Here is a 57671-nt window from a genome sequence, read left to right as displayed (position 1 = left end):
ATCGCCAGCGGCGAGCGCGGTTGGGCGCTCGCCGAATCCCGCCACCTTTGTTATATTTCGCCCTCCTTCCCCTCTTGTTGAAAGGTTCTGCCCGGGCGCTCTATGGACACATTCTCCGCTGCCGTCATGCTGTTTCTGATCATGGATCCGCTGGGCAACCTGCCGGTCTTCCTCTCCATCCTGCGCCATGTCGACCCCAAGCGTCGACGCAAGGTAATGCTGCGGGAGCTGTTGTTTTCACTGGTGATCATGATGGGCTTCCTGTTCGCCGGTCAGCAGATCCTGAGCTTCCTCAACCTGCGTCAGGAGGCGGTCAGCATCGCGGGGGGCATCATCCTCTTCCTCATCGCCATCAAGATGATCTTCCCGAGCCCCGGTGGTGTGACCGGGCTGGCGGCGGGGGAGGAGCCCTTCCTGGTGCCCATGGCCATCCCCATGATTGCGGGTCCCTCCATCCTGGCTTCCCTGCTGCTTCTGGCGAACCAGGAGCCGACCCGGATGATGGACTGGTCATTGGCCCTGCTGATGGCCTGGGGGGCCAGCGCCGTGATCCTGATGTTCTACGAGCTGTTCAACAAGCTGCTGGGTGAGCGAGGACTCACCGCGGTGGAGCGGCTGATGGGCATGCTGCTGGTGATGATCTCGGTGCAGATGCTGCTGGACGGGGTACACCACTATCTGGCGGTGACGGGTCAGAACTGACGGGGCGAATGCTGATGTCAACGTGAAACGGGGCTTCTTGAGCCCCGTTTTTTTGCGCGTCAGGCGGCAGCGGCCGGGCCATCCGCCGAGGTTTCCAGCTTGCCCATGATGAGGGCGAGCAGGGTCTCCCGCAGCCAGCGATGGCCCGGATCCTCCTCGTGGCGCTGATGCCAGATGAGCAGGTGAGAGATGCTGTCCAGGGCGATGGGCAGCGGCAGCGGCACCAGGGGATAGACCTGGGTGGCGTGGCGGGCATAGAGCCGGGAGAGGGTCACTATCATGTCCGAGTGCATGCCCATGCGCAGGGCCGCCTCGAAGGAGGGCACGGTCGCCTCGATCCGGCGATAGAGATCCTGCTCCGCCAGCTTGTGATCCAGCATCCAGCGATCCCGCCCCTCGCAGTAGGTCTGCACGTGGGGGTAGGCGAGGTAACGGGCGAGATCCCACTCGGGCTCCTGCAAGGCAGGGTGATCCCGCTGCACCAGGCAGGTGAGATCGTCGATGGTGAGCAACCGCTGACAGATGGCGTTGGGCAGGGTGTCGAGGCGAAAATCCGAATTGATGCAGTTCTCCCGCACCGTGAAGGCGATATCCACCTGGCCCTGGCTCATCTCGGTCAGGCTGTGCTCGGTCCACTCCTCGTAGCGCAGGCGGATGCCAGGGGCCTGACGCTTCAGTTCGCTCAGGTAGAGGGGGGCAAACAGGGTGAAGGCGCTGTCCATGCTGGCGATGACGAACTCCCGCTCCGTGCTGGCGGGATCGAAGTCCGGCGGCTGGATCAGGTTGTCCAGGGAGAGCAGTATGGGCTGCAGTTGCTGCTGGAGATCCAGGGCGCGCGGAGTGGGATCCATCCCGTAGGCCGAGCGCACGAACAGGGGATCGTCAAAGGTCTCCCGCAACCGTCCGAGGGCCTTGCTGACGGCGGACTGGCTCAGGTGCAAACGGCGTGCAGCCCGGCTGCCGTTGCGCTCTTCCAGCAAGACTTGCAGGATTATCAACAAATTAAGGTCTATGCGTGCAAGCTGTTCCAGCAACATGATATGAATCCTCTTCAATTCCTAGATGAATATATACCATTTGTTTTCATATCTTGGCGATCCTATGCTCGACGGGTCTCTCGCCCTGGTGGCGGCTGGTACAGGATGTAGCGGTTGAGGGGACAAGTAGCACCGACTCATACGGCGGCCCATGGTCGCCGTATTTTTTTGCGCCTCGTCGCCGTTTTTGCGCGATTTTTTCGCCAACTTGCACCTGCCTTGATTTTGCCCAACAATCGATACGCTTTCTTTTGATACAACCTCCAGGTATCTAACAGTCAGGAGTCTCCCTATGGGACTGGGTGGCATTCATATCTGGCATCTGCTGATCCTGCTCGTGGTCGTCGTCGTGGTGTTTGGCAGCAAACGCCTGGCTGGCGCCGGTGAGGATCTGGGCACTGCCATCAGGGATTTTCGCAACGCCTTGCGCGACGATGACAATATCCGGAATAAGTAGGAGTGAACGTATGTCTGTAGACGAGAAAGTGGAACTGAACGAAACCTGTGACAGTTGCGGCTGTTTCGCCGAAATTGGCACCATCATCGGCGAAGGTGACGACGTCATGGAGCTGGTGATCGAGGCCGCTGCAGAAACCGACGCCCGCGAGAAATTTGCGGCTTACGAGGCGCTGGCCAAGCAGGTCACTGCCGAAGCCAAAAGCAGCAGCGAGCTGAGCCGGGGCCCGGATGGCGTGATCCTGAAAGCCCGCCTGCAATTCACCTGCACCGCGGAGAAGCTGATCTTCGAGATGCGCGCCCGCTCCCTCTGAGATCGTGATGACACGGCAGGCTTGCCTGCCGTCTTGCTCTACCCCTCGCTTTTTTCCCTCCCTTTGCGTTGTATAGTGAGTTATCTCACGGGCGATCCGTTTTCCGTCCGGCATGCGCCGATCGGCAGAAGATCCCGCGACCTTGGCGCAGGCGCCTTCTCTGACAGACCCGACGGTGCGCACCGGCCCACAGCGAGGTGGTTACATCATGATGCGGCGATGGATCTGGGCCCTGCTGGCTCTCTGCTCTCTCCCTCTGCTGGCGGCGGATCTCAAGCCGCAGTTGCTGCCCCAGGCCGGTGATCTCGAACACATCCTGCAAAAAAAAGAGCTCAGGGCCCTGGTGGTCTATGAGCGGGGGTTTTTCTTTTTCGACAAGGGAGCCCAGTACGGCATCCTGGTCAATCAGCTTCAGGGATTCGAGCGCTGGTTGAACCAGACCTACCTGGCCAAGGAGAAGCTCAAGCTCAAGATCATTTATATCCCGGTGCGCCAGGACAAGCTGCTGGACTATCTGGCCGAGGGGCGCGGGGATCTGGTGGCCGCCAACCTGACGGTCACTCCCACCCGGCGCGAGCAGGTGACCTTCTCCCAGCCGCTGATCGCCCCCATCGAGGAGTGGGTGGTGAGCCAGCGGGAGCTCCCTGCCTTCAATCGCATCACCCAGCTGTCCGGCCGGCGGATCTGGGTGCGCGCCAGCTCCAGTTATTTCGAGAGCCTGCACCAGCTCAACTGGCTGTTTCGGGAGCTGGGGTTGCCCCCGGTCTACATCGAGACGGTTCCCGAATACCTGCAGGACGGGGACCTGCTGGAGATGGTGTCAGCCGGGATCATTCCGCTGACGGTCACCGACAGCTTCAAGGGGCGGATCTGGCTCGACATGATTAGCGGTCTCAAGGCCCACAGGCTGATACCGCTGCGGGACAAGGGGCGCAGCGCCTGGGCCCTGCGCAACAACAGCCCGGAGCTGCTCAAGGCGGTGAACGCCTACATCTCGGAGTCGAGCAAGCGGACCCTCTACAGTGACATGACATTGCGCCGCCTGCTGGCGCAGAGCGACCGCATGAGCAACATACTGGCGCCGGACCCGCTGGGGCGACTGTCGACCATTCGCAAGGTACTGGAGACCCAGGCGGACAAGTATCAGCTGGACTGGCTGATGCTGGCCGCGCTGGCTTACAAGGAGTCGGGGCTCAACCCCAATGTGGGCTCCCACCGGGGGGCCGTCGGCATCATGCAACTGCTGCCGAGTACCGGCAAGGAGGTGGGGATCCGAGGCGCCAGACTCACCAGTCTGGAGGGCAATGTGGAGGCGGCCTGTCGCTACATGCGGCTCATCCTGGACACCTACTTCAATGATCCCGGGATGGACAGGCTCAATCGCCATCTGTTCGCCCTGGCCGCCTACAATGCGGGTCCGAACCGGGTACAGGCATTGCAGGCCAAGGCGGCCGACAAGGGGCTGGATCCGAACGTCTGGTTCGGCAACGTGGAGCAGCTGGTGGCCAACGACGTGGGCCAGGGGCCCATCAACTACGTTGGCACCATCTACAAATACTACGTAGCCTACCGTTTCAGCCTGCCCCAGCTGGAGGGCAAGTCAGAGGCCATCGAGGCGGTGCAGCCCTGAGCCTGTCAATGCTGGCCGGGGAGGGGATCCTCGTGATGCTGCGCAAGGGGTTCCCAGCCCAGATCCCGGTGCTGCTGGTACCAGGGCATCAACAGCCTGGCCGGGGTGGGATCCGGTTGGCTGGCATGGGGTCTCTGACTAAGGGAGGGGTGGTCGCGCAGTTCCATCATCGGCTCCTTGACACTGGGCTATCGGGGCGGTTGTCTGGGTTATGCCACCACCAGATGACAGGGAGATGACCCTTGATCCCCGCCGAGTTTGCCTTGCTCGCCGATCCCGGCGCCGCCCTCAAGGCCCGATGCCAGTTGATCCGTCAGGCTCGCCACCGGATCCTCGCCCAGTATTACAGCTGGGAAGAGGACGGCAGCGGCAAGCTGCTGCTGGCGGAGCTGGTGCGGGCGGCCCGGCGCGGAGTGGTGGTGCAACTGCTCATCGATGATCTCTACGGCGGGGAGAACCGCTTTCTGGAGGCGGTGGCGGCGGAACCGGGCATCGAGGTACGCCTGTTCAACCCCTTCTGGTTGCGGGGCTGGCGTCCTCTGACCCTGCTGCTGGAAGTGGTGCTGAGCTTTCGCCGCATCAACCACCGGATGCACAACAAGCTGCTGCTGGTGGATGGCAGCCAGGCGGTGATCGGCGGGCGCAACATCGGTGATCGTTACTTCGGGCTGGGGATGCCGCCTCACTTCATCGACCTGGATCTGGTCTGCCGCGGCCCCCTCTGCCAGCAGGCCGAGCAGGGGTTCGCGCTGTTCTGGCACAGTCGCTGGAGTCACCCGGTCCGTCGCCTGTTGAGACGCCCCTTGCTGCCAGCCGAAACCCGGGCCCTGAACGATTTCCTGCTGACCCTGACCGACCCCGCCATGGCGGCCGCCTATGATCTGCCGGCCACTCTGTTTGATGAGTACCCCGTTCCCCTTTGCTGGCATCCCGGGCGAGGGCAGTGCTGGTTCGATCGCCCCGGCAAGGGGCTGGTCGCCCGGCCGACCACGGCGCCCCTGCTGGGACGCATGCTGGCGAGCAATCAGGGGGCCCTGAGATTGGTGAGCCCTTACCTGATCCTGACACGGGGGCTGCGTCGCCGGCTCAAGGGGCAGCGACGGCAGGGGGTCGACATCGAGATCCTGACCAACTCCCTGGCCAGCACGGACGTGCCCCTGGTCTATGGCGCCTATCGGCGTCACCGCCCCTGGCTCGAGCGTCAGGGGGTCACCCTGTTCGAGCTGACGACGGAGGCGTTCAGTCTGCATGCCAAGCTGATCCTGATGGGGAAGGAGGAGGCGCTGCTCGGCAGCTTCAACCTGGATCCCCGCTCCCTGATGCTCAACACCGAGTTGATGCTGCACCTCCATAGCCCGACGCTGTGCGACGAGTTGCAGCAACTCATCGATGGCTGGTTGCAGCAGGCCGTGCACCCGGTGGCGGCGTCCCCCTCTGCATGGCGGCGCCTGCTGGCGCAATTGAGCGATTGGTTACCTTTGCACCGTTGGTTGTGAGTGGGATCCGCCTTGTGCGAGATCTCGCAAAGCCTTGTGCGCCTTCGAGGATAACGTTTGCCATCCAAAACCGGGACTGGATTGCATCGTATTGTTTTTAATCGATTTATATTAAGGGCGCCGTAACAATCCAGGCTCCTCGACTGCATAGAGGTGCGTGTAGAACGGTTTTTTATTTTATTTAACTGCGTAGTATCTCGAGTGCAAGGACAAACACGGCGGCTGGTCTGCCGTGTGGGTGACGGCAACAGGGGAAATGGGCCAACCGGATTGCTCCGGCAGGCGAGGCGGATCGGGAGCGGAAACCCGTGATGCCAGACAGACCCCCGTGGTTGCGGGAGCCCAATATGGAACATGCTATTTGCGAGGGGGTGACATGCGAATGTTGCCCCATTTTTTTATGCCTGCCGTCCGTTTGCCCAATCAAAAAGACCGCCTGCTGGCGGTCTTTTGCGTGATGTCTCGGCGATCAGGCGAGGCCCGCCAGCAGACGACTCCAGTTGCGCTTGGCAACGAGGAAACCGTCTCGCAATGTGCGGTACTCCAGTTGCAGCCTGAGCCTGTCGTAGCGTGCGAGGGCTGTGCGCTTGCGCTGCTCCAGCAGTGACTTGCGGCTGGCATAGTAGTGCTGGATCTGCAGGCTCAGCTTGTCGTACTCCTCCTGCAGCAGTGCCTGCCAGCGTTCCCTGTCATCCTGCTTGTGCACTCTGGCCTGGGCGCGCTTGAGCTGCATCTCCAGCCTGGCCTGTTCGATGCGTTCCTCCGGGCAGGATCTCAGGTCTTTGGCGAGCCCGCACCAGGCGGCGGTGCGGATCAGCCACTTGGTGGGATCGAACTGCCACCACTGAATACCGTTGCGGTAGTCGTTCTCGAACAGGTGATGGAAGTTGTGATAGCCCTCGCCAAAGGTGAAGAAGGCCAGGATGCCGTTGTCCCGGGCGCTGTTGCGATCCGTGAACGGCTGGCTGCCCCAGATGTGGGCCAGGGAGTTGATGAAGAAGGTGGTGTGATGGGTCATCACCATGCGCAGCACCCCGGCCAGCAGCATCATGCCGAGCAGATCCCCGTGCAGGAGGCCGAGCAGCAGCGGAATGCCGATGTTGGTGACAAGAGCCAGGGCCAGATAGTGCCTGTGCTGGAAGGCGACCACGGGGTTGTTTTGCAGGTCGCGCACATTGCTGTAGTCGTGGTAGGTATCGCGCTGGTATTCCCGCAGCATCCAGCCGATGTGGGAGTACCAGAAGCCGCGACCCGCACTGTAGGGATCCTTCTGGTTGTCATCCACGTGGCGGTGGTGGCGGCGATGATCCGAGGACCAGTGCAGCGCCGAGTTCTGCAGGGCGAGCGCGCCTCCGATGGCGAAGAGCCATTGCAGGGCCGGGTGTGCCTTGTAGGCCTTGTGGGACCAGAGCCTGTGGTAGCCGGCGGTGATGGAGATGCCGCAATAGCAGAACAGCAGCAGGAAGCAGAGCCACTGCCATAGGTCGTAGCCCTGGCTCAGTCCATACCAGGGGACCGCTATCAGTGCCGTCAGCCCGGAGAGGGCGAACAGCAGGGTGTTGGTCATGATGATCGGGGGGCGGTCCATTTCACTCGGCTCCTTTCAGCGAACAGCTGTTCACTATTTACCATTGAGCCGGAATGCGGGTCAATGGTAAAAAAGTCGGAGACAAACCTGATCCCGGCCCCGCCTTCGGGTTATCATCTGGCCTCGCTAATCTCAAGGTGACTGTTTTCGTGGGTATTCGCGCGCAACAAAAAGAAAAAACCCGGCGTACGCTGATCGAGGCGGCGTTCAGTCAACTCTGCGCCAACCGCAGTTTCTCCAACCTCAGCCTGCGGGAAGTGGCCAGAGAGGCGGGCATAGCGCCGACCTCCTTCTATCGCCACTTTCGGGACATGGAAGAGCTGGGGCTGACGCTGGTGGACGAGGGAGGGCTGACCCTGCGCCAGCTGATGCGCCAGGCGCGCCAGCGCATTGCCGGTGGTGGCAGCGTCATCAGCACCTCGGTGCAGACCTTCATGGAATTCGTCGAAAACAACCCGAACATCTTCCGGCTGCTGCTGCGCGAGCGCTCCGGCACCTCGGCTGCATTCCGTCAGGCGGTGGCCCGGGAGATCCAGCACTTCATCGCCGAGCTGACCGATTATCTGGAAGCCACCACGCAGGCGCCACGGGAAGAGGCCTATATCCAGGCCGAGGCCATGGTGACCATCGTCTTCAGCGCCGGTGCAGACGCCCTCGACATGACTCCGGAAGAGTGCAAGGCACTGTCGGAGCGCACCATCAGCCAGTTGCGGATGATCGCCATGGGCGCCGAGGTGCAGAACCGCAAGCGCCACGAATCTCTCACATAACGCAAGGATGGACAGCCTCATGCATGAACCGAACGCGATTCCGAAGAAGCCCCTGGTGCTGGCCCTGCTGATCGGTATCTGTGGCGATGCCTTCCTGTCGGCCTTGATGGAGTCGGTCGTCCCCTTCTCCTTCTACCCCCTCATCGCCCTGTTGCTGGCGGCCAGCCAGCTCTATCAGCACTATCGCCATGAGCCCATGGTGGGCAACACACCCAGTTGCATCCTGCTCTGCTTCTTTATCGGCGTGTTCGGCCATTCTGCCCTGGTCAAGGTGCAGTACCCCGAGCTTGGCAGCAACTTCTTCTCCCTCATTGCCATGCTGCTGCTGCTCGCCGCTCTCTCCATCAAGCTGGGAATCAGCCTCGGAAAAACGCAGAAGGAGTGACGAATCACTCCTTCTGGTCGGGCCGGGGGTGGCCTAGTCGGCCCTGGGGGGAGTCTCTCCCTTCTTCCTGGCGTCTATGATGGCCTGCAGCTTGGTGCGGATATCCATCATGCCGAACACCCCGAAGATCAGCACCTGGGTGAATTCGAGACGAGTGACCGCGAAGTAGGGTTTGCATGCCGCCTTGATCATGCTGGCCTGTACCCAGTGCATCAATATCACGATGACGCCGCACACCGGCAGAAAGCCGTTCAGTTTGCCCGGCAGGGTGCCCAGCAGGGCGAGTGCCACACCGAACCAGAAGAACAGCAGCACCCCCATCGCCAACAGATTAAACACCCGCTTCATCGTTTACCTCCCGTACATAGAGTTGATAGCAGGCCTGATGTGATCGACCTGCTTGTCCTTGAGCCGTTGTCCAAATTGACGGAGAAGGGGACTGTGCCCATCTCCCCTTTAAACAGCAGCGTCATGCTTGGTGTCCCGCAGATAGAGCTGATAGCAGACCTGACCCGCCTGCTTGTCCTTGAGTAGTTTCCAGCTGGCGGGCAGCGTCAGATCGGCCATCTCTTTTTCCCGCTCCAGATAGATGAGGGCATCGGATGCCAGCCAGCCGCGTTGCTCGAGCAGCTCGCACACCTGGGGCAGCAGCTCGCGACGAAACGGTGGGTCCAGAAAGACCAGATCGAACGGCGTGGCCGTGCCTTGCAGCCAGCTCACGGCATCGGCCTGGATCACCTGCCCCTGGCTGCTGCCCAGGGTCGTCAGGTTCTTCTTGAGCTGGTCGGCGGCGCCTCTGTCCATCTCGATCAGGGTGACCTGTTCGGCATAGCGGGACAAGGCTTCCAGCCCCAGCCCGCCGCTGCCGGCGAACAGATCCAGGCAGCGGGTACCGCGCACGTGGGGAGCCAGCCAGTTGAAGATGGTCTCCTTGACGCGATCCGTGGTGGGTCTGAGCCCTTCCACATCCCTGACGGGGAGTTTGCGCCCCTTCCATTGGCCGCTGATGATTCGTACCACGCCCGCTCGCCCCTGGGGGGCCGGGCTCTTGCTCGGGCTGTTACGGCTGGATTTCACTCTGGGCATCGCGTTTCGTCGTCAGAAAATAAAGTGATAGTATAAGGCGGTTCATTTTTATGCCGACCCGCCGAGGGACGGCTATCTTAGCAGTCAGCCTTTGATGTGAGTATTTTTAGATGGCAAAAGGTTTGTTTTCCTGGCTGGGTTTCGGCCGCAAGAAAGAAGAGGCTGAGGCCGTTCCATCGCAGGCGCCCGACGCTACCCCGGCGGTAGTCGAGTCGGAGGCCGCCGCTGTTCCCGCGCCTGTCGCCGATGTTGCCCCGGCTGATGCCCCCGCCGCCAAGCCCGAAGCGCCGCTGAGCGGCCCTGACGAAGGCCCCCTGGTTGTGGAAGAGCCGGAGGGCGAGCTTGAGCCCGTCATCGTCAATGAGGCCTTGATCGCCACCGAAGCTCAGGTCGCAGACGAAGCCATTGTTGCCGCCGAGGCTCGCGCTGCGGAAGAGGCTCGCATCGCTGCCGAAGCCCGCGCCGCAGAAGAAGCCCGTATTGCCGCCGAGGCTCGCGCTTCGGAAGAAGCTCGTATTGCCGCCGAAGCCCGCGCTGCGGAAGAGGCCCGTATTGCCGCCGAGGCTCGCGCCGCGGAAGAAGCCCGTATTGCCGCCGAAGCCCGCGCCGCAGAAGAAGCCCGTGTTGCCGCCGAAGCCCGTGCCGCGGAAGAAGCTCGTATTCCTGCCGAAGCCCGCGCTGCGGAAGAAGCTCGTCTTGCCGCCGAAGCCCGCGCCGCAGAAGAAGCCCGTGTGGCCGCCGAAGCCCGCGCTGCGGAAGAAGCTCGTATTGCTGCCGAGGCACGCGCCGCAGAAGAGGCTCGCATCGCTGCCGAAGCCCGTGCAGCAGAAGAAGCTCGTATTGCCGCCGAAGCTCGCGCTGCGGAAGAGGCTCGTATTGCCGCCGAAGCTCAGGCTGCCGAGGAAGCTCGTGTCGCCAAAGAGGCCCAGCGAGCGGAAGATTTGCGTCTGGTCGCCGCGATGGAGGCTGAGGCCGCCGCTCTGGCCGCTCTGCCACTGGCCGCCAAGGTGGACGACGACACTCAGGAGAAGCCGCAGCGGGAGGGCTTCTTTGCCCGCCTCAAGCGCAGCCTGGTGCGTACCAGGGAGAATATCGGTTCCGGTTTCTTCGGCCTGTTCAGCGGCAAGAAGATCGATGACGATCTGTTCGAAGAGCTGGAGACCCAGCTGCTGACCGCCGATCTTGGCGTCGACACCACCACCCGCATCATCGAGGGGCTGGTACAGCACGCGGATCGCAAGCAGCTCAAAGACGCCGAGGCGCTCTACGGTCTGCTCAAACAGGACATGGGCGAGATGCTGGCCAAGGTCGAGCAGCCCCTGGTGATCGACACCAGCAAGAAGCCTTACGTCATCCTGATGGTCGGCGTGAACGGCGTCGGCAAAACCACCACCATCGGCAAACTGGCCAAACAGTTCCAGGCCGAGGGCAAGAGCGTGATGCTGGCCGCTGGCGATACCTTCCGTGCTGCGGCGGTCGAGCAGCTGCAGGTGTGGGGTCAGCGCAACAACATTCCGGTGATTGCCCAGCACACCGGTGCCGACTCCGCCTCCGTCATCTATGACGCCATCGAGGCTGCCCGCTCCCGCGGGGCTGACGTGCTGATCGCCGATACCGCCGGCCGCCTGCAGAACAAGAGCAACCTGATGGAGGAGCTCAAGAAGGTGGTGCGGGTGATGAAGAAGCTGGACGATGCGGCGCCCCACGAGATCATGCTGACTCTGGACGCAGGCACCGGCCAGAACGCATTGAGCCAGGCCAAGCTGTTCAGCGAGGCGGTGGGCCTGACCGGCATCACCCTCACCAAGCTGGACGGCACTGCCAAGGGGGGGGTCATCTTCGCGGTGGCCGACAAGTTCCAGATCCCGATCCGCTACATCGGGGTGGGCGAGGGGATCGACGATCTGCGCCCGTTCGTCGCCAACGACTTCATCGAGGCGCTCTTCAGCCGCGAAGAATAAATCCGGCCGACATGAGTCGGCCCGGCCGTGACGAGCACGTGTTCCATACCCCGACTCCGGTCGGGGTATGTCACTATGAGAGCGCAGGTATGGCTCATCCGGACAAGGATGACATGCGGCATGGTTGCGACCGGTGTTGTCATCCAGGTGTTGTGCCGGTACGGGGGAGTGAGCGCCCCATGCTTTATCCCGGTCGGGGTTTGTCAATCTCAGGGAACCGTTATGATTCGTTTTGACAAGGTCAGCAAGGTCTACAGTGGCGGTCATCAAGCGCTGCAAAAGGTCAGTTTTCACCTGCGCAAGGGGGAGATGGCCTTCCTGACCGGCCATTCGGGGGCGGGCAAGAGTACCCTCCTCAAGCTCATCAGCGTGATGGAACGGCCGACCGACGGCCGCGTCTTCTTCCACGGCGATGACGTCAGCCACATCCAGCGCAGTCAGATCCCCTACGTGCGCCGCCAGATCGGCATGATCTTCCAGGATCACCGCCTGTTGATGGATCGTACCGTGTTCGACAACGTCGCCCTGCCCCTGGTGATCGATGGCTACAGCCATGGGGACATCAACAAGCGGGTGGCGGCGGCGCTGGACAAGGTCGGGCTGCTCGGCAAGGAGCGCTACCAGCCGCGCATGCTCTCCGGTGGTGAGCAGCAACGGGTCGGCATCGCCCGCGCCATCGTCAACAAGCCGCCCCTGCTGCTGGCGGACGAGCCGACCGGCAACCTGGATCCCCAACTTTCCATGGACATCATGCGCCTGTTCGAGGAGTTCAACCGCTTCGGCGTCTCCGTGCTGATTGCCACTCACGATCTGGGGCTGATCGCCCGGATGCGCTACCGCACCCTGACCCTCAAGGCGGGTCGCATGTATTCGTCCTGGGAGGATCGCTGATGGCTATTGTTCGTCATAAACAGCCGCCGTTGCGTCGTTTGATGATGTATGGTGTGGATCATGTGCGTCAGGCCTTTGTCAGCCTGGGTGAGCTGTGGCGCAACCCGCTCGCCTCCCTGATGACCCTGGCGGTACTTGGCGTGAGTCTGGCGCTGCCTTCCTGTTTCCACGTATTGCTGAAGAATGCCGAAGTGGTAGAGGGGAGCTGGCAGACCAGCTCCCAGATCTCCCTCTATCTGCGCAAGGATCTGCCGGAGCAGAGCATCCTCGACATGAAGCAGCGGATCCTGCTCTATCCGGAAGTGGAGTCCGTCACTTATATGAACCGTGACGAGGCGCTCAGGGAATTTCGGGAGATCTCCGGTTTCGGTGATGCCCTGGATTATCTGGACAGCAACCCGCTGCCGCCGGTGCTGAGCGTGATCCCGGATCCGCGCTGGCAGAATCCCGAAGGGGCCGCCGAGCTGCTCGCCAAGCTGGAGAACGAGCCCGGTATCGAGCAGGGCAAGCTGGATCTGCAGTGGTTGACCCGGTTGCAGGGGATCATGAACCTGCTGCGCCACACCATTACAGGTATCGCGGTGTTGCTGCTCTCCGCCGTATTGCTGATCGTGGGCAACACCCTGCGCCTGAATATCCTCAACCAGCGTTCCGAGATTGAAGTGCTCAAGCTGGTGGGAGCGACCGATGCCTTCATCCACCGTCCCTTCCTCTATACGGGCATCTGGTTCGGGGTCATTGGCGGCATGCTGGCCTGGTGGCTGACCGAGGTGATGGTGATCTGGAGCGAGGGGGTGGTGAAGGAGCTGGCGGGGCTCTACAACAGCAACTTCCGTTTGGTGGGGATGGGGGCGTTCGACGGCTTCAATCTCATACTGCTGGGCGCCCTGCTGGGGTTGATCGCCTCCTGGTTCTCGGTGCACAGGCACATTCGCGACATAGAACCGTCCTGATTAATTTGTCAGCATTTTAAAGCGCTGGATTTTGCGAACTGGATCAAGTAAAAGAGTGGCCCGTTTCTGGCACGGGCCACTTTCTCAGAGTAATCTGAATGGTGTCTGCGCCGAGGATCATATGTGGATCCTCTGAACCTTTTGATTTATCAATGGTCTACTGACTGCAGCAGAATGAATACGGGTATGGCCCCTATGCCTTGCTCGTCTGACTTGGCAAGCATGTGAAGGTTGCGAGCTCCGCAACAATGGACTTAGCATGCTACTTTTCAGGGGTCCTTTACTGTGACCCCTTTTTTTTGACTGTTCATTTATGATTCATGCCGTCAGCCTAAGATAGGCCGGGTTCATGCTGGGGTGATGTATGATGCAGCACGCAGAATGATACCTGGTCGGTAGACACGTCTTCTCAGGGTGTTAGACTGATTCGATTGAAAAGTAAGAGGTAGAACATGGGAACTTCATTGCAACGCACTATGGCTCTGATTCCGCAAGGTAGTCTGGAAGGCTATATCCAGGCCGTCAACTCGATCCCTGTGCTGAGCGCAGAGGAAGAGCGCGAACTGGCGATGCGTCTGCAGCAGGATGGCGATCTCGAAGCTGCACGCCAGCTCGTTATGTCGCACCTGCGTTTTGTCGTTCACGTGGCCAAGAGCTACTCCGGCTATGGCCTGCCTCAGGCCGATCTGGTGCAGGAAGGCAACATCGGCCTGATGAAAGCCGTCAAACGCTTCGACCCGAGCGTGGGCGTGCGTCTGGTCTCCTTCGCCGTGCACTGGATCAAGGCCGAAATCCACGAATATGTGTTGCGCAACTGGCGCATGGTCAAGGTGGCGACCACCAAGGCCCAGCGCAAGCTGTTCTTCAACCTGCGCAAGTCCAAGAAGCGTCTGGGCTGGCTGAACCACGAAGAGGTGCAGGCCGTGGCTGCCGACCTCGGGGTATCCGCTGCCGACGTCACCGAGATGGAAGCGCGCATGAGCAATTACGATCAGGCCTTCGACCTGGTCGGTGACGATGAAGACGAGGGTGGCTTCGCGCCGGTGCACTATCTGGAAGACAAATCTTCCGATCTCGCGGCGAACATCGAGAACGACAACTGGGACAGCCATGCCACCCGTCGCCTGAGTGCGGCCATGGCGACCCTGGACGAGCGCAGCCAGCACATCATCCGTGCCCGCTGGCTCGATGACGAGAGCAAGACCACCCTGCAGGAGCTGGCCGATACTTACGGCGTCTCGGCCGAGCGGGTGCGCCAGCTTGAGAAAAACGCGCTCAAGAAGCTGAAAGATGCCATGGATGCCTGACGGCCTCCTCCGGTAAGAAGCAGGGCCTGATGGCCCTGTTTTTGTTTTGCGGGGATCTGGTCGGCCTTGCCTTGGTTACCCTTGTGTATGGTATGTTGCCGCCACTGCCACAGTAGGGAGAGCAGAAGTGAAACTGTTGAACGACTTGTTTACCAACAACCGCGAGTGGGCGGAACGGATCAAGGCCGAGGATCCCAATTTCTTCGCTACCCTGTCCGCCCAGCAGGCACCCGAGTACCTCTGGATCGGCTGTTCCGACAGCCGGGTTCCCGCCAACCAGCTGATGGGGCTCTTGCCGGGGGACGTCTTTGTCCACCGCAATGTCGCCAACCTGGTGGTGCACACCGACTTCAACTGCCTCTCGGTGCTGCAATACGCGGTGGAGGTGCTCAAGGTGAAGCACATCATCGTCTGCGGCCACTATGGCTGCGGTGGCGTCAAGGCTGCGATGCAGAACCAGGAGCTGGGTCTCATCGACAACTGGCTGCGAAACATCAAGGACGTCTACTTCAAATACGGCGAACAGCTCGAAGCCATCGAGGATGAGCACGAGCGCTTCGACTACCTGTGCGAGCTGAACGTGGCTGAGCAGGTCGCCAACGTCTGCCACACCACCATCATCCAGAATGCCTGGCGCAAGGGGCAGGAGCTGGCGGTGCACGGCTGGATCTACGGCATCAAGGATGGCCTGCTGCACGATCTCGATCTCTGCATCAGCGGCCCTGACCAGATCCCGGACGTCTATCGCGCCTGGCCGGACATGCGTCCGCCCCATCGTCGCCGCTGAGGACCAGCCGGTGGCTCCTGCGCTCTACCTTCAGATAAAGCAGCACATCCTGGACGGGATCCGCGAACGCCACTATCAGGCGGGCGACCGGATCCCGACCGAGGCCGCCCTGTGCGAGCAGTTTGCCGTGAGCCGCATGACGGTGAACAAGGCGCTGCGTGAACTGGTGGCCGAAGGCTGGCTGGTGCGCACCGCCGGATCCGGCAGCTTTGTGGCCGACAGGCGCACCGAGTCGCCGCTCCTGGCGATTCGCAATATTGCAGACGAGATCGCCGAGCGGGGCAGCGAGTACAGCGCGCGGGTGATCCGGCTGCAACGTCAGGCCGCCGACGAGAAAGTGGCGGTGCGTCTGGGCCTGCGGGTCGGGGCGCCCACCTTTCACAGCCTCATCGTCCATCAGGCCGATGGGGAGCCGCTGCAACTGGAGGAGCGCTTCGTCGATGCCGAGCGACTGCCCGGCTATGGCGAGCAGGATTTCACCCAGCAGACGCCAAACAGCTATCTGATGGAGATCTGCCCCCTCTCCGAGATGGAGCACGTGGTAGAAGCCGTGTTGCCGAGTGCTGGTGAAGCCGGACTGCTGCAAGTGAGGGTCGACACCCCCTGCCTGCTGCTGCACCGGCGAACCTGGTCAGACGGCTTTCTGGTCTCCTATGCCAGATTGTTGTCGCCGGGTTCCCGCTACAAGCTGAGCTCCAAGACGCGTCTCGCATAATTGTATATACATATTAAGCATTTAAAAGCCCACCTCTCGGTGGGCTTTTTTGTGCTTACACTCTAATAAAGCCGCTGTTATCAAGATGTGAACTTGATCCTTTCTTTCTTTTCAGAGATCGGCTATAAATTATTGTATATACATTTAGAGGTCGGTATGAACAAGGAACTGTTGAACTGCGAGCGGGTCTGGCTCAACGTGACACCCGCCACCCTGCGCCCCGATCTGGCGGACTACGGCCTGCTGGAGCCCCATGCCCTTGGCGTGCGGGATGGCAAGATCCACGCTCTGGTCCCCATGCAGGATCTCAAGGGCCCCTATGCCGCCTCCTGGCAGGACATGAAGGGGAAGCTGGTCACCCCCGGTCTCATCGATTGCCACACCCACCTCATCTTCGCCGGCAGCCGCGCCGAAGAGTTCGAACTTCGCCAGAAGGGAGTCCCCTATGCGGAGATCGCCCGCAAGGGGGGCGGTATCATCAGCACGGTGCGCGCCACCCGGGCAGCCAGCGAGGAGCGGCTCTATGAGCTGGCGTTGCCGCGGATCAAGTCCCTGATCCGGGAAGGGGTCACCACAGTCGAAATCAAGTCCGGCTACGGCCTCACCCTGGAAGACGAGCTCAAGATGTTGCGGGTGGCCCGTCGTCTGGGAGAGACGCAGCCCATCCGGGTCAAGACCACGCTGCTGGCGGCCCATGCGGTGCCGCCGGAGTATCGCGACGATCCCGACTCCTGGGTCGAGACCATCTGCCAGGAGATCATCCCGGCGGCGGCCGAGGCAGGTCTCGCGGATGCGGTGGATGTCTTCTGCGAGCACATCGGCTTCTCCCTTGCCCAGACCGAGCAGGTCTATCTGGCGGCGGATCAGTACAACCTCGCGGTGAAAGGGCACATGGATCAGCTCTCCAACCTGGGGGGCAGCACGCTCGCCGCCCACTTCGGCGCCCTCTCGGTGGATCATCTGGAATATCTGGATCAGGACGGGATCCAGGCGCTGGCCCACCGTGGCGTGGTCGCCACCCTGCTGCCCACCGCTTTCTATTTCCTCAAGGAGACCAAGCTGCCCCCGGTCGCCGCTTTGCGCAAGGCGGGGGTACCCATGGCTGTCTCCTCCGACATCAACCCGGGCACGGCTCCCATCGTCTCCCTGCGCATGGCCATGAACATGGCCTGCACCCTGTTTGGCCTGACCCCGGTGGAGGCCATGGCCGGGGTGACCCGCCACGCCGCCAGGGCGCTTGGCGAGCAGGAACGGCTGGGGCAGCTCAAGGTCGGCATGCTGGCGGATTTCCTTGTCTGGAACTGCGGCCATCCGGCCGAGCTCAGCTACCTCATCGGTGTCGATCAGCTGGTGAGCCGTGTGGTCAACGGGGAGGAAACCCTTCATGGATAAGTTCAACGGGATCGACATGTCGGTCTGGCAGGGGCGTCAGGATCCCGAAGACGGCGAGCTGGCCCTGCGCTGGCACGATAGGGTGCAACCCTGGCAGGGGAATCGCGAACCCGGCGTGGTGCTGCTCGGCTTTGCCTGTGACGAAGGGGTGCGCCGCAACAAGGGGCGGGTCGGTGCGGCCGGTGCACCGCTGGCGGTGCGCAAGCTGCTGGCCAACACGGCCTGGCATCTGGGCGCCCCCGTCTATGACGGCGGGGATCTGGCCTGTGAGGACGGCGATCTCGATGCCGCTCACGGGCGCTTGGCCGAACGGGTGGCGAGTGCGCTGGATCAGGGACACTTCCCCCTGGTGCTGGGAGGCGGCCACGAGGTGGCGTTTGGCAGCTGGAGCGGCCTGAACCGTCATCTTGGCGGCGAAGGGCGGGTCGGGATCATCAATTTCGACGCCCACTTCGATCTACGCATGAAACAGGAGCAGGCGAGCTCGGGCACCCCCTTCTTCCAGATTGCCGAGCAGTGCGCTGCCCAGGGCACTCCCTTTCACTATGCCTGTCTCGGGGTGGCCGAAACCGCCAATACCGCGGCGCTCTTTGCTCGCGCCGAGGCGCTGGGAGTCTGGCACGTGCTGGACGAAGCGATGACGCCGACCGAGCTGCCAGCCTTGCTAGGCGGGCTGGATGCCTTCATCGCCCGTTGCGACCACCTCTATCTCACCATCGATCTCGACGTGCTGCCGGCGGCGGTGATGCCGGGAGTGAGCGCTCCCGCCGCTCGCGGCGTGGAGCTGGCGGTCATCGAACCGCTTATCGCCCATATCCGGGCCAGCGGCAAGCTCAGGCTCGCCGATCTGGCCGAGTACAACCCGAACCTGGATCAGGACAACCGCAGTGCCCGTGTGGCCGCGCGCCTGGTTCACCAGTTGACCAAGTAGTGGCGCACCGCGCCGCCTGACTGCATCGCTAAACAAGGAGTGTCTATGTCTGTACAACACCAGGATCCCCGCCACGATCCGAGCCGCGTGATCCGTGCTCCCCACGGCACCCAGCTGACCGCCAAGAGCTGGCTCACCGAAGCGCCACTGCGGATGCTGATGAACAATCTGGATCCGGATGTTGCCGAGCATCCCCAGTCCCTGGTGGTGTACGGCGGCATCGGCCGCGCCGCCCGCAACTGGGCCTGCTATGACAAGATCGTCGAGGTACTGACCCGGCTCGAGGACGATCAGACCCTGCTGGTGCAATCCGGCAAGCCGGTCGGGGTGTTCCAGACCCACAAGGATGCGCCGCGGGTGCTCATCGCCAACTCCAACCTGGTGCCCCACTGGGCCAACTGGGAGCACTTCAACGAGCTCGATAAAAAGGGTCTGATGATGTACGGCCAGATGACCGCTGGCTCCTGGATCTACATCGGCACCCAGGGCATCGTGCAGGGCACCTACGAGACCTTCTTCGCGGTGGCCAACCAGCACTTCAATGGCGAGCCCAAAGGCCGCTGGATCCTGACCGGGGGCCTGGGTGGCATGGGCGGTGCCCAGCCCCTTGCCGCCACCATGGCCGGTTTCTCCATGATCGCCGTGGAGTGCGACGAGACCCGTATCGATTTCCGTCTGCGTACCCGCTACGTCGACAAGAAGGCCCACAGCCTGGATGAGGCGCTGGCCATGATCGAGGAGGCCAAACGCAGCGGCACCGCCGTCTCCGTCGGCCTGCTCGGCAACGCCGCCGACGTCTTCGCCGAGCTGGTGGCTCGCGGCATCACGCCGGACGTGGTGACCGACCAGACCTCCGCCCATGACCCGGTACACGGCTACCTGCCCCAGGGCTGGAGCGTGGCCCAATGGCGCGATCTGCAAAAGAGCGCACCGGACGAGGTCAACGTGGCGGCTCGCCGCTCCATGGCCCGTCAGGTCGAAGCCATGCTGACCCTGCAATCCCGCGGCGCTGCCACGCTCGATTACGGCAACAACATCCGCCAGATGGCGCTGGAAGAGGGGGTCAAGAATGCCTTCGACTTCCCGGGCTTCGTGCCGGCCTACATCCGCCCGCTGTTCTGCGAGGGCATTGGCCCGTTCCGCTGGGTGGCGCTCTCCGGCGATCCGGAAGACATCTACAAGACCGACCAGAAGGTAAAAGAGCTGATCCCGGACGATCCCCACCTGCACAACTGGCTCGACATGGCCCGCGAGCGCATCGCCTTCCAGGGCCTGCCGGCGCGGATCTGCTGGGTCGGTGTCAAGGATCGGGTGCGCCTGGGCCTGGCCTTCAACGAGATGGTGAAGAATGGCGAGCTGAAGGCTCCGGTCGTCATCGGCCGTGACCACCTTGACTCCGGCTCGGTGGCGAGCCCGAACCGCGAGACCGAATCCATGATGGATGGCTCCGACGCCGTTTCCGACTGGCCGCTGCTCAACGCCCTGCTCAACACAGCCGGCGGCGCGACCTGGGTTTCCCTGCACCACGGTGGCGGTGTGGGCATGGGCTTCTCCCAGCACTCCGGCGTGGTGATCGTCTGTGACGGCACCGACGATGCCGCCAAGCGGGTCGGCCGCGTGTTGCGCAACGACCCGGCCACCGGGGTGATGCGTCACGCCGACGCCGGCTACGAGATTGCCATCAACTGTGCCCATGAGGCGAAACTGGATCTGCCGATGATCGACGCCACCGGCAAAGGGGTGAAATAAGATGTTCGAACTCAATCTGCAACCGGGCAAACTCTGCCTCGCCACCCTGCGCCGTGTCAGCCGCGAGCCGGTACACGTCAGCCTGGATCCGGCTGCCCTGGCGGGGATCCACGCCTCCGCCGCCGTGGTCACCAAGGTGATCGAGCAAAACCGGGTGGTCTATGGCATCAACACCGGCTTTGGCCTGCTGGCCAATACCCGGATCCCGGTGGAGCAGCTGGACGAGCTGCAACGCTCCATCGTGCTCTCTCATGCGGCAGGAATTGGCGAGTACATGGATGACGCCACCGTGCGGTTGATGATGGTGCTCAAGGTCAACTCGCTCGCCCGTGGCTTCTCTGGCATTCGGCTGACGGTGCTCGAGGCCCTGATGACCCTTATCAACGCCGAGGTCTACCCCGTGGTGCCGAAGAAGGGCTCCGTCGGCGCTTCCGGCGATCTGGCGCCCCTGGCCCACATGAGCTGCCTGCTGATCGGTGAAGGCAAGGCCCGTCACAAGGGTGAGCTGATCGACGCCGCCACTGCCCTGAGGATTGCCGGGCTGGAGCCCATTGCCCTGGCGCCGAAAGAGGGGCTGGCCCTGCTCAACGGCACCCAGGCGAGCACCGCCTTCGCGCTGGAAGGGCTGTTCCATGCCGAGGATCTCTACGCTGGCGCCATCACCATAGGGGCCATGAGCGTTGAAGCGGCGCTGGGCAGCCGCCGGCCGTTCGATGCCCGCATCCACGAGGTGCGCGGTCAGCGCGGCCAGATCGATGCGGCCGCCTGCTACCGCCACCTGCTGGTGGACGGCAGCGAGATCGGCATGTCCCACCACAACTGCGAGAAGGTGCAGGATCCTTACTCCCTGCGCTGTCAGCCCCAGGTGATGGGCGCCTGCCTGACCCAAATCCGTCAGGCCGCCGAGGTGCTGGTGTGCGAGGCCAACGCGGTCTCCGACAACCCTCTGGTGTTTGCCGAGGATGAGGAGATCATCTCCGGCGGCAACTTCCACGCAGAACCCGTGGCCTTTGCCGCCGACAACCTGGCCCTGGCCATCGCCGAGATCGGGTCGCTGTCCGAGCGGCGCATGGCGCTACTCATCGACTCGCGCATGTCCGGCCTGCCGGCCTTCCTAGTGAACAACGGCGGGGTGAACTCCGGTTTCATGATCGCCCAGGTTACTTCGGCGGCCCTGGCCTCCGAGAACAAGACCCTGGCCCACCCGGCCTCGGTGGACAGCCTGCCCACCTCGGCCAACCAGGAGGACCACGTCTCCATGGCCACCTTCGCCGGTCGCCGGCTGGCGGACATGGCCGAGAACACCCGTGGCATCCTGGCGGTGGAACTGCTGGCAGCGGCCCAGGGGCTCGACTTCCGCGCACCCCTGCGCTCCACCGAGCTCATCGAGCTGGCCAAGGGCCGTCTGCGGGAAGAGGTCAGCTTCTATGACAAGGACAGGTACTTTGCACCGGACATCGAGGCGGCCGCCGCCTTGCTGGGCCGTGCCAGCTACAACGACCTGATCCCGGCCGGGACTCTGCCCAGCCTCTGAGACCCAGAGTCTGAGCAACCATAAATAAGACCGCCCATGGGGCGGTCTTTTCATTTCCGTCTCTTGCGCTCCGCGTCGGGGCCATCGGAAGCGGGCAGCGCAGAGTGGCAGCAGACAGAGGCGGCGGCTTTATCCGTGTTCAAACATCCGGAACAGATAAACCACGAACAGCACCGGGGTGAGTGCTGGCAGCCTTATCCGTGTTCAAACATCAGGAACAGGTAAACGACAAACAGCACAAGATGGGTGGCACCGTGCAGGGCGTGGGTGCGGCCGCTGCTGAAGGTCACTTTACAGACCATGAGGGTGGTGATGAGCAGCACCATGTCGGCAGGGGAGAGGCCCAGGCGCACTTCCTGCCCCATCAGGGAGCCGATGAAGAGCACGGAGGGTACCGTGAGGGCGATGGTGGCCAGCACAGAGCCGAAGTAGAGATTCATGGCCCGCTGCAACTGGTTGTTGAAGGCCGCCTTGATGGCGCCGACCGCTTCGGGGGCGAGCACGATACAGGCGACGATGAAGCCACCCAGCGCCATCGGGGCTTCCATCACGTGCACCCCGTAGTTGATGGGGATGGCTAGGGTTTTGGCCAGCAGGATGACCACCACCAGGTAGGCGAGCAGCAAGAGGGTGTGATAGACGTTGCTCTGCAGCGGGCCGTGGTGATCCTCGAGATCCTCGTGATCGCTGTCGACGAAGAAGTGGCTGTGGCTGCGGGTCTGGATCAGCAGGAAGACACCATAGAGCAGGATGGAGATGATGATCAGCATCCATGACATGGCCTTGGAGAGGCTGCCCAGGGTGCCGCCCTGGGTGAAGTTCGGCAGGACCAGACAGAGCAGTGCCAGGGGAATGATGGCTACCAGATAGGATTTGACCCCGTCCAGATTGAAGTTCTGGGTGTGATAGCGCCAGCCGCCAAACAGCAGGGTGAAGCCCACCAGACCGTTGGTGACCAGCATCACTACCGCGAACATGGTGTCACGGGCCATGGTGGGATTGGGATCGCCGGTCAGCATGACGGAGGAGATCATCACCACTTCCAGGGAGATGACCGAGAGGGTCAGGATCAGGGTACCGAAGGGTTCCCCGAGCTTGATGGCGAGGGCGTCAGAGTGACGCACGACGGAGAAGATGGCCCAGGTCACGATGGCAAGCAGGGCCAGCGACACCGGCAGGTAGACCGCAAGGGGGGTTGTCTCTGCCAGCAGGTCGCTCCCCAGGGTTTTGAAGAAGAGCAGGGTCAGCAGACCGGCAGGCAGAGCAATCTCTTGTCGGATAAAAGACTTCATAGGCAGTGGTTCTCATCTCGGGGCGGCCTCGGCCGACGGGGTATGGAGCGACTTGGTGCACCCAAGGTGCACAGACCCATGATAAGGGGAGATGCTCCTCATGCGGAGCATCATTTTGTTGCAAAGGGTTAGAGGCGGGGCAGATACCGCCTCAGTGCGGGTCGGAGGGGCTGGTTGTCTCGCCCTCTTGCCATGCCATCAGCCAGATCTTCAGTTTGCTCAGGGGCATGGGCTTGGCATAGACGTAGCCCTGGATCAGGTGGACTCCGTGGCGATGCAGATAATCCACCTGCTCCTGGGTTTCGACCCCTTCGGCGATCATCTCCATGCCCGATTTGAGGCCGAAAGCGATGGTGGCATCCAGCACGCTGCGCTTGAGGTCGTCCGTGCCTATGGTATCCACGAACATCTTGTCGATCTTGATCTGGCGAATGCCGAGCCGTTGCAGGTAGGCAAAGCCGCCATAGCCGGTGCCGAAGTCATCCAGCTTGAAGTGATAGCCCCTCTCCTGCAGAGCTGCGATCTCCGCCATGGCCCCCTGGATGTGCTTGATGGGATCCCGCTCGGTGAGTTCGAAGGTGAGGCGGGCCGGCGAGGGCCAGCCATGGCGCTGCAACTGGGTGCGCAGACGAGGTTGCTCGATATGGCCCGCCACCAGATTGACGCTGACCCACTGATGCGGGGCCAGGACGGGGAGATCCGCCAGGATGCGCTCCAGCAGTTGATCCGTCATCGGCAGGATGAGCCCCTGCTCTTCCGCATAGGCGATGAAGGTGCCTGGCGACACCAGATCCCGTCCTCGCTGCCAGCGCAGCAAGGCCTCGAATCCCACTACCCTTCGGTTTCTGCTGTCCACTATGGGCTGATAGAAGGGGATGAACTCCCGCCGAGCCAGCCCTCTTTGCAGCAATCCTTTGAGGGATCGCCGGTAGTTTCTAAGGCCCCAGTAGAGGGCCGCCAGCAGCACCCCCAGCGCCCCGGCCGACCAGAGGCCATCACGGTGTATCTGTGAGCGGGCGTAGCGTTTCAGTGCCTCGCCAGCCCAGAGGGTCTGTTCCACCTGATGCTGGGGGTCGAAACTGAGCAGCCGCATCGGGTTTGCCTCTTCTCGAATGTGCTTGTTGCCACGGGGGAAAAAGAGCCCGGACTGGGTCGGGTGCTTGTGGTTGAACTCCAGGTAGAAACAGTCGTTGCAGGGGGTGCGCAGCAGCTCATGGCTCCAGCTGCTGTCGAGCACCCAATAGGCCAGATTGCCGTTGCGTCTCGCATAGACCAGGGTTTCGCGTTCGGTATCGAACATGGGGGCCGTGCTGGAAATATGAAAGTCGGGGGAGACCGGTATGCCGGCGTCGGCAAGCTGGGGCAGGGCGGGGCCCAGGGTGGAGCAGCCGCTCCCGTTGGCAAGCTGCAGGCCGGCCAGGCGAATATGGCGGTTGTAATACTGGGGTGAGCGCAGCAGCGCCATGTCTTTGGGGCCGCAATCGAAGGCAAAGTGGGCGAGTTGAGCGGGGACATCGTGATCCAGGAGCTGGTTGCGCTCCTGCTGGTAGTCGAGCAGAGCCCTTTCCTTTGTCTGCAACAGGTGGTGAGCCAGCTTGTCGCTCAACAGGGGGGTGAGCAACAGCATCAGCAGCGGGGGCAAACAGAAGAGGCCCAGAGGAATCCATAACGGAGATCGTGCAGACATGGTGGGCACCCTTCTTCCCTGAAATGAAACAACCCGATTGAGGCTCAAGCATCATAGCATTAGCTGCATCGATTTGAGCCAAGTTGGTCACACTTGGAACAAAAACGATAATTAATTGATAAATAAAGGATATGGCTACACACCTGAACGAGATTCAATCGCTGACCTGTCATAAATGACAATTGTCCAGCTTATCTGAAGTGGCTAAAGTAACGGTGCGGTTTGACTCACCGTGTGTTCAATACTCCTGTATCTATTTTTGTCAGTAGCACAGAGTGTTAGTTTTGATATGAGTGTTTCTTTTGGTCCCCGTTGTGGGACCATTTTTCTGTCCGCTCCTCAGCCTGTGTCCCCTCGTTCTCTCCCTTGATGCCTCTTTTGCGGCCCGCGCAACGGCGCCGCATGACGCATCCGCCCGCTTATTTGCAGAAGCGGGATCTTCATCCATAGGCGGCGTTTGGTCTGGGCTGATACCATGATGCCCTATGGATGCTGTCGGCTACGGAAAGGCACATGAAACTGACCACTCAACTCGTCTCTTTTATTACGCTGTGCGTGATCTCGGCCATGGCCATGGTGATGCTCGGCGGGGTCTTCAGTTTCCGCCAGATGGGAATGGAGCTGCAGCAGAACCGTGTCGACTCCCTGGTGGAGATCATCGACAAGCAACTGGGGGTGACCGATGACCAGCAAGCCCTTGCCCGGTGGCTGCCCTCCCTGTTGCGGGCCTCCCATGTGGTGGAGCTGGAGATCCGTCAGGACAAGCAGCGGGTCTACTGGTTTCGCGATGTGCAGCAGCAGACGGACGAGAGCCTGCTGATCGCCTACAGCGAGGCGATCCCCAATCAGGCCGGGATGCGGGCCGACTTCAAGCTGGACAGGCCGTTCAAGGAGTTCGAGTACTCCATGAAGGCGATGTTCGGCATCTCTCTGGGTATCTTCATCGTGGTGTTCGGGCTCTGGTACTCCATCCGCTGGCTGCGTCTGCAGTTGCGCGGTGCCGAGCTGCTGGCGGAGCGTGCCCAGCTGATCCTGGATGGCAAGCTGACCAAGCTGGCCCATGACCCTGCCGAAGAGTGGCCTGTTTCGGCCAGTCAGGCCCTCACCCATCTGCTGACCGAGCTGGCCGACGCCCGCAAGGAGCGCAGCCGCTTCGACAACTTCATCCGCAGCAACGCCTTCGTTGACAAGACAACGGGCATCGGCAACCGCCTCTTCTTCGACAACCGGCTGGAGAGCGCCATCATGGAAGCAAGCGTGATCAGCGGCGGTGTGCTGCTGATCGAGCTGGCCGGTCTGGAGGAGCTGGATCCCGAGCTGAGCGGGCGCCCGAGCCAGGAACTCCTGATGGAGGCGAGCGCCACCATCGCCGCCTTCGTGCGAAAGCACAGCGGAGCCCTGCAGGCGCGCTATGCCGGTCAGGTCTTTGCCGTGCTGCTGCCTAACATGTCAGAGAGCGAGATGGTGGACGGTGCCAGCCAGTTGCTCAAGAGTCTGCAGCGGCTGCACTGGCCCGAAGCGGTCAATGCCGACACCGCCGTCTATCTCGGTGCGGTCTGCTACCAGGCACAGGATTCCCTGCTCAAGGTGCAGGAAGAGGCAGAGCTGGCGCTCAAGAGCGCACGCCTGCAAGGACACAGCGGCTGGTTCCTGTTCGAGAAATCTCTCAACGAGGAGGCGAGCAGCAAGGGAACGGTGCGCTGGCGCACCCTGATCAGCCGTCGCATCGAGGAGCAGGGCATCGACTTCTACGTCCAGCCTGTGCAGCAGGAGCGGGATCAGGTGGTGTTGCAGCAGGAGCTGCTCATCCGCCTTCACGACGAGCAGGGCCGGGAGCTGCAGGCGGGGGTCTTCATGCCCATGGCGGAGAAGGCCGGTCTGCTGCTGCCGCTGGACAGGCTGGTGGTGGCCCGAGCCTTGCGACTGCTGCGCCAGCGACCGGCATCGAGCTGCCCCATCAGCCTCTCTCTGTGCGCCCAGAACCTGCTCACCCGCGAGTTCCAGCGCGAGCTCTTCTTCGAGCTGTTCCAGTTGCCGCGCAGTACCAACGAGGGGTTGATCCTGCAGTTGTCGGAGTCTCAGGTGACCCGCCACTACGAAGCCCTCAAGCGGCCGCTTCGGGCGATGCGCATGCTGGGGTGCAGGCTTGCCATCGATCATGCGGGCCAGGACGTGGTGAGCACCCAGTACATCAAGGAGTTCGAGATCCACTTCCTCAAGCTGCACCCCAGCCTGGTGCGGGAGATCCACCTGCGCCAGGTCAACCAGATGGCGGTACGCAGTCTGGTGGGGGGCTGTGCCAATACCCAGGCCCGGGTCATCGCGGTGGGGGTAGAGAGTGGCGACGAGTGGAAGATGCTGCGACACCTGGGCGTGCATGCCGGTCAAGGTCCCTGGTTTGCCGACCCCGAGCCCCTCAACCTGCTTGACTAGCGCCCCGGCCGGGGTGACAGGCGGCCCTGCTCCTCCAGGCCCGCCAGCCCCTGCAAGCCACCGGTGTGGATGAAGATGATCTTGCTGCCGCGCGCAATGCGGCCTGCCGCCAGTTCGCGAAACAGCCCCCACATCGCCTTGCCACTGTAGATGGGTTCCAGCGGCAAGCCGGTTTCGGCACTGAATGCCTGCACCCATTGCCAGAGTGCCGGACTGAACCTGGCATAGCCGCCATCGTGGTGATCCAGCGCAATGCGCCAGCCCGGAGTAGTGGCCGCTGCCGGATGCAACCGGCATACCTCGCCGGTGATGAAGTCGGCCCCCTTGAGCACCGCGATGGCCAGGATCTGCTCCTGCGCCCGCTTGCCCGCGATGAGCCCCGCCAGGGTGCCGCCGCTGGCGCAGGGCAGCACCCAGAGATCCGGCGAGAAGGGCACCTCGTCGATCAGCTCGGCCACCCCGGGGATGGCCAGCGGGCTGCTGCCTCCTTCCGGTACCAGCAGGGTGTCGTCATCCTCGAACCGGGCAAGCCATTCGGGATCCTGGCGCCGGCGATAGTCCTGCCGGTCGACAAAAACGAGATCCATGCCCCAGCCTTTGGCCGCTTTCAGGGTGGGATTGCTGACGGTATCCCCTTCACCGCGTATGATGCCCGTGGTGCGCAGTCCCAGTCTGAGTCCTGCTGCGGCCAGGGCGTGGATGTGATTGGAGTAGGCGCCGCCAAAGGAGAGGATGTGGCCCTTGCCCAGCATCTGTGCCTGTTGCAGATGGTATTTGAGCTTTCGCCATTTGTTGCCGGAGAGGGTCGGGTGGATCAGATCGTCCCGCTTGCACCAGAGCGTGACGTCATGGGCGGCCAGCAGAGGATGCCGGATCCGGTGCAGGGGGGAGGGGAGCTGAAGGGGAGCCATGGGATCGTCTCCCGTGGGTGCCAGCGTGGCCGTCGATGCGTCGTTTGTCATAAAGTTGGAGGCTAATAGCCTGTTTATGTTAAGGTTTAGTCCGTTTTACGCGGCCAGGTGAAGATCCAGATGAAGTCACTGTTCAGGCGTTCTCCCTCCAGCCATCAGGTCGGGATCCTGCTGGCCAGCGATCGCATTCTGCTGGCCTGCGTGGACCCCGTTCCCGTGTTTGCCAGCCAGCCTGTCAACGGCCCCCACGACTGGTCCAAGGCCCTGGCCGAGCTGTTTTCCCGGCACGGTCTGGCCAAGTCTAAGGTGCGGGTGGCCCTCGCGGCCAGCCTTTATCAGCAGATCCAGATCGACAAGCCCGCCGTCCCCGATGCCGAGATGGCGGGGGCCCTGCCCTGGGCCATCAAGGATTTCGTCAACGAGCCGGTGTTGCAGCTCGCCATGGATTATGTGGACCTGCCGACGCCCCCTGCCGGGCGTCCGCGCATCAACGTTGTCTGCATGCCCAAGAGCCGGGTGCAGCAGGTGGCGGATGCGGTCAACGGCGCGGCGACCCTGGAGGCCATCGTCAGTGACGAACTGGCCATGACGGCCCTCTACGAGGCGGACCAGATGGTGCGCATGCTGCTCTGGCAACCGCGGGGGCAGGAGCTGCAACTGCTGGTCTTCCATCGGGGCGGACTCTGCTTCTCCCGCCAGTTGCGCGGATTTGCGAGCCTCACCGGCAGCCATGAGCCAGATGCCGACCAGCTCGACGCGCTGGCGCTGGAGATCCAGCGATCCATCGATTATCTGGCCGGCCATCTCAAGCTGCCCGAGCCCGGCCAGTTGCAACTGGCCATCGCCTCCTCCGCCATGGGGGTACTGGTGCGTCACCTGGAACAGACATTCGGTTTCCCGGTGTCGGCCATGGCAAACAAGGCGGTACTGGCAGGAGTCGAATACCTCAGTGCCTATGGCGCGGCCCTGGGCAGGAGCGACTGATGAAACACCAAATCAACCTCTATGGCGCCGAATTCCGGCCAAGACGCCTGTGGGCCAGCCTGCCCCAGATGGCGTTGGTCTGGGGCGGCGTCCTGGTGCTGCTGCTGGGGGCCACCCTCTTCTATGGCTGGCAACAGCAGGGCCTCGATCGTGAATTGGCTGGCGTGCGGGCACAGCTCGATGTGCAGCGCGGCGAGGCCAGGCGTCTCGACGCGGAGCTGGCGCGCCATCTGGCGAATGCAGACTTGCAGCGGCAACTGGCCGACAAGCGGGAAGAGCTGGGGGCGAAACAGGCGCTGATGCAGCAGCTTGGCCACCTCTCCCTGCAAAAATCCCAGGGTTATGCGGGGGTGATGGCGGACCTTGCCCGCCTGCGGGATCCCCGCCTCTCCCTGCAACGGATCGAGATAAGCGACGGGCGCATCAACCTCGCGGGCGTGGCCGAACGCAGTCAGGACGTGCCCGCCTGGGTGAACCGCTTCAAGCAGACCCCCTCCCTGGCGGGTAAGCAGTTTGGCGAGCTCACCCTGAGTCGGGACAAGGAGGGCCAGCTTGCCTTCCAGCTCAGTGGCATAGCGCGGGAGACTCCCTGATGGACATGAAGGCACAATGGCAGGGATGGGCGCAGCAGATCGCAGCCCTCAGCCTGCGCGAGCGGATCCTCATTCTGTTGACCGGGGTCGCGCTGCTCGGGGCCATGGGCATCTATGGCTGGCTGGATGACGCCGACACCCGGCTGGGCCAGGATCGGCAGGCCCTGGCGGCGGCGCAGCGGGATCTGGAGATCCTGACCCTGGAAAACCAGGGCAAGCAGGCCAGGCTGGGGCGGGATCCCGATGCCCAGGTGCGCGATCAGCTCGCCGACGTCGAGACGTCCCTGCGCCAGATGGATGCCGAGCTGCTGGCTCAGACGGTGGATCTGATCCCCGCCCACGAAATGCCCGCGGTGCTGGAAGCTCTGTTGTCCTGCTCCGCCAACCTGCATATGCTGGCGCTCACCTCCCTCAAACCCGAGCCGCTGATGGCCGGGGAGCAGAAGGCCAACCTGTTCAAGCACGGGATCCGGCTCCAGCTGGAAGGGGGCTATTTCGATGTCTACCAGTACCTGAAAGCGCTCGAAGCCCTGCCTCGGCACTTCTACTGGAAGGGCTTTGACTACCGGGTGGTCGAGCATCCCAAGGCGGCGGTAGCGATGGAGATCTACACCCTCAGCACCAGCAAGGAGTTCATCCGTGGTTAAGCGGCATGTCGGCGGGACGGGATCCCGCATTTTTGCCTTCCCATCCTGGCGCTGGCTGGCCCTGTGGGGGAGCCTGCTCGCGCTGCAGGCCCAGGCCGAGGTGCTGCAGGATCCCACCATGCCCCTGGCGGGATCCGGCTCGGCGGCGAGTGTCGCCAAGGAGGCCGGTCTGCCCAGGTTGCAGAGCATCATCCTGGGGAGCGGGCCCGCTCTGGCGGTGCTCGACGGTCAAAGCTACCGGGTCGGCCAGCAGGTCAACGGATTCCGGCTGGTGGGGATCAGCGCCGACAGCGTGGTGCTGGAAAAAGCGGGCAAACGCCAGACACTGACCCTGTTTGGCAGCAAGATCCGGATGTGAAGTGGGTGTCGCACGGGATGGTGCGGGCCAGGTTTGTCGAGTTTCATAGCGAGTCAGGTGCACGAATAACATGAAAAAACACCCTTTTTGTCTGCTTCCCCTCGCGCTGGCGGTGGCGGGTTGCACTACCTATCGTCACCCCGAGCCGGTACAGGCCAAAGATGCACTCAAGCAGGCGATGAGCGAGCAGAGCCCGACCGTCCCCCTGACTTCCCTGCCGCCCTCGGTGCAGAGCGAGCTGTTGCAGCTCAATCGTCCCCAGCAGCCGATGACCATTCCCGAGAAGCGGATGCGCATCGCGGCCCATGACGTGGACGCGGTGGAGTTCTTCGGCTCCCTGTTCAAGGGCTCCCGCTACAGCGTGGCGGTCCATCCCGGTGTGGCGGGCGTCATTTCGGTAGAGCTCAAGGACGTGACCCTGCAGGAGGCACTGGCGACCGTCGGCGACATGTACGGCTTCGACGTACAGCGCAAGGGCAACGTGTTCCACGTCTATCCCGCCGGTCTGCGCACCGAGACCATCCCGGTCAACTATCTGATGATGTCCCGTCGTGGCCTCTCCCGCACCTCGGTCAGCACCGGCGGGGTGACTTCTAGTGAGAACAACTCAAACAACAGCGGGTTGAATTCCAACAGCAATACCGAAATATCATCTAGCCAGAATGGCACAGGTATTTCGAGTAATTCCAATACTCAAACCACATCGAATGGTACCCAGATTGAGACTGATACCAACAGTGATTATTGGACCGACTTACGTGACACTTTGCAAACACTGATTGGAAATGGTGATGGTCGGGCTGTCATCACCAGCCCACAGGCAGGCTTGGTCACTATTCGCGCCTATCCGAAAGAGCTAAAAGCAGTCCGTGAATTCCTGACTCAATCCGAAAGTCATTTAAAACGTCAGGTCGTACTCGAAGCGCGAATTATGGAAGTAGCTCTTAGTGAAGGTTATGAGCAGGGGGTAGATTGGAGCGGTTTGACAGCTAGTTGGGATGGCAATAAAGGTATTCCCAAGGTGGCTCAGCCAGACCTGATGGCGCCTAATATCCCAGAGAGTCAGCAGACCTATAACCTGCTTAAGGGGGGAGGATCCCTTGGCGAGAGTCTGGTTGGTGCAGTAAATCCGATCTTTAACGCAATTGGTGGGGGGGCTGGTTTCACTATTACTGACGGCAACTTCAATGTGGCGGTCAACCTGCTCAAGACTCAGGGGGATGTGAATACCCTCTCCAGCCCCCGTGTCACTGCGACAAACAATCAGAAGGCTGTGATAAAGGTCGGGACGGACGAGTACTTCGTCACCAATGCGACGACGACGCTTACCTCAACCACAACAGGGACTGAGCGGACACCAAATGTTGAGTTGACCCCCTTCTTCTCCGGTATCGCGCTGGACGTAACGCCACAGATCGACGAAGAGGGCAAGGTGCTGCTTCATATCCATCCGTCAGTGATTGATACCGAAGAACAAAACAAAACCATCGATCTGGGCACCACGGGAGGCAAGATGACCTTGCCGCTCGCCAAGAGCTCGATCCGCGAGTCGGATACCGTGGTGCAGGCCAATAACGGTGACATTATCGTCATCGGCGGTTTGATGAAGACCGACAAGCAGGAGATCGTCAGCAAGGTGCCGCTACTGGGGGATATTCCCTGGGTGGGCGAAGCCTTTACCAACCGCCGCGAGAGCACCAAGAAGGTGGAGTTGGTGATCATGCTCAAACCGACCGTGGTGGAGAAAGATACCTGGCAAAACGAGCTGCAACGCTCCTCCGAGCTGCTCGACAAATGGTATCCCCCCAAGGGCTGATCCGGGATGACGCGCCTATTGAGCACTCCTTCTCCCATGTGGCGGCGCCTCCCGGCTGCAGCCAGTCTGCCCTGCCCGACGGCGGAGGCGCCATGTCGCTGATCCGGGGCTGTCTGCGGCTGCGCACCCGGGACTCTGGCCGGGAGGGTGCATGTATCTGAGCCACTTAGGACTGCGGGAAGCCCCCTTCGGCCTGACCCCGAACACCGGTTTCTATTACGGCCTGCCCCCCCACGAGGAGGCCATGCAGGTGCTCAACTGGGCGCTGGGGCAGGGGGAGGGCTTCATCAAGGTGACCGGCGAGGTGGGCACCGGCAAGACCCTGCTCTGTCGCAAGCTGCTGAGCGAGCTCGGCTCCGAGGCCTGCCCGGTGCGCCTGGCCTGGCTGCCCAACCCCCATCTCACTCCGGGGGAGCTGCGCACGGCCCTGGCCCTGGAGCTGGGGTTGACGCTGGCGGGGGAGAGCGAGCTGGATCTCACGGATCGCATTCACCGCCATCTGATCTCCCTGCATCGGCAAGGGAGTCGGGTGGTGGTGCTGATCGACGAGGCGCAAGCCCTGCCGGACGAGACCCTGGAGGCGATCCGGCTGTTTGGCAACCTGGAAACCGAATCCAGCAAGCTGCTGCAAATCGTGTTGTTCGGCCAGCCCGAGCTGGATGCCAGGCTCGGGCAGCCCCGTCTTCGCCAGTTGCGCCAGCGCATCGGTTTTTCCTACCGCCTGCGGCCGCTGCGGCTCGACGAGACCCGCGCCTATCTGGAGTACCGGCTGCAGGTGTCCGGCTATCGCGGGGCCGCCCTGTTCGATGGCCGCGCCCTGCGCAGGCTGTGGCGCGCATCCCGCGGCATTCCCCGCCTCATCAACATACTGGCGCAGAAGTGCCTGATGCTGGCCTATGGCCGCGGTGTGCGGCGGATCGACAGCGCCCTGGTCCGGCTCGCCATCCGGGATACCGATGATGCCCGCCGTGGCCGTCTCACCCTCTGGTGGCCCCTGTTGTTGTTGCTGGGCACCGCCCTGGCGTATGGAGTCTGGTCATGAGCGTGATCAATCAGATGCTGAAAGATCTGGATAGGCGTCAGCAAGAGGCCGAGGGAGCCGCCGTCTATGTGGCGCCGGTGCGCCAGCAAGGCTGGTGGATGCTGGTGCTGACCCTGCTGTGTACCCTGGCCCTGGGGATCCTCGGCTGGCGCACCTGGATCTTCTGGCAGCAGAGCCAGCGAGCCTCCCTGCCAGCGGCGCAGGTCGAGGCCCCCCGCACCGCCCCTACGGTGGCGCCATCCGCGCCCCTGGCGGTGGTGGCCACCACACAGGCGGTCTCCTCTGCCGCGCCAGTGGCAAAGGTGCCCGCCGCCAGTGCCGAGTCGACCGCCGCCAGAGTGGCCCCCTCCGTAGCCGAGCAGGTTCCGGCCGATGAGGCCGTGCTCGCCGATGAGGGTAATCCGCAGGAAGCGCTGGGGGACGAGACGATCCCGAGCGACGAGGAGCTGCAGCCGGACCTCTATGCCGAGCTGGCTGCTGAGCAGAGCGCCGAAGAGGCGCCTGCACCCGCCGCGCCGCGTAAACCCGGGATCCTGAAGATCGAGACGGTGGAACTCTCCGACGCCGAGCTGGCCACCCTGGCCGAGCGCAAGGCGACCACGGCCATGGCCAAGGGACGGATGCAGGAGGCGCAGGATGGCTACTACGAAGTGCTGGCCCACGATCCCCACAACCAGGGGGCGCGGGAACAGCTGGCGGGCCTGCTCTATGGCGCCGGACGGCTGACCGAGGCCGCCCAGGTGCTGGAAGAGGGGCTGAGGCTGGATCCCGCGCAGGCGGACCTGCGTCTGCTGCTGGCCCGTGTGGCCATCAGCGGCGGGGATCGGCAGAAGGCGCTGGATTGGCTCACCGGCTATCAGCCCGATATCGCCAGCAATCTGGATTATTACGCCACCTGGGCCGGTCTTGCCCAGGAGCTGGGGCAGCCTGTCCAGGCGTCCGAGATGTACGTCAGGCTGTTGCGCCAGCAGCCGGATCAGGGGCGCTGGTGGCTGGGACTGGGGGTGGCGGAGGATGGTCAGGGACACCGTCAGCGGGCACTGGATGCCTATCGCAATGCCCAGTTGCACGGCAATCTGGGGGAGGCCTCCACCCAATGGCTTGAACAACGAATTGGCCAACTGACCCATTGATTAAAGCGGCAGTTCGATGAGCCCATGCCATCGGACCAGGCAGCGGGCGTGAAGCAACAGAAATCGGAGCAACAATGGCACAACCCAGACTGAAAATGCGCCTAGGCGACCTGCTGGTACAGGAACAGATCATCTCGGATGATCAGCTGCAGCTCGCCCTGCAGCAGCAGCGCCAGACCGGCCGCAAGCTGGGGACCACCCTCATCGATCTCGGCTTCATCAGCGAGGTGCAACTGCTGACCTTCCTCGCCCGTCAGCTGGATGTGCCCTTCTTCGATCTCAACAACCTCACCATCGACGTCTCGGCCGTGACCCTGTTGCCCGAGGTGCAGGCGCGCCGCTACCGGGCGCTGGCCGTCAACCTGAGCGACGACAAGGTCACCGTGGTGATGTCGGATCCGGCGGATCTGAGCGCCCTCGACGCCATCGCTGCCCTGCTCAGCCCGCGGGAGCTGGTGCTGGCCGTGGCCCGTGAAGGCCAGCTGCTGGAGTATTTCGACCGTCTCTATCGCCGCACCCGGGAGATAGAGAACTTCGCGGTGCAACTGCACGAAGAGCACCAGGAGACCGGCTTCGAGCTGGGGGCCGGCAGCCTCAATGCCGCAACCGACGAGGGGGAGGCGACGGTGGCCAAGCTGCTGCGCTCCCTGTTCGAGGACGCGGTACAGGTGGGTGCCTCCGACATCCATATCGAACCGGACGAGAAGGTGCTGCGCATTCGCCAGCGTATCGACGGCGTGCTGCACGAGAACATCCTCAACGAGGTGCGCATTGCCCAGGCGCTGGTGCTGCGCCTCAAGCTGGTGGCCGGGCTCGACATCTCGGAGAAGCGTCTGCCCCAGGATGGCCGCTTCAACATGAAGGTGCGCGGCCGCGACGTGGATGTGCGGATGTCCACCATGCCGGTGCAGTACGGGGAATCCGTGGTGATGCGGCTGCTGGATCAATCCTCCGGGATCTTGTCGCTCGCCGAGACCGGGATGCCATCCGCCATCCTGACCCGCTTCCGCCGTCAGCTCAAACGCCCTCACGGCATGATCCTGGTGACGGGCCCGACCGGTAGCGGCAAGACCACGACGCTCTACGGCGCCCTCTCCGAGCTCAACCAGGCCAGCCACAAGATCATCACGGTGGAAGACCCGGTGGAGTACCGTCTGCCCCGCATCAGCCAGGTGCAGGTCAATCCCAAGATAGGGCTCACCTTCTCCCAGGTGCTGCGCTCCACCCTGCGCCAGGATCCGGACATCCTGCTGGTGGGGGAGATGCGGGACAACGAGACGGTGGAGATCGGCCTGCGCGGCGCCATCACGGGCCACCTGGTGCTGACCACCTTACACACCAACGACGCCGTGACCAGCGCCCTGCGTCTCATCGACATGGGGGCGCCCGGCTATCTGGTGGCGAGCGCCCTGCGGGCCGTGGTGGCCCAGCGCCTGGTGCGGCGGGTGTGTGAACACTGCGCCTGCGAGACGGCGCCGGACGAGGGGCAGGCCACCTGGCTCACGGTGCTCTCCGGTGAATCGCCGGGGCAGCATCGCTATCGCAAGGGGCGGGGTTGCCAGAGCTGCAACTTCACCGGCTACGCGGGCCGGATCGGGGTGTACGAGCTGCTGGAGCTGGATCAACCCATGATGGATGCCCTGCGCCGCAACGATGCCGAGGGGTTTGCCCGGGCGGCACGGGCGCACGAGCACTACCGTCCCCTGGCCCTGACGGCGCTCGACTATGCCCGCGAGGGGATCACCTCGGTGGACGAGGTGCTTCGGCTGGCCGAGGACCTGGGGTAACGCATGAGGCATCTGGATCGTACTGAATCACTCTGCCGGGGTCGCCCATGAATCGTTTTGCCTACAAGGGGCGTGACAGCCAGGGCCAGGCCGTCAGCGGCGTGGTGGAAGCGGTCAGCGAGCTGGCCGCCGCCGAGCAGCTGATGCGCCGCGGGGTGATGCCCACCGAGCTGAAGGCCGGCAAGGTCAGGTCTGCCAACATCGACTGGTCGCTGCTGCTGGAAGGGAGCGTCAAGCTGGAGGAGCTGGTGGTCTTCAGCCGCCAGATGTATGCCCTGACCCGGGCAGGCATCCCTATCCTGCGCGCCATCGCGGGGCTGGAGGAGAGCGCCCACAGCAAGCCCCTCAAGCGGGCGCTTCACGCCCTGGGGGAGGATCTGGCCAACGGCCGGCCGCTGTCGAGCGCGATGCAGTCGCACCCGAAGGTGTTCAGCAGCCTCTTCGTGGCCATCATCCACGTGGGGGAGAACACGGGTCAGCTGGAGGAGGCCTTCCTGCAGCTCGCCAACTATTTCGATCTGGAGCTGGAGACCCGCAAGCGGATCAAGACCGCCATGCGCTACCCCACCTTCGTGCTGATTGCCATCGCCGTCGCCATGGTGATCCTCAACATCATGGTGATCCCCGTCTTTGCCGGGATGTTTGCCAAGTTCGGGGTGGAGCTGCCGCTGGCGACCCGTATCCTGCTGGCCACCTCCCACTTCTTCGTTCACTACTGGTGGCTGCTGCTCGCCATCCTGGTGGGCGCCGTCGTCGGCTGGCGACGCTGGGTCGCCACCACCAAAGGCAGGCTGGCCTGGCACAGATGGCAGCTGCGGCTGCCCATCGTCGGCTCCATCATAGAGCGCTCCCTGCTTGCCCGTTTTGCCCGCAGCTTCTCCATGATGCTCAAGGCCGGCGTGCCGCTCAACACGGCGCTGACCCTGGTGGCCGATGCGGTGGACAACGCCTGGATGGCGGGGCAGATCCGCGACATGCGGGGCGGCATCGAGCGAGGGGAAAGCCTGCTGCGCACCGCCGGGGCCAGCGGCCTCTTCACCCCTCTGGTGATGCAGATGATCGCGGTGGGGGAGGAGACCGGCCAGGTGGACGAGCTGCTGCACGAGGCGGCCGAGTATTACGAGCGTGAGGTGGATTATGACCTCAAGAGCCTCACCGCCCGCATCGAACCCATCCTCATCGGCATCGTGGCGGTCATGGTACTGGTGCTGGCCCTGGGTATCTTCACTCCCATGTGGGACATGATGAGAGCTGTTCGCGGTCAGTGACAGGGTTCAGCATCTTTACTCCCTTGATGATGGGACATGATGAGAGCTGTTCGCGGTCAGTGACAGGGTTCAGCATCTTCACTCCTCTGATGGTGGGACATGATGAGAGCGGTGCGCGGCCAGTGACAGGGTTCAGCATCTTCACTCCTCTGATGGTGGGACATGATGAGAGCGGTGCGCGGCCAGTAGGCAGTATCTTCATGGTCATCCGGATGCCGCCCGTGCCGGGCACAGAGAACAAGGTATAAAAGAGCATGAGCAGAGAGTCCGAGCAGGATGAGCACTGGCTGGGGGGATATCGGCGGGTCGTCGTCTTTATCCTGCTGGCAGTCATCGTCACGACCCTGGTCATGAGCTATCGCAATCACAGGGAAGAGGCGCTGGCCATCAGCGCCAGCCTGCTCGGTGAGCAGTTCGCACAGCGGGCCCAGCGCCTGCACGGACGCTGGCTCGACGAGCGGCGTCCGTCGGTGCTCCATGCCGAGGGCGCAGCCTGGCAGTTCGATGAGCGGGGCTGGCCTCTGGCGGTGTTGCCGCGCAAGTCGCCATCGGCCGATTGCCGTCAGCTCTGGCTCGCCCTGCTGGGGCACGATGAGGGGCTTTCGTCCTGGCAGGCCCTTGCCAGCGAAGGAGGCGGCGGGTGTGAATTCGGCCAGGAAGGGCACTGGCTGCACTACAGCTTCACCGATGGCCGGGTGGTGGCCCTCCCCTGATTGGGTGCTTCAAGTATTTCATTGACATGATTTTTTTCTATCCGCATGAAATAATGCGGACCATTACGGAGGCAGCATGGCAGCAAAGAGAGTGAGACCCGTTCGGGCGCTTGGCCGGATGGCCGGTTTTTCCCTGATTGAGCTGGTGATCGTCATCGTGATCCTGGGGATCCTGGCCGTCACCGCCTTGCCCCGTTTTCTCGATGTGACCGACGAGGCGAAGAAGGCGAGCGTGGAAGGGGTGTCCGGCGGTTTCGCCACCGGAGTGTCCCTGGTGCGGGCCCAGTGGGAGGCCGAGGGGCGTGCCAGGCAGGATGGACTCAACACCGTGCTCTATGACGGCTCGCGTTTCTATCTGACCACGCCGACCGACAGTCAGGTCAGCAATGGCGAGCTCTCTCCCGGGTATCCCATGGACACGGCAGCAAGCGGCACGCCCGATGTGGATCCGGCCAGTCTGACGGCGGCCCGCTGCCTCAATATTTGGGAGGGGTTGTTGCAGAATCCTCCCAAGGCTACTGCCCGCTTTGACGAGGTGCGCGGTAGCGGCAATGACCTGAAGTTCTATGCCACGGTGAGCAACAATGGACTGGATTCGGTCTGCCGTTACTATCTGGTCAACAGCCTGAGCAAGGGAAGTGATGGACGTTATCAGGACCCGCAAGGGAGCACGGATGCGTTCATGAGTTTCAGTTATCGCCCGGCCTCCGGCCAGGTGACCACCCATATCAATTGATAAACCGAGGAAAGACGTAATGAAAAAGCAATCGGGCTTTACCCTGATCGAACTGGTCATCGTGATCATCATTCTGGGCATTCTGGCGGTCACCGCCGCACCCAAGTTCCTGAATCTGCAGGATGATGCCAAGGCGGCTGCGGCACAGGGTGTACAAGCTGCACTGCAAAGTGCTTCTGGTCTGGTGTACAGCAAGGCTGCCTTGGAAGGTGTTGAGGCATCCTCTACCGTTAAGAATGTCTCTGTTGCTGGCGGTACTGTCACCACTCTGTTTGGTTACCCGACAGCAAATGCTGACGGTATTGTGAAAGCGGTCAGCCTGGATGGTTGGGCGATCAGTGGCGCGGGTTCTACCGACGCTGGTGGTATCGCAAAGTTCTATCCGACAAATACCAAGGGTGATGGTTGCTATGTTGTCTATACCGCAGCCACCTCCACCTCTACAGCGACTGCCGCTGTGTCAGGTTCTTTGGCAACCTGTAAATAACGTCTAAATGAACGGGGCATCTTAAGTTGCCCCGTTCATTTTTCATTTAATAGGGTCTTTATGCAAAAGGGTTTCACCCTGATTGAACTGGTGATCGTGATCCTGTTGCTTGGGATTCTGGCCGCCTTTGCCGTGCCTAAATGGCTGGGCAAAGGCGGCTTTGAAACCCATACCCTGCGTGACGAGCTGGTGGCCCGGCTGCGGCTGGTGCAGACCATGAACATGCAGGAAGGGGACGCGCGCTGCACCCAGCTGGTGCTGGAGGCGGGGCGTTTTGGCCATCTGACCGGGGCGAGCTGTGCGCCTGCCCCCATTTCGGGCTGGAGTGGGAATGAGCAGAGTCGCGGGCGCCTGGTGCAGGCGTCCGGCAACCTGCAATTCTCCCCCCAGGGGACATTCCATTTCGACAAGCGTAGCGGCAGGCCCCTGTGGTCTGGCTGCATCAACGGCTGCGAACTGGCGGTCAGCAGCGGCCAGGAGAGTGCCCGGCTGCGCATCGAGCCGGAAGGCTATATCCATGCGATCCCCTAAGATCCGCCGCGGCTTCACCCTGGTCGAGTTCGTGGTCGGCATCGTGCTGCTGGCCGTGGCGCTCACCGGCATCCTGGGGCTGCTTGTCAATCAGGCTCCCCAGGCGGTGGATCCGGTGCAGCAGGTACGCGCCGCCCAGCTCGCCCAGCGCATCCTCGGCGAGATGCTGGAGAAGTCTTTCGACGAGCATTCCGATCACAACGGCGGCCGTTTTCGCTGTGGCGAAACGGCCGGTGTGCCCGCCTTTACCTATCCCCCCTGCACGGCGAGCGCCGACTATGGCCCCGATAGTGGCGAGACCCGCCCCTACACGTTCAACGACGTGGACGATTTCGACACGGCAGGCCGCTGGGTGGACGCCAGCTACTTTACCCAGGCCTCGGCCGCGAGCAGCGAAGAGGAGTATCGGCGCTACCAGGTGAAGATCGCGGTGGTGCCGGACACCCTCTTTGGCAGCGCGGGGGAGGGGGCCGAGTCCATCGGCAAGCGCATCACCCTGACCGTGCGCCTGCCGGACGGGAGCGAGCTGGTCTTCGGCCTCTATCGGGGGAACTACTGATGGGCAAGCCACATTCCCGTGATGCCGCGTGGGAACACCCATGTGCCAGACTCGCCTGTTACCGCGTCCGACCCGGGCGTGAGGGGGGCTTCACCCTGGTGGAACTGGTGATGGTGATCCTGCTGCTCGGGGTGATGGCGACATTTTCCAGCCAGTTTATCGGCATCGGTACCCAGATCTACGGGGATGCCAGCCGCCGCGAGCAACTGATGAGCGATGCCCGTTTCGCCCTGGAGCGGCTCAATCGCGAGGTGCGCGACGCCGTCCCCGGTTCGGTGCGGGTCGAGGACGAATGGGGCGGTGCCCAGGAGCAGGGGGCCTGTCTGCGGTTCTGGCCCATAGCCACCGCCAGTCGCTATCTGGGCTCTGTGGTCAGCACCGGGCTCAGCATAGTCACGCCATCCGTGCTCCCCAAGAAAAATGAGGATCTTGCCATCGTGTATCCCCTCGCGAGCATGGGCCTCCTGAATCAGGGTTGCCTGCAGGGAAGCTGTACCGCCCGCGTCACCGATGTGGGCAGCGACGTATCGGGCGCACTGCCCTTGACTCTCAGTAACGGTTTCGTCAAGGACTCGCCGGGGCAGCGCATCTATTTTGCGAACCAGCAGGTGCTCTATTGCGTGAGAGGGGGCAGCCTCTGGCGCATGGCCAAGTCCCTGGACGACACCCTGAGCAGCAGCGAGACCACCCGGTTGATGGCGGAGCATATTCGTCCCGCCGCCTATTACTTCTATCGGGAACCCGCCGCCTTCAACCAGAGCGAGGTGGGGCTGCGACTGGAGTTCGAGCAGCGCGACGAGCACGTCGTCTTCCACCACAAGCTGGAGACTCTCAATGTGCCCTGACACTCCCACCATGGTGAGGTCCCAGCGGGGCAGCGCCATCCTGATCGCCCTCTTCGTCATCGTCATCATGGCCCTGCTGGCGGCGGCCATGGGGCGTTTCCTGGTGGACAGCAGCGAGAAGCATACGGTGGAGGTGCGCGGCGTGCGTGCCCTGATGGCGGCCCAGAGCGGGCTCGAAGTTGCACTGTACCGGCTCTATCCCAATGGGGAGTGGCAGGGGCAGGCCAGCCGGTGCGTCCCCATAGCGCTCGACTTCACCGAGCCCGGGCTTGCCGGGTGTCAGGCCAGCATCACCTGCAACAGGGTGACGGTGAGTGCGGCCGGAGGGACCCAGACCGGATACCGATTCAGCAGCGAAGGGCGCTGTGGCCAGCCCGATGCCGGCAGCGGCCCGAACCCCGATTTTGCCGTCAGCCGCACCCTGGTGGCGGAAGCCTTTGATGGAGCGACGCCATGAGCCCCCTGCCAAGGAGCCAGACCCCATGAAGTCCAGCCAGCCTCTTCGCGGCGCCCTGTTGTGGATCTTGCTGGGATCCACCTCGGTGCAGGCCGCCAGCCAGTGTACCGAAGCCTTCCTCTTCCCGGTGCAGAGCCACGCCTCCCCCGGCGTGCTGAGCATGAACAATGAAAGCAAGATCATCAGCACCACTGTGGGGGCCAGTTACCCCTTCCTGACCAAAAACATCCAGCCCAACGCCAACTGCAACAACGGTGGTTTCTGGAACAACGGCACCTGGGTCTCCAATTGCAACGTCAGCGGCGCCCTTGCCAGTGTGCTCAAGGATGTGACCTTCATCAGCGACCCCGACGCGTTTCCGGCCAACCCGGGGGGCTTCCCCTCCTACAGCGGGAAAAATGATCTCGCTTGCGACGGGGCCATCTCTCCTGCTGCCGGTGACTACAAGAACGCCTCGTGGGGGGGCAACAGCTGCGTGGCGACCCTGAAATCGGGCCAGACCTATCGCTTCGATACCTTGTCTATCAGCGAAGGGGCGATGATCAACCTCAACGGTGCGACCGTCTATGCCCAGAAGATGACCATCAAGAATGGTTACAACAGTGGCGTCACCGGGTCGGGAGACCTTCATGTGAACGATCTGACGGTGACTGGTCAGGGCAAGCTCAATGACGCCAGGGTCACCGTCTACAGCACCCTTGAGGTCTCGGGCAATGGCAATACCGGGACTGCCGTCTTCCAGCCGCACTACCTGGACAAGGTCACCATGGAGGTCTCTGCCAGTGGCCAGAGCGTGCTCATGGGGGCAGGGGACTGGTTTATCAAAAGCCTGGGGATGAAGAGCAACAGTGCCATGACCTTCCAGGGGCAGAGCTCCCTCGCCGTCTATGGGCTCAAGATGGAAAACGAGAGCCGGATCTCCGCCGCAGGGAGTCGCAGCGATCTGACGCTCCTGCTTCACCAGACCCTGGAGGTGAGCGGCAACGGCACCCTCAACGGATATCTGCAGGCCCGCTACCTCAAGACGTTCAAACACCAGAGCACCTCCAACATCAATTTCTACTTTCGTGGCGGCAACCACTGGATAGACAAGATGGAGCTCGGCCAGAACGACAAGCTGATCTTTGACAGCGGCAGTGCCGCGAGGTTGTACATCAAGAGCGATCTGGCCCTGAGCGACCAGATGGAGGTCAATGCCGGGGGCAAGGCCAACGACCTGATGATGTATCACTTCGGCAAGGTCACCATGAGCGGCAACACCAAACTCAACGCCATTCTCTATGTGAACACCGGGGATCTGGCCATGAGTGGCCAGGCCGTGCTGACCGGTGCCGTGTCGGCGGTGAACGTCTCCATGACCAACAACAGCCAGGTGATCCACGAGCCCTTCAACGGCGACTGGCCGGGCATGTGTGAAGACCCACTGACCTGTTTCAGCGACGACTTCTCCGCCAGTACCCTCAGCAGCGACTGGGTGGTGGCTCAACGCAATGGCAGTACCTTGCCCTCTTTGCAAAACGGTCGCCTGCGGCTGACCCAGAATACGACCAACCAGGCCACCTCTGCGACCTTCCAGCGCCTCTTCCCGGGGGCCAGCAATCTGGTGACTATCGAGTTCGATCAGTATGCCTACAAGACCTCCGGCTCGAGCGGGGCGGACGGGATGGCGGTGGTGCTCTCCGATGCGACGATCACGCCCCAGCCCGGCGCCTTCGGTGGCCCGCTGGGTTATGGCTTCAAGACCGGGATCAGCGGTTTTGCCGGTGGCTGGATGGGGGTCGGTATCGACGAATACGGCAACTATGCCAACGAGGGGGGCTCCTATAATCCCGGGTCTCGTCCTCAGGCCGTTTCCATTCGTGGCTCCGGTGCCAGTTCGGGGACCTCGGGCTATCGGTATCTGGCGGGAACTGCGAGCAACCTGAGCCCGGCAGTGGACAGCGGAACCAATGGCAACCGCCCCCATCGTTACCGCATCACCATTGACTCGCGCACTGCCGGCAGTTCACTTGCGTCGGTTGAGCGGAACACGGGCTCGGGCTACACCATGCTGGTGGGGCCCATCAATATGGTGAACCAGACGGGGCAGGCGGCGGTGCCCGCCAACTTCCTGCTGTCGCTCACCGGCTCCACCGGTTCTGTGACGAACTACCATGAGCTCGACAACGTCCGGATCTGCGCCCTCAAATCCAATCCGGTGGGGACCCAGATCGATCACTTCGAGTTCGATCACTCCGGTCAGGCCCTGACCTGTAACCCCGAGACCCTCACCATCCGGGCCTGCGCCAACGCCAGTTGCAGCCAACTGTTCACGGACCCGGTGAGCGCCGTCCTGACCCCCCTGAAGAATGGCAGCAACGGCTGGATAGCCGGCAGCCAGGTGAGCTACAGCGGCAACACGGCCACCGTCAATTTCAGCGGCGGCACGACCACCTTGCAGCTACGCAACAATCTGGCGACGGCCATCACAGTGGGGGTGAGCGGCTCGACGCCGTCCACCAAACCCCTGAGCACCACCCTGTGCCGCGCCGGCAGTGGTGCCCTGAGCGCCGCCGCCTGTACCTTGAGCTTCGCCGACAGCGGCTTCGTGTTCAATGTGCTGGATACCGATGCCAACAAGCCACAGGATGTGGTGATAAGCGCCGTAAAGAAAGACGATGTGACCAAGCTGTGCGTTCCCGGTTTTGCCAGCGTGAGCAAGCCGGTCAGCGTCTGGGGGTCTTATGTCACCCCCAATGCCAATGCATTTGGCAGTCAGGTCACGATAGATGGCAATTCTGTCTCGACTTATGCCGCCAATGTGGCTTCGCCGGCGGGCACTGTCATCAACTTGAATTTCGATAGCCAGGGTAAGGCAACGCTGAAGAAAGTGAACTATCCGGATGCTGGGCAGATGCGACTCAATGCCCGTCACGATGGCAGTGGCGACACGGCAGGACTGGTGATGACGGGCTCGGATCTGTTCGTCAGCCGCCCGGCCGGGCTCTGCATCACGCCCACCCAGGGGACCTGTGCGGCAGGGGATGCCAGTTGTCCGGTGTTCAAGAAGACCGGTGAGGCGTTCCAGCTGAATATCAAAGGGGTGGCTTGGCAAGCGGATGATGACAAGGACCTGTGCAGCGGCAACCTGGCGACCCCCAACTTCGCGCTGGCCAATATTGCGCTCGGCAGCGAGCTGGTGGCGCCCAAACCAGGGGAAGGGGCGGTGGTCGGCACGTCCAGCTACGACCACTCCAACCAGAAGGACAGCAACCTCAACTCCGTCGGCCAGTCGGTCAACGAAGTCGGGGTGTTCCGGATGACGGCGACGCCACCGACCTTGGGTTACTTTGGCTACACCATACCCGCCGCCAGCAGCGTGCCGGTAGGGCGCTTCGTGCCCTGGGATTTCAATCTGATGAGCAGTGATGTTGTGCCAGCCTGTGAGGATATGACGGCACCAGAGCGAGACTTTACCTATATGAGTCAGCCATTTGGCATTGAGCTGGAGGTGGTGGCCCGTAACATGGCGGGGGGGCAGACCCAGAACTATACGGGTCTCTTTGCCAAGGGGGAAGCCTATATCACGACAGCCAACAACAAGGATGGCAACTCGCTGTCGAGTCGCTTGCGTAGCCTACAGCCCCTGCCATGGCTCAACGGGCGAGCGGCGTTTACCGGCACCAGCGAGTTCGTGCGCCTGTCCGACACCCAGCCGGACGGACCCTACAAGTCGCTGTTATTTGGTCTCTATATGAGGGACAACGATGGTGACCACTCCCTGATTGCCAGCCCGAACTTCAATGATGCTGTGGTGGGGGATTGCAACGGTAGCGGATGCAATGCCCGGCTGCTCGACAGTGTGCCGATGCAAGCCTATTTCGGTCGATTACTGGCCAGTACCCGGCAGGGAGTTGCCAGCGCCCCGCTTGCGTTGCCGCTGCAGGTGCAATATTTCGAAGGGGGGGGGTGGAAAATCAATCAAGCGGATGTTTGTACACAACTATCTCTGGCTAATAATGGTTTTGATCCGGCAACCATCCTGGATCCGACGCGCAAGATCAGTTTCAACAACGGCTCCTATGAGGTCACGGGTCAGGTGCCAGGAACCACGCCGCCGCAATCTTTCCGCAGTACGCTGACGCTCAGTGGTTTGGCTGCGCCAGCCAGTGTAGCGACGGCAAACAAAGGTGAGATCCTGTTTCATTTCTCTGCGCTAGTACCAGTACCAAATAAAGTTGTTGGCATCCCCTACAAGGTGGAATTGTCGAAACAGCCGTCACGGCCACTCTGGCTGTCGGATCCACTTACTCAGGCGGGGGAGGCCATTTTCGGCTCCACTCGAGGTAACGATCGCATTATTTATCGCCGCGAAGTGATGCCCTGACACCCGGGCTGACACGGGGAGATAGACGCATTGCTGTACAGTGGCGTCTTATCTCCTTGTTTCGTAGTGTTTGTCGGCCTGAGCGGGTGAGTGATGACTCGCATTTTTGTCGCGCCTGATTGATTGGCGACAGTTTGAGCGCTTGCCCATTGGGGTGGGCATTGGTAAAGTTAGCCGGTTTTCTGCACCTCCAAATTCTTAGGATTTCCCGTAGCCATGTTCAAAAAGCTCAGAGGCGTCTTTTCCAACGATCTGTCGATCGACTTGGGAACTGCCAACACCCTGATCTATGTAAAAGATCAAGGGATCGTCCTTAACGAACCCTCAGTTGTCGCCATTCGCCAAGAGCGCGGGAACGCCAAATCGGTCGCTGCTGTCGGTCATGCCGCCAAGCAGATGCTGGGTCGTACCCCGGGTAACATCTCCGCCATTCGCCCGATGAAAGACGGCGTGATCGCCGATTTCTACGTGACCGAGAAGATGCTGCAGCACTTCATCAAACAGGTTCACGACAACAACTATTTCCGCCCCAGCCCGCGCGTGCTGGTGTGCGTACCCTGCGGCTCCACTCAGGTGGAACGTCGCGCCATCAAGGAATCCGCTCTGGGCGCCGGCGCCCGCGAGGTTTACCTGATCGATGAACCCATGGCTGCCGCCATCGGTGCCGGCCTGCCGGTCTCCGAAGCGACCGGTTCCATGGTGGTGGACATCGGTGGCGGTACCACCGAAGTGGCCATCATCTCCCTGAACGGCGTGGTCTACTCCCAGTCCGTCCGTATCGGTGGCGACAAGTTCGACGAAGCCATCATCAGCTACGTCCGTCGCAACTACGGCAGCCTGATCGGGGAAGCCACCGCCGAGCGCATCAAGCACGAGATCGGCTCCGCCTATCCGGGCGAAGAGGTGCGCGAGATCGAAGTGCGCGGTCGCAACCTGGCCGAGGGTGTGCCCCGCAGCTTCACCCTGAACTCCAACGAGATCCTGGAAGCGCTGCAAGAGCCGCTCTCCGGCATCGTCTCCGCCGTCATGGTGGCCCTGGAGCAATCCCCGCCCGAGCTGGCGTCCGACATCTCCGAGCGCGGCATGGTGCTGACCGGTGGTGGTGCCCTGCTCAAGGACATCGACCGTCTGCTGATGGAAGAGACCGGCATCCCGGTCGTCGTGGCTGAAGATCCCCTCACTTGTGTCGCCCGTGGCGGTGGCAAGGCGCTGGAGCTGATCGATATGCACGGTGGCGATCTGTTCCACTACGAATAAGACCCAAAGCCGGCCGAGCGCCGGCTCTTTTTTGACGACTCATGAAACCCATCTTCGGTAGAGGCCCTTCGCTTCAGTTACGGTTGTTTCTCGCCGTCATCATCTCCGTCGCTGCCATCGTCGCGGATTCCCGCTTCGGTGTGTTTGCGCATGCCCGCGTTTATCTGAGCTCCCTGGTGAGCCCGCTGCAATACATCGCCAACGCCCCCGGCACCCTGCTCGACACCATGTCGACCCAGGTGCAGACCCGCGCCGATCTCATCGAGCAGACCAAGCAGCAGGAGCAGCAACTGTTCACCCTGCGCTCGCGCCTGCTCAAGATGGATCAGCTGGAGCACGAGAACCAGCGTCTGCGCGAGCTGCTGGGGTCGCCGGTACACAAGGAGTCCCGCAAGATGGTGGCCGAGCTGCTGTCGGTGGATTCCGACCCCTTCAGCCATCAGGTGCTGATCAACAAGGGGGCGCTGGATGGCGTCTACAACGGCCAGCCGGTGATCAACGATCAGGGGGTGGTCGGCCAGGTGCTCCACGTGGGCTCCACCACCAGTCGCGTCCTGCTCATCACCGACTCTAGCCACGGCATCCCGGTGCGGGTGCTGCGCAACGACTTGCGCGCCATCGCCTCCGGCAGCGGCGAGCTGGACAAGCTGGAGCTGCGCAACCTGCCCCGCAACACCGACGTCCAGGTCGGCGATCTGCTGGTCACCTCGGGCCTGGGCGGCCGCTTCCCGGAAGGTTATCCGGTGGCGACCGTGACCCGCTCCGACTATGTGGAGGGCAAGCCCTTCGCCCAGATCGAGGCCAAGCCGCTGGTGGCGCTGGACCGTCTGCGCTACCTGCTGCTGCTGTGGACCGACAAGAAACCGGAAGTACACGACAAGGATGCCCTTGAGCCTGCGGCGAGCGCCTCGGCGGCCACGGCAACCTCGGCGGCGGGGGCGACGCGCTGATGCTGCAACCCGCCAGCGGCAGGATCTGGATCTGGTGTTCGATCCTGCTGGCCCTGTGCCTCTCCATCCTGCCGCTTCCCTTTCAATTCGAACCCTTCCGTCCGGACTGGCTTGCCATGGTGCTCATCTACTGGGCGCTGGCGCTGCCCCACCGGACCAACGTCGGCACCGCCTGGGTGGCGGGCCTGCTGCTGGACGTGCTGCTCGGCAGCACCCTCGGCGTGCGGGCCATGGCCATGGCCATCACCACCTACCTGGCGGCATTCCAGTTCCAGAAGATCCGCAACTTCTCCCTCTGGCAGCAGGCGCTGATCATCGGTCTGCTCTCCCTGGTGGGGAAGATCACCGTGTTCTGGGCGGAGCATCTGTTCAGCCGGGCCAGCCTCAACTTCGCCTACTTTTGGTCGACGTTGACGACGATGTTAATATGGCCCTGGATTTTTATGGTCTTGCGCAAGGTGCGGCGTCGCTTCAATATCAAGTGAATGTGAATAAAAACAACGCATTGTAACTGCGCATCGTCTCATTGAGTGAAGTATGAACAAGCACAACGAACTGCAACTCTATCTCGCCTCGGGCTCCCCCCGCCGGCACGAACTTCTGACCCGCCTGGGCTACCGTTTCGAGGTCCTCAAGCTGGATGTGCCGGAGCTGCGCAACGACGGTGAGAAGCCCCAGGATTACGTCTGCCGGCTGGCCCGCGACAAGGCCATGGCCGGTGTGGCAGCGGCGCCCACGGCGCTGCCTGTGCTGGGGGCCGACACCATAGTGGTGCTGGGGGAGCGGGTGCTGGAGAAACCCTCCGACCTGCTGGACGCCAAGGACATGCTGGAAGCCCTCTCCGGGCGAGTACACCAGGTGATGACGGCGGTGGCCCTGGCCACCCCGGAGCGGTGCGATGTGCGGCTGGTCACCACCAACGTGGCGTTTCGCAAGCTGGACGAGGCCGAGATCGAAGCCTACTGGCGCACCGGCGAGCCGTGCGACAAGGCGGGCGCTTATGCTATCCAGGGCATTGCCGGCAAATTCGTCAGTCGCCTCGAGGGGAGCTACAGTGCCGTGGTCGGCCTGCCCCTGCTGGAGACGGACCTGTTGATCAAGCAGCACCTCGAGCAGACCCGGTAATCCTCTCGTCAGCAGTGCGCTGCTGAGTTACCCGTTGTTCGTCGTGCCAGAATTCAAAACTAGAAAGGCAAGGTAACTTATGTCGGTAGAACTGCTGGTAAACGTCACCCCCTCCGAAACCCGGGTCGCCCTGGTCGAGAACGGTCTGCTGCAGGAAGTGCATGTGGAGCGTCAGGCCAAGCGCGGCATCGTGGGCAATATCTACAAGGGCAAGATCAGCCGCGTGCTGCCCGGCATGCAGGCCGCCTTCGTCGACATCGGCATGGACAAGGCCGCCTTCCTGCACGCCTCCGACATCGTCCCCCATACCGAGTGCGTGGCGATCAAGGAGAAGGAGCAGTTCCAGGCCGGCAACATCGCCGAACTGGTGCGCCAGGGGCAGGACATCATGGTACAGGTGGTCAAAGACCCGCTCGGTACCAAGGGGGCCCGCCTCACCACCGACATCACCCTGCCATCCCGTTATCTGGTCTTCATGCCGGGCAGTGCCCACGTGGGGGTCTCCCAGCGCATCGAATCCGAGGCGGAGCGCGAGCGCCTCAAGCGCACCGTGGCCGGCTATGTGGACGAACTGGGCGGCTACATCATCCGCACCGCCGCCGAAGGGGTGGGGGAGCAGGAGCTGGAGCAGGACGCCGCCTTCTTGAAGCGCCTGTGGCGCAAGATCCTCGAGCGCAAGCAGAAGTATCCCCCCTGCAAGATCCTCTACGAGGATCCCAGCCTGGCATTCAGGGTGGTGCGTGACTTCGTCGGTGCCGAGCTCGACAAGATCCGGGTCGACTCGCGCCAGAGCTTCGATCAGCTCAAGCGCTTCACCGAGGAGTACGTGCCCGAGCTGGCCAACAAGCTGGAGTACTACACCGGCGAGTCGCCGATCTTCGATCTCTACGACGTGGAGAACGAGATCCAGCGGGCCCTGGAGCGCAAGGTGGAGCTGAAATCCGGCGGCTACCTCATCATCGACCAGACCGAAGCCATGACCACGGTGGACATCAACACCGGGGCCTTCGTCGGCCATCGCAATCTGGAAGAGACCATCTTCAACACCAACGTCGAGGCCACTGCCGCCATCGCCCGTCACCTGCGCCTGCGCAACCTCGGCGGCATCATCATCATCGACTTCATCGACATGCAGTCCGAGGATCACCGTCGCCGGGTGCTGCACAGCCTGGAGCTGGCGCTGGCCAAGGACAGGGCCAAGACCAACGTCAACGGTTTCTCCCAGCTCGGGCTGGTGGAGATGACCCGCAAGCGCACCCGGGAGAGCCTTGAGCACGTGCTCTGCGCCGAGTGCCCCGAGTGCAAGGGGCGCGGCCGGGTCAAGACGGTGGAGTCGGTCTGCTTCGAGATCCTGCGGGAGATCATCCGGGTCAACCGCGCCTACGACGCGGATCAGTTCACCGTCTATGCGGCCCCCTCGGTGGCCGATTACCTGCGGGGGGAAGAGTCTCACAGTCTGGCGGAGCTGGAAGTCTTCATCGGCAAGCAGGTCAGGGTGGTCTCCGAGCCGCTCTGTGGGCAGGAACAGTTCGATGTGGTGATGATGTAATTGGTCTATCGCTGGCTGAGTCGGGGCTGGTTGGCCCTCGGAGTCTTCTTCGTGCTGCTGGCCGTTCTGGTCAGCGTGGTACGACTGGGCGGCCCTTTGCTCAACCAGCACCGGGCGGCCGTGATAGGGACCCTGCTCGGAGAGAGTCAGCTCGAGGTGAGCGTGGATCACGTCGGGCTGGAGTGGACTCCCCGCGGCCCGGCCATCGGGCTGGAAGGACTGGCCATCGCCCCCGATTCGGGGCGTTTCTCCCTGCGCCTTGGCAAGGTGTGGGCCCACCTCGACTTCTGGCGCTCCCTCAACGAACTCAGACCGGTGTTTGGCCAGTTGATCCTGAGCGACGGCAACATCGCGCTGGACATGACCCAGCCCGCCACCCCCGTCAGCGGGAAGAGCGCGAACCAGCAGGAGGCCCTGCTGCGCTTCCTGCTGACCCAGCTCTCCACCTTCGACATTCACGACACACGCCTGAGCCTCACCACGGCACTGGGGGAGGTGCGCGCCCTCGACATCGCCCAGTTGCGCTGGCAGAACCGCGGCAAGCGGCATCAGGGGGTCGGCAAGGCCTATCTCATCAACGGGGTGGGAGAGAGCACCCTGGACCTCATCATCGATGTGGATGCCCCCGAGGTGCGGCTCGACCGCCTCAAGGGCCAGCTCTATCTGGGGGCCAGCGAGCTGGACATCAGCCCCATGCTGGCCCGGATCCACGCCGGCGCGCCGCCGGTGAGCGGCCAGCTCGACTTCCAGCTCTGGAGCGAGTTCGAGAAGGGCAGGCTCGGCAACTCCCTGCTGGCCTTTGGCAACAACCACCTGATCTGGAAAGACGAGATCAAGGGGGAGCCGCACCGCCTCGACCTGCAGGGGGGCAAGATCCAGCTGCGCCGGGACGGCGAGGCGTGGCAGCTCGCCAGCCACGACGTCATCTTCAAGCTCGATGGCGCCACCTGGCTGCACAGCCGCCTGCAGCTCGAGCGCATCGGCTCACGCATCCAGGGCTATGTGCCCGCCATCGATCTCGACCAGATTGCCAACCTGAGCCAGCTGGTCTCCGGCCTCTATCCCGAGCTGACCGAGACCCTCAAGCGCACCCGGCCAAGGGGCCAGTTGCAGGAGCTGGTCCTGCAAGCCGACGGGGACTGGCAGGGGCTCTCTTTGCAGGGGCAACTGCGCGGCTTCGGGACCCGGGCCTGGCACGATGTGCCCGGTCTGCAAAAGCTGGACGGTGACTTCTGGCTGACCCCGAACGGGGGGCGTGCCCGCCTGACTCTGGGCAAGGGCAAGGTGGATCCGGCCCGCCACTTCAAGGAACCCATCCCGGTGGACAGCCTGAGTGCGGCCCTCGACTGGTGGCGGGTGCCGCAAGGCTGGGTGCTCTATGGTCAGGACATTGCCCTGGACAACCCGGATCTGCGCCTCGCCAGCCGGTTTCGCCTCGAGCTGTTCGAGCACCCCTTCCTCGCCCTGACCGGGCGCATCGACGTCAAGAACGCGGCCCATGCGGATCGCTACTACCCCCTGGCGGTGATGGATGAGGGGCTGGTGAGCTACCTGAGCGGCGCCATCAAGGGGGGCAAGGCCAAGGGGGCCGACCTGCTCTGGTACGGCGAATTCCGTGACTTCCCCTACGACAACGGCAAGGGCGTCTTCCAGGTGGCGGTGCCGCTGCAACAGGCCACCTACGAGTTTTTCCCGGGCTGGCAGCCGCTGACCGACCTGCAGATCGATCTGCTGTTCCAGAACGCCAGCCTCGACATGAACAGCCGCGCCACCCAGCTCGGCAAGGCCAGCTCCGACTCGGTGCACGCCTGGATCCCGGACCTCTATCCGGGGGCTCACCTCTACGTGGATGCCAAGGTTGAGGGCGAGGGCAAGGCCATCAGCGACTATTTGCAGGACTCGCCGCTGGGGGGATCCGTCGGTCAGGCGCTGCGGGAGGTGGAGATCCGCGGCCCCATGAAGGGCACGGTGAAGCTTGACATACCGCTGGATGGCGAGGGGGAGGTCAAGGCCAGCGGGGAAGCCAGCTTCAAGGACAACAAGGTGAGGATCGCCTCCCTGGATCTGCCCCTCGACGGGGTCGCAGGAACGCTCGAGTATGACAACGAGCAGACGCGCATTCACAACCTCAAGGCCAGCCTGTGGAACCAGCCGCTGACCCTGGATTATCAGGGGCGGCAACTGCCCCACGGCTATCAGGCCGACCTCAAGTTCCAGGGGCAGTGGGACAGCCGCCGCCAGCGCCGGGACATACCGGCCCTCGAGATGCTCCAGGGGCGCAGCAACTGGTCCGGTACTCTGGGGCTGACCCTGCCCGAGAACAAGGCGTTCAGCTTCCAGCTGGCGCTGGACTCCAACCTGCAGGGCATGGGGCTGGATCTGCCTGTGCCCCTGACCAAGGCGGCGGGTACCCGGCTGCCCCTCAAGGTGACGGCCCGTGGGCGGGATGGCAGCGCCGACATCCGCGCCGTGCTGGGGGCGGACATCGACATGCAGAGCCGCCTGGTGTACGGCGACGGCGTCCCCTATCTCAGCCGGGTGCGGGTCAACATCGGCCAGCCCGGGGCGCGGGTGATGCAGGACAAGCCCATGCTGCTCGCCATCAACCAGCAGCAGGCGGACGTGGCCGGCTGGCTGGCCCGTTTCAAGCAGTGGCTGCCGGCCGGTTCGGCGCCGAGTGACAATGCGGTGGTGGGCCCCTCTTTCTTGCCCCAGGAGTGGTGGGTGGATGGCCAGCTGGCCCGTGCCGACATCGGCAGTGCCAGTCTCAAGGCGGTGCACTTCACCCTGGGGCCGGTGAACCAGGCCACCGAGGTGATGATCGACAGCCCCGACGTGATGGGGGTGGTGCGGGTGCCGGTGGCCGATGGGCGCCCCATCGATGCCAAGTTTGCCCGCATCTACTGGTCCGGCAAGGGGACCGATCTCAGCCCGGATCCCGATGAGCGCCAGGACAGGGCCATCATGAATGCCATTCCCTGGCTCACCTTCAGTTGCGTGGATTGCCGCTTCGGCGAGCTGCCCCTGGGTGAGGTGAAGGGGGAGCTGCTGCCCGGGGCCAACCGGCTGGATCTCAAGGGACTGGAGATGCGCCTGGCGGGCAGCACCCTGCGCGGCAGCGCCGAGTGGCTGGCCCGTGGCAGCCAGATGCAGACCCGTGCCAGGGTGAACCTCGAGACCCGCAACAGCGAGCTGCTGCTCAAGCGGCTCGGCTACACCTCGCCCATCGGGGATGCCCCGGGCAAGCTGGCGCTGGATCTGAACTGGCGTGACGTGCCCTACCGCCTGAGCCTGCCGACGCTGGCGGGCAGTGCCGACTACCAGCTGGAGGGAGGCACCCTGCGGGAGGTCAACGACAAGGGGGCCCGGCTGCTCTCCCTGCTGAGCCTCGACTCCCTGATGCGCAAGCTGCGCCTCGATTTTCGCGATGTGTTCGACAAGGGCTTCTATTTCGAGTCCATGTCCGCCTCCGCCAAGGTCAATCAGGGGGTGGTGGAGAACAACGACTTCTACATGAAGGGCGCCGCGGGCAACCTGCGGGGCAAGGGCATCGCGGATCTGGTGCGCTGGCGGCTCGACTTTGATCTGAGCTTCTCCCCCAACCTGGGCGGCACCCTGCCGGTGGTGGCGGCCTTCTCCCTGACCCCCATCACCGGGCTCTATGTGCTGGCCCTCTCCAAGCTGCTGGAGCCTGTGGTGGACGTGGTGACCCGCATCGATTTTCGGGTCTCCGGCCCGCTGGACGCCCCCAGGCTGGTGGAGGCGGGGCGGGATCGCGCCCGCATCAAGCTCAACCAGCACCAGAAGGATGCGGTGGATGCGGTGGCGCCCGGCCTGCCCGCCAAGGAGGTCACCCCCTTCCTGCTCGATCCCAAGCACCAGGGCTCGGGTCAGCGCTGAGGGCCAGCGCCGGGCTGGGGGACTTTCCCCCGGCCGCCAAACCCCTCATAGTGCAGATATTGCCCCGCGAGCCGAGAAGGCCTTGTGTCACCGGCTCGCCCAACAGAAGAGTGCGGATATTGCCCTGCGAGCCGAGGAGGCCTTCTGCCACCGGCTCGCCCAACAGAAGGAGCGCGTCATGTGGCTAGCCGCCATGCAGTTGATTTCGGGTCGTACCTGGCAGGATAACCGGGAGCGGATCGCCGCCGAGCTGGCGAGTCTGCCCGGGGAGCGCCCCTTGCTGGTGCTGCTGCCGGAAAACTTCGCCCTCTTTGGCGAGCGGCAGGGGTATCTGGACGGGGCAGAGCCGTTGGGAAATGGCCCAATCCAGCAGCAACTCTCTGATTGGGCCAAATCCCACGGCATCTGGCTGGTGGCCGGGGCCATGCCCACCGCCATCGCCGATGCCGACCACATCCACACCAGCACCCTGGTGTTCGATCCCAGCGGCGAGCGCAAGGGCCACTACCACAAGATCCACCTGTTCGACGTGGACGTGGCGGACAATCACGGCCGCTACCGGGAGTCGGAGACCTTCAGCCCGGGTGATCAGCCTGTGCTGGTGGACTCCCCCTTTGGTCCCCTCGGCCTTTCTATCTGTTATGATCTGCGCTTTCCCGAGCTGTACCGCCAGTTGGCCCGGGCCGGTGCCCGGGTGCTGCTGGTGCCTGCCGCCTTTACCGCCGTCACCGGCGAGGCGCACTGGGAGCCCCTGTTGCGGGCCCGTGCCATCGAGAACCAGTGCTACGTGGTGGCCGCCAACCAGGGGGGCACCCACGAGACGGGGCGCCAGACCTGGGGCCACAGCATGGTGATCGACCCCTGGGGCCGGGTGCTGGCCTGTCGGGCGTCGGGGCAGGGCACCGTGCTGGCGCCGCTGGATGGGGCCCTGATCGATGAATTGAAACGCACCATGTCGGTGCTGCAACACGCCCGCCTGCTGTGAGCCCGCGGCCGTGGATTTAACCGTTACGACATCTCGCATGAGAGTGGAGAGAAAGATTTGAGTCTATTGAGCCAGGTTAGTGCCTCCCTGTTGGCCCCGAACGATCTCGACGAAGGGCGGCTGCAACAGCTGCTCGGCAGCCTGATGAGCCATCAGGTGGAGTTCGGCGACCTCTATTTCCAGCGCAGCTGGCACGAGTCCTGGATGCTGGAGGACGGCATCGTCAAGGATGGCAGCTACAACATCGATCAGGGGGTGGGGGTGCGCGCCGTCAGCGGCGAGAAGACCGGTTTCGCCTACTCGGACGAGCTGAGCCTGCTGGCGCTGCAACAGTCGGTGACTGCCGCTCGCGGCATCGCCGCCGCCGGTGCTCACGGCAAGGTAAAAGCATGGGCTCGCACCGAAGCAAACCTGCTCTACCCGGCGCTGGATCCCCTGCAGACCCTCGACAAGCAGCAGAAAATTGCCCTGCTGGAGCAGATGGACAAGTTCGCCAGAAGCCTGGATCCCGCCATCAATCAGGTGATGGCCTCCATCAGCGGGGTCTATGAAGAGATCCTGGTGGCCGCCACCGATGGCACCCTGGCCGCCGACGTGCGCCCCCTGGTGCGCCTCTCGGTGACCGTCATCGCCGAGAAGGGGGATCGCCGTGAGCGCGGCAGCGCGGGGGGCGGTGGCCGCTTCGGTTACGACCATTTCCTCGAGCTGGACGGGCTCGAGAGCCGGGCGTTTGGCTATGTGCGTGAAGCGGTGCGCCAGGCCCTGGTCAACCTGGAGGCCATCGATGCCCCGGCCGGCACCATGCCGGTGGTGCTCGGTGCCGGCTGGCCCGGCGTGCTGCTGCACGAGGCGGTGGGTCACGGTCTGGAAGGGGACTTCAACCGCAAGGGCTCCTCCGCCTTTGCCGGGCGCATCGGCGAGCAGGTGGCTTCCAAACACTGCACCATCGTCGATGACGGCACCCTGCCGGGTCGGCGCGGCTCCGTCTCCATCGATGACGAGGGGACGCCGGGGGGCTACAACGTGCTGATCGAGAACGGCATCCTCAAGGGTTACCTGCAGGACAAGCAGAATGCTCGCCTGATGGGGGTACCGCTCACCGGCAACGGCCGCCGCGAATCCTACGCCGCCCTGCCGATGCCGCGCATGACCAACACCTACATGCTGGCGGGTCAGTACGATCCAGCGGAGATCATCGCCTCGGTGAAGAAGGGCATTTATGCCCCCAACTTCGGTGGCGGCCAGGTGGACATCACCTCCGGCAAGTTCGTCTTCTCCGCCTCCGAGGCCTACCTCATCGAGGATGGCAAGATCACCGCGCCCATCAAGGGGGCGACCCTGATCGGCAACGGCCCCGAGGCGATGAGCCAAGTTTCCATGGTGGGCCGTGATCTCGCGCTGGATCGCGGGGTCGGGGTCTGCGGCAAGGAGGGGCAGAGCGTACCGGTCGGCGTCGGCCAGCCCACCCTCAAGCTGGATCAGCTCACCGTGGGCGGCACCCAGTAAGGTCACACACCTTTGTAAACCCCGGCCCGGCGCCGGGGTTTTTATTGGAACGCGCAAGCAATAAAAAGCC

At 62.9% G+C, this 57671-nt stretch carries 52 protein-coding genes (1 of these 52 cut by a window edge); 44 read left to right on the top strand and 8 right to left on the bottom strand.

Translation table 11 applies throughout. From position 1 onward, the window contains the following. Both AB5Y54_RS06320 and AB5Y54_RS06315 read left to right on the top strand, forming a co-directional pair. Window position 1: a 1-nt sliver of a YecH family metal-binding protein gene (locus tag AB5Y54_RS06320; protein ID WP_039040405.1), read on the top strand. 245 nt of this gene lie to the left of the window's left edge; just 1 of its 246 coding nucleotides falls inside the window; the start codon falls outside the window, past its left edge; its stop codon straddles the left edge of the window (only 1 of its three bases is visible, at window position 1). 101 nt (window positions 2-102) lie between these two features. After that, on the top strand, window positions 103-702 hold the full coding sequence (locus tag AB5Y54_RS06315) for a YhgN family NAAT transporter (protein WP_275873594.1): 600 nt from the start codon (window positions 103-105) through the stop codon (window positions 700-702). Between the two features lie 59 nt (window positions 703-761). On the opposite strand, the gene AB5Y54_RS06310 is transcribed toward AB5Y54_RS06315, so the two are convergent. Next, complete coding sequence (locus AB5Y54_RS06310) at window positions 762-1739, bottom strand: LysR substrate-binding domain-containing protein (protein ID WP_010672591.1); 978 nt, start codon at window positions 1737-1739, stop codon at window positions 762-764. A gap of 292 nt (window positions 1740-2031) precedes the next feature. Between AB5Y54_RS06310 and tatA the strand changes: the two genes are divergently transcribed. From tatA to AB5Y54_RS06295, 3 genes are all read left to right on the top strand, one after another. After that, on the top strand, window positions 2032-2196 hold the full coding sequence (gene tatA, locus AB5Y54_RS06305) for a twin-arginine translocase TatA/TatE family subunit (RefSeq protein ID WP_010672592.1): 165 nt from the start codon (window positions 2032-2034) through the stop codon (window positions 2194-2196). Window positions 2197-2206: 10 nt separating this feature from the next. Continuing rightward, complete coding sequence (locus AB5Y54_RS06300) at window positions 2207-2509, top strand: YfcZ/YiiS family protein (RefSeq protein ID WP_368153379.1); 303 nt, start codon at window positions 2207-2209, stop codon at window positions 2507-2509. A gap of 208 nt (window positions 2510-2717) precedes the next feature. Next, window positions 2718-4139 carry a transglycosylase SLT domain-containing protein gene (locus AB5Y54_RS06295; RefSeq protein WP_368153378.1) on the top strand — a complete coding sequence of 474 codons (1422 nt, stop codon included), beginning with the start codon at window positions 2718-2720 and terminating at the stop codon, window positions 4137-4139. A gap of 5 nt (window positions 4140-4144) precedes the next feature. Here the strand turns inward: AB5Y54_RS06295 and AB5Y54_RS06290 are convergent, their stop codons facing one another. Beyond that, window positions 4145-4306, bottom strand: a complete 162-nt coding sequence (locus tag AB5Y54_RS06290) for a hypothetical protein (RefSeq protein WP_010672595.1) — start codon at window positions 4304-4306, stop codon at window positions 4145-4147. 75 nt (window positions 4307-4381) lie between these two features. Between AB5Y54_RS06290 and AB5Y54_RS06285 the strand changes: the two genes are divergently transcribed. Next, complete coding sequence (locus tag AB5Y54_RS06285) at window positions 4382-5635, top strand: phosphatidylserine/phosphatidylglycerophosphate/cardiolipin synthase family protein (RefSeq protein WP_368153377.1); 1254 nt, start codon at window positions 4382-4384, stop codon at window positions 5633-5635. Between the two features lie 469 nt (window positions 5636-6104). Here the strand turns inward: AB5Y54_RS06285 and AB5Y54_RS06280 are convergent, their stop codons facing one another. Further along, window positions 6105-7223 carry a fatty acid desaturase gene (locus tag AB5Y54_RS06280; protein ID WP_223956081.1) on the bottom strand — a complete coding sequence of 373 codons (1119 nt, stop codon included), beginning with the start codon at window positions 7221-7223 and terminating at the stop codon, window positions 6105-6107. 149 nt (window positions 7224-7372) lie between these two features. On the opposite strand from AB5Y54_RS06280, the gene fabR reads away from it, so the two are divergent. Together fabR and AB5Y54_RS06270 are read left to right on the top strand one after the other, a co-directional pair. Then, a complete protein-coding gene (gene fabR / locus AB5Y54_RS06275) occupies window positions 7373-7993 on the top strand; it encodes an HTH-type transcriptional repressor FabR (protein ID WP_010672598.1) in 621 nt (206 codons plus the stop codon). A gap of 19 nt (window positions 7994-8012) precedes the next feature. Further along, entirely contained in the window at window positions 8013-8378 is a 366-nt protein-coding gene (locus AB5Y54_RS06270; RefSeq protein WP_041212194.1) for a YijD family membrane protein, read from the top strand. Between the two features lie 33 nt (window positions 8379-8411). Here AB5Y54_RS06270 and AB5Y54_RS06265 read toward each other — a convergent pair whose 3' ends face one another. Together AB5Y54_RS06265 and rsmD are read right to left on the bottom strand one after the other, a co-directional pair. Beyond that, a complete protein-coding gene (locus tag AB5Y54_RS06265; protein ID WP_010672600.1) occupies window positions 8412-8726 on the bottom strand; it encodes a DUF1145 domain-containing protein in 315 nt (104 codons plus the stop codon). 108 nt (window positions 8727-8834) lie between these two features. Continuing rightward, a complete protein-coding gene (gene rsmD, locus AB5Y54_RS06260; RefSeq protein WP_043154418.1) occupies window positions 8835-9464 on the bottom strand; it encodes a 16S rRNA (guanine(966)-N(2))-methyltransferase RsmD in 630 nt (209 codons plus the stop codon). A gap of 110 nt (window positions 9465-9574) precedes the next feature. Here rsmD and ftsY point away from each other — a divergent pair, with 110 nt between their 5' ends. From ftsY to hutH, 10 genes are all read left to right on the top strand, one after another. Further along, window positions 9575-11425: a signal recognition particle-docking protein FtsY gene (gene ftsY, locus AB5Y54_RS06255; RefSeq protein ID WP_368153376.1), complete on the top strand. Its 1851-nt coding sequence runs from the start codon at window positions 9575-9577 to the stop codon at window positions 11423-11425. A gap of 222 nt (window positions 11426-11647) precedes the next feature. Next, window positions 11648-12316 carry a cell division ATP-binding protein FtsE gene (gene ftsE, locus AB5Y54_RS06250; RefSeq protein ID WP_201997449.1) on the top strand — a complete coding sequence of 223 codons (669 nt, stop codon included), beginning with the start codon at window positions 11648-11650 and terminating at the stop codon, window positions 12314-12316. After that, a complete protein-coding gene (gene ftsX / locus AB5Y54_RS06245) occupies window positions 12316-13269 on the top strand; it encodes a permease-like cell division protein FtsX (RefSeq protein ID WP_201997448.1) in 954 nt (317 codons plus the stop codon). Before ftsE ends, ftsX begins: the two co-directional genes overlap by 1 nt. Before the next feature lie 452 nt (window positions 13270-13721). Continuing rightward, entirely contained in the window at window positions 13722-14576 is an 855-nt protein-coding gene (rpoH, locus tag AB5Y54_RS06240; protein ID WP_029313526.1) for an RNA polymerase sigma factor RpoH, read from the top strand. 127 nt (window positions 14577-14703) lie between these two features. Then, complete coding sequence (can, locus tag AB5Y54_RS06235; protein ID WP_010672606.1) at window positions 14704-15363, top strand: carbonate dehydratase; 660 nt, start codon at window positions 14704-14706, stop codon at window positions 15361-15363. A gap of 10 nt (window positions 15364-15373) precedes the next feature. Further along, complete coding sequence (gene hutC / locus AB5Y54_RS06230) at window positions 15374-16078, top strand: histidine utilization repressor (protein ID WP_010672607.1); 705 nt, start codon at window positions 15374-15376, stop codon at window positions 16076-16078. A 156-nt stretch (window positions 16079-16234) separates the two neighbouring features. Continuing rightward, entirely contained in the window at window positions 16235-17470 is a 1236-nt protein-coding gene (gene hutI / locus AB5Y54_RS06225; protein WP_039040413.1) for an imidazolonepropionase, read from the top strand. Next, on the top strand, window positions 17463-18401 hold the full coding sequence (hutG, locus tag AB5Y54_RS06220; protein ID WP_048208866.1) for a formimidoylglutamase: 939 nt from the start codon (window positions 17463-17465) through the stop codon (window positions 18399-18401). The genes hutI and hutG overlap by 8 nt, the downstream gene beginning before the upstream one ends. A 45-nt stretch (window positions 18402-18446) precedes the next feature. After that, window positions 18447-20150, top strand: a complete 1704-nt coding sequence (gene hutU / locus AB5Y54_RS06215; protein ID WP_042015303.1) for a urocanate hydratase — start codon at window positions 18447-18449, stop codon at window positions 20148-20150. Between the two features lies 1 nt (window position 20151). Further along, a complete protein-coding gene (gene hutH / locus AB5Y54_RS06210) occupies window positions 20152-21684 on the top strand; it encodes a histidine ammonia-lyase (RefSeq protein WP_201985551.1) in 1533 nt (510 codons plus the stop codon). Between the two features lie 194 nt (window positions 21685-21878). On the opposite strand, the gene AB5Y54_RS06205 is transcribed toward hutH, so the two are convergent. Further along, window positions 21879-22976 (bottom strand): calcium:proton antiporter, encoded by a 1098-nt coding sequence (locus tag AB5Y54_RS06205; RefSeq protein ID WP_010672612.1) that lies wholly within the window; start codon window positions 22974-22976, stop codon window positions 21879-21881. A 151-nt stretch (window positions 22977-23127) separates the two neighbouring features. Then, window positions 23128-24663, bottom strand: coding sequence for an EAL domain-containing protein (locus tag AB5Y54_RS06200; protein WP_268453085.1), 1536 nt, complete (start codon window positions 24661-24663; stop codon window positions 23128-23130). Window positions 24664-25176: 513 nt separating this feature from the next. Between AB5Y54_RS06200 and AB5Y54_RS06195 the strand changes: the two genes are divergently transcribed. Next, complete coding sequence (locus tag AB5Y54_RS06195) at window positions 25177-27096, top strand: EAL domain-containing protein (protein ID WP_324031765.1); 1920 nt, start codon at window positions 25177-25179, stop codon at window positions 27094-27096. Here AB5Y54_RS06195 and AB5Y54_RS06190 read toward each other — a convergent pair. Next, entirely contained in the window at window positions 27093-28007 is a 915-nt protein-coding gene (locus AB5Y54_RS06190) for a 1-aminocyclopropane-1-carboxylate deaminase/D-cysteine desulfhydrase (protein WP_049637313.1), read from the bottom strand. The genes AB5Y54_RS06195 and AB5Y54_RS06190 overlap by 4 nt on opposite strands. A gap of 120 nt (window positions 28008-28127) precedes the next feature. Between AB5Y54_RS06190 and AB5Y54_RS06185 the strand changes: the two genes are divergently transcribed. The 25 genes from AB5Y54_RS06185 to tldD all read left to right on the top strand — a co-directional run bounded on the left by AB5Y54_RS06185 (window position 28128) and on the right by tldD (window position 57601). After that, complete coding sequence (locus AB5Y54_RS06185) at window positions 28128-28991, top strand: hypothetical protein (RefSeq protein ID WP_041214302.1); 864 nt, start codon at window positions 28128-28130, stop codon at window positions 28989-28991. After that, window positions 28991-29584, top strand: coding sequence for a PilN domain-containing protein (locus tag AB5Y54_RS06180; RefSeq protein ID WP_124244041.1), 594 nt, complete (start codon window positions 28991-28993; stop codon window positions 29582-29584). Before AB5Y54_RS06185 ends, AB5Y54_RS06180 begins: the two co-directional genes overlap by 1 nt. Continuing rightward, entirely contained in the window at window positions 29584-30231 is a 648-nt protein-coding gene (locus tag AB5Y54_RS06175) for an MSHA biogenesis protein MshJ (RefSeq protein ID WP_201985552.1), read from the top strand. Before AB5Y54_RS06180 ends, AB5Y54_RS06175 begins: the two co-directional genes overlap by 1 nt. 28 nt (window positions 30232-30259) lie before the next feature. Beyond that, window positions 30260-30589 carry an MSHA biogenesis protein MshK gene (locus AB5Y54_RS06170; protein WP_201985586.1) on the top strand — a complete coding sequence of 110 codons (330 nt, stop codon included), beginning with the start codon at window positions 30260-30262 and terminating at the stop codon, window positions 30587-30589. Between the two features lie 70 nt (window positions 30590-30659). Next, window positions 30660-32405 carry a pilus (MSHA type) biogenesis protein MshL gene (mshL, locus tag AB5Y54_RS06165; protein ID WP_201985554.1) on the top strand — a complete coding sequence of 582 codons (1746 nt, stop codon included), beginning with the start codon at window positions 30660-30662 and terminating at the stop codon, window positions 32403-32405. A gap of 151 nt (window positions 32406-32556) precedes the next feature. Then, on the top strand, window positions 32557-33447 hold the full coding sequence (locus AB5Y54_RS06160; RefSeq protein WP_368153373.1) for an ExeA family protein: 891 nt from the start codon (window positions 32557-32559) through the stop codon (window positions 33445-33447). Beyond that, complete coding sequence (locus tag AB5Y54_RS06155; protein ID WP_053288070.1) at window positions 33444-34580, top strand: tetratricopeptide repeat protein; 1137 nt, start codon at window positions 33444-33446, stop codon at window positions 34578-34580. The genes AB5Y54_RS06160 and AB5Y54_RS06155 overlap by 4 nt, the downstream gene beginning before the upstream one ends. Window positions 34581-34654: 74 nt before the next feature. Next, window positions 34655-36367, top strand: a complete 1713-nt coding sequence (gene mshE / locus AB5Y54_RS06150; protein WP_053288071.1) for an MSHA fimbrial ATPase MshE — start codon at window positions 34655-34657, stop codon at window positions 36365-36367. Between the two features lie 47 nt (window positions 36368-36414). Further along, a complete protein-coding gene (locus tag AB5Y54_RS06145; RefSeq protein ID WP_053288072.1) occupies window positions 36415-37635 on the top strand; it encodes a type II secretion system F family protein in 1221 nt (406 codons plus the stop codon). A 254-nt stretch (window positions 37636-37889) separates the two neighbouring features. After that, window positions 37890-38348, top strand: a complete 459-nt coding sequence (locus AB5Y54_RS06140; protein WP_053288073.1) for a hypothetical protein — start codon at window positions 37890-37892, stop codon at window positions 38346-38348. 76 nt (window positions 38349-38424) lie between these two features. Further along, window positions 38425-39084, top strand: coding sequence for a type II secretion system protein (locus AB5Y54_RS06135; RefSeq protein WP_041212210.1), 660 nt, complete (start codon window positions 38425-38427; stop codon window positions 39082-39084). Window positions 39085-39103: 19 nt separating this feature from the next. Beyond that, entirely contained in the window at window positions 39104-39571 is a 468-nt protein-coding gene (locus AB5Y54_RS06130; protein ID WP_045522947.1) for a prepilin-type N-terminal cleavage/methylation domain-containing protein, read from the top strand. 60 nt (window positions 39572-39631) lie between these two features. After that, a complete protein-coding gene (locus tag AB5Y54_RS06125; RefSeq protein ID WP_201997442.1) occupies window positions 39632-40102 on the top strand; it encodes a prepilin-type N-terminal cleavage/methylation domain-containing protein in 471 nt (156 codons plus the stop codon). After that, window positions 40089-40661: a prepilin-type N-terminal cleavage/methylation domain-containing protein gene (locus AB5Y54_RS06120; protein ID WP_201997441.1), complete on the top strand. Its 573-nt coding sequence runs from the start codon at window positions 40089-40091 to the stop codon at window positions 40659-40661. Before AB5Y54_RS06125 ends, AB5Y54_RS06120 begins: the two co-directional genes overlap by 14 nt. Beyond that, a complete protein-coding gene (locus AB5Y54_RS06115; RefSeq protein WP_368153372.1) occupies window positions 40661-41506 on the top strand; it encodes a PilW family protein in 846 nt (281 codons plus the stop codon). Before AB5Y54_RS06120 ends, AB5Y54_RS06115 begins: the two co-directional genes overlap by 1 nt. Then, on the top strand, window positions 41496-41963 hold the full coding sequence (locus AB5Y54_RS06110; RefSeq protein ID WP_039040430.1) for an MSHA biogenesis protein MshP: 468 nt from the start codon (window positions 41496-41498) through the stop codon (window positions 41961-41963). The genes AB5Y54_RS06115 and AB5Y54_RS06110 overlap by 11 nt, the downstream gene beginning before the upstream one ends. A gap of 25 nt (window positions 41964-41988) precedes the next feature. Then, window positions 41989-46329: a DUF6701 domain-containing protein gene (locus tag AB5Y54_RS06105; protein ID WP_362780573.1), complete on the top strand. Its 4341-nt coding sequence runs from the start codon at window positions 41989-41991 to the stop codon at window positions 46327-46329. A gap of 216 nt (window positions 46330-46545) precedes the next feature. Next, a complete protein-coding gene (locus AB5Y54_RS06100) occupies window positions 46546-47586 on the top strand; it encodes a rod shape-determining protein (protein WP_005308111.1) in 1041 nt (346 codons plus the stop codon). A gap of 41 nt (window positions 47587-47627) precedes the next feature. After that, window positions 47628-48536 (top strand): rod shape-determining protein MreC, encoded by a 909-nt coding sequence (gene mreC / locus AB5Y54_RS06095; RefSeq protein WP_275874492.1) that lies wholly within the window; start codon window positions 47628-47630, stop codon window positions 48534-48536. Then, window positions 48536-49021: a rod shape-determining protein MreD gene (gene mreD, locus AB5Y54_RS06090; RefSeq protein ID WP_010672635.1), complete on the top strand. Its 486-nt coding sequence runs from the start codon at window positions 48536-48538 to the stop codon at window positions 49019-49021. Before mreC ends, mreD begins: the two co-directional genes overlap by 1 nt. A gap of 52 nt (window positions 49022-49073) precedes the next feature. Further along, window positions 49074-49661, top strand: a complete 588-nt coding sequence (locus tag AB5Y54_RS06085; RefSeq protein WP_010672636.1) for a nucleoside triphosphate pyrophosphatase — start codon at window positions 49074-49076, stop codon at window positions 49659-49661. Window positions 49662-49740: 79 nt separating this feature from the next. Beyond that, window positions 49741-51210, top strand: a complete 1470-nt coding sequence (gene rng, locus AB5Y54_RS06080) for a ribonuclease G (RefSeq protein WP_010672637.1) — start codon at window positions 49741-49743, stop codon at window positions 51208-51210. Further along, window positions 51211-55110, top strand: coding sequence for a YhdP family protein (locus AB5Y54_RS06075; protein WP_161646827.1), 3900 nt, complete (start codon window positions 51211-51213; stop codon window positions 55108-55110). 178 nt (window positions 55111-55288) lie between these two features. Then, complete coding sequence (locus tag AB5Y54_RS06070; RefSeq protein WP_368153370.1) at window positions 55289-56095, top strand: carbon-nitrogen hydrolase family protein; 807 nt, start codon at window positions 55289-55291, stop codon at window positions 56093-56095. Window positions 56096-56152: 57 nt separating this feature from the next. Continuing rightward, window positions 56153-57601: a metalloprotease TldD gene (gene tldD, locus AB5Y54_RS06065; protein WP_161469776.1), complete on the top strand. Its 1449-nt coding sequence runs from the start codon at window positions 56153-56155 to the stop codon at window positions 57599-57601. The last annotated feature ends 70 nt before the right edge of the window (window positions 57602-57671 follow it).

Source organism: Aeromonas sp. s9 (assembly GCF_040907765.1).
Taxonomy (GTDB): domain Bacteria; phylum Pseudomonadota; class Gammaproteobacteria; order Enterobacterales; family Aeromonadaceae; genus Aeromonas; species Aeromonas caviae.
Note: the sequence above shows the minus strand (reverse complement) of the source record. Positions and strands in the feature narration are given on the sequence as shown.

Excerpts from the sequence above, each read along its gene's own strand:
- AB5Y54_RS06115 (WP_368153372.1), top strand. The coding sequence starts at position 40,661 with ATGGGCAAGCCACATTCCCGTGATGCCGCGTGGGAACACCCATGTGCC.
- AB5Y54_RS06155 (WP_053288070.1), top strand. The coding sequence starts at position 33,444 with ATGAGCGTGATCAATCAGATGCTGAAAGATCTGGATAGGCGTCAGCAA.
- AB5Y54_RS06300 (WP_368153379.1), top strand. The coding sequence starts at position 2,207 with ATGTCTGTAGACGAGAAAGTGGAACTGAACGAAACCTGTGACAGTTGC.
- AB5Y54_RS06160 (WP_368153373.1), top strand. The coding sequence starts at position 32,557 with ATGTATCTGAGCCACTTAGGACTGCGGGAAGCCCCCTTCGGCCTGACC.
- AB5Y54_RS06195 (WP_324031765.1), top strand. The coding sequence starts at position 25,177 with ATGAAACTGACCACTCAACTCGTCTCTTTTATTACGCTGTGCGTGATC.
- AB5Y54_RS06185 (WP_041214302.1), top strand. The coding sequence starts at position 28,128 with ATGAAGTCACTGTTCAGGCGTTCTCCCTCCAGCCATCAGGTCGGGATC.
- AB5Y54_RS06290 (WP_010672595.1), bottom strand. The coding sequence starts at position 4,306 with ATGGAACTGCGCGACCACCCCTCCCTTAGTCAGAGACCCCATGCCAGC.
- AB5Y54_RS06310 (WP_010672591.1), bottom strand. The coding sequence starts at position 1,739 with ATGTTGCTGGAACAGCTTGCACGCATAGACCTTAATTTGTTGATAATC.
- AB5Y54_RS06140 (WP_053288073.1), top strand. The coding sequence starts at position 37,890 with ATGAGCAGAGAGTCCGAGCAGGATGAGCACTGGCTGGGGGGATATCGG.
- tatA (WP_010672592.1), top strand. The coding sequence starts at position 2,032 with ATGGGACTGGGTGGCATTCATATCTGGCATCTGCTGATCCTGCTCGTG.
- hutG (WP_048208866.1), top strand. The coding sequence starts at position 17,463 with ATGGATAAGTTCAACGGGATCGACATGTCGGTCTGGCAGGGGCGTCAG.
- ftsX (WP_201997448.1), top strand. The coding sequence starts at position 12,316 with ATGGCTATTGTTCGTCATAAACAGCCGCCGTTGCGTCGTTTGATGATG.
- mshE (WP_053288071.1), top strand. The coding sequence starts at position 34,655 with ATGGCACAACCCAGACTGAAAATGCGCCTAGGCGACCTGCTGGTACAG.
- mshL (WP_201985554.1), top strand. The coding sequence starts at position 30,660 with ATGAAAAAACACCCTTTTTGTCTGCTTCCCCTCGCGCTGGCGGTGGCG.
- AB5Y54_RS06110 (WP_039040430.1), top strand. The coding sequence starts at position 41,496 with ATGTGCCCTGACACTCCCACCATGGTGAGGTCCCAGCGGGGCAGCGCC.
- AB5Y54_RS06145 (WP_053288072.1), top strand. The coding sequence starts at position 36,415 with ATGAATCGTTTTGCCTACAAGGGGCGTGACAGCCAGGGCCAGGCCGTC.
- AB5Y54_RS06130 (WP_045522947.1), top strand. The coding sequence starts at position 39,104 with ATGAAAAAGCAATCGGGCTTTACCCTGATCGAACTGGTCATCGTGATC.
- mreD (WP_010672635.1), top strand. The coding sequence starts at position 48,536 with ATGCTGCAACCCGCCAGCGGCAGGATCTGGATCTGGTGTTCGATCCTG.
- AB5Y54_RS06175 (WP_201985552.1), top strand. The coding sequence starts at position 29,584 with ATGGACATGAAGGCACAATGGCAGGGATGGGCGCAGCAGATCGCAGCC.
- rng (WP_010672637.1), top strand. The coding sequence starts at position 49,741 with ATGTCGGTAGAACTGCTGGTAAACGTCACCCCCTCCGAAACCCGGGTC.
- AB5Y54_RS06105 (WP_362780573.1), top strand. The coding sequence starts at position 41,989 with ATGAAGTCCAGCCAGCCTCTTCGCGGCGCCCTGTTGTGGATCTTGCTG.
- AB5Y54_RS06190 (WP_049637313.1), bottom strand. The coding sequence starts at position 28,007 with ATGGCTCCCCTTCAGCTCCCCTCCCCCCTGCACCGGATCCGGCATCCT.
- AB5Y54_RS06125 (WP_201997442.1), top strand. The coding sequence starts at position 39,632 with ATGCAAAAGGGTTTCACCCTGATTGAACTGGTGATCGTGATCCTGTTG.
- rsmD (WP_043154418.1), bottom strand. The coding sequence starts at position 9,464 with ATGCCCAGAGTGAAATCCAGCCGTAACAGCCCGAGCAAGAGCCCGGCC.
- ftsE (WP_201997449.1), top strand. The coding sequence starts at position 11,648 with ATGATTCGTTTTGACAAGGTCAGCAAGGTCTACAGTGGCGGTCATCAA.
- AB5Y54_RS06135 (WP_041212210.1), top strand. The coding sequence starts at position 38,425 with ATGGCAGCAAAGAGAGTGAGACCCGTTCGGGCGCTTGGCCGGATGGCC.
- mreC (WP_275874492.1), top strand. The coding sequence starts at position 47,628 with ATGAAACCCATCTTCGGTAGAGGCCCTTCGCTTCAGTTACGGTTGTTT.
- AB5Y54_RS06070 (WP_368153370.1), top strand. The coding sequence starts at position 55,289 with ATGTGGCTAGCCGCCATGCAGTTGATTTCGGGTCGTACCTGGCAGGAT.
- hutH (WP_201985551.1), top strand. The coding sequence starts at position 20,152 with ATGTTCGAACTCAATCTGCAACCGGGCAAACTCTGCCTCGCCACCCTG.
- AB5Y54_RS06120 (WP_201997441.1), top strand. The coding sequence starts at position 40,089 with ATGCGATCCCCTAAGATCCGCCGCGGCTTCACCCTGGTCGAGTTCGTG.
- AB5Y54_RS06315 (WP_275873594.1), top strand. The coding sequence starts at position 103 with ATGGACACATTCTCCGCTGCCGTCATGCTGTTTCTGATCATGGATCCG.
- ftsY (WP_368153376.1), top strand. The coding sequence starts at position 9,575 with ATGGCAAAAGGTTTGTTTTCCTGGCTGGGTTTCGGCCGCAAGAAAGAA.
- AB5Y54_RS06100 (WP_005308111.1), top strand. The coding sequence starts at position 46,546 with ATGTTCAAAAAGCTCAGAGGCGTCTTTTCCAACGATCTGTCGATCGAC.
- AB5Y54_RS06280 (WP_223956081.1), bottom strand. The coding sequence starts at position 7,223 with ATGGACCGCCCCCCGATCATCATGACCAACACCCTGCTGTTCGCCCTC.
- hutI (WP_039040413.1), top strand. The coding sequence starts at position 16,235 with ATGAACAAGGAACTGTTGAACTGCGAGCGGGTCTGGCTCAACGTGACA.
- rpoH (WP_029313526.1), top strand. The coding sequence starts at position 13,722 with ATGGGAACTTCATTGCAACGCACTATGGCTCTGATTCCGCAAGGTAGT.
- AB5Y54_RS06205 (WP_010672612.1), bottom strand. The coding sequence starts at position 22,976 with ATGAAGTCTTTTATCCGACAAGAGATTGCTCTGCCTGCCGGTCTGCTG.
- AB5Y54_RS06295 (WP_368153378.1), top strand. The coding sequence starts at position 2,718 with ATGATGCGGCGATGGATCTGGGCCCTGCTGGCTCTCTGCTCTCTCCCT.
- hutU (WP_042015303.1), top strand. The coding sequence starts at position 18,447 with ATGTCTGTACAACACCAGGATCCCCGCCACGATCCGAGCCGCGTGATC.
- AB5Y54_RS06270 (WP_041212194.1), top strand. The coding sequence starts at position 8,013 with ATGCATGAACCGAACGCGATTCCGAAGAAGCCCCTGGTGCTGGCCCTG.
- AB5Y54_RS06180 (WP_124244041.1), top strand. The coding sequence starts at position 28,991 with ATGAAACACCAAATCAACCTCTATGGCGCCGAATTCCGGCCAAGACGC.
- AB5Y54_RS06085 (WP_010672636.1), top strand. The coding sequence starts at position 49,074 with ATGAACAAGCACAACGAACTGCAACTCTATCTCGCCTCGGGCTCCCCC.
- AB5Y54_RS06200 (WP_268453085.1), bottom strand. The coding sequence starts at position 24,663 with ATGTCTGCACGATCTCCGTTATGGATTCCTCTGGGCCTCTTCTGTTTG.
- AB5Y54_RS06265 (WP_010672600.1), bottom strand. The coding sequence starts at position 8,726 with ATGAAGCGGGTGTTTAATCTGTTGGCGATGGGGGTGCTGCTGTTCTTC.